The sequence below is a fragment of the Segniliparus sp. genome (assembly GCF_051660745.1).
Classification (GTDB): Bacteria; Actinomycetota; Actinomycetes; order Mycobacteriales; family Mycobacteriaceae; genus Segniliparus.
The window spans coordinates 113,075-167,389 of the sequence record NZ_JBOFQF010000035.1 but is presented as its reverse complement, the minus strand read 5'-3'; the positions used below and the strand labels follow the sequence as shown (position 1 = coordinate 167,389).

Annotated in this window: 60 protein-coding genes and 1 tRNA gene (2 of these 61 only partly in view); 35 read left to right on the top strand and 26 right to left on the bottom strand. The window is 65.7% G+C overall.

Translation table 11 applies throughout. The features are described from left to right. Together ACRC20_RS12375 and ACRC20_RS12370 are read right to left on the bottom strand one after the other, a co-directional pair. A protein-coding gene (locus ACRC20_RS12375) for a hypothetical protein (RefSeq protein ID WP_438686678.1) crosses the window boundary here: on the bottom strand, positions 1-769 show its 5' end (the start). 1,127 nt of this gene lie to the left of the window's left edge; only the first 769 of its 1,896 coding nucleotides appear in the window; the start codon lies at positions 767-769; its stop codon lies beyond the left edge, outside the window. After that, positions 766-1,719, bottom strand: coding sequence for a hypothetical protein (locus ACRC20_RS12370; RefSeq protein ID WP_438686677.1), 954 nt, complete (start codon positions 1,717-1,719; stop codon positions 766-768). Before ACRC20_RS12370 ends, ACRC20_RS12375 begins: the two co-directional genes overlap by 4 nt. Positions 1,720-2,072: 353 nt before the next feature. On the opposite strand from ACRC20_RS12370, the gene ACRC20_RS12365 reads away from it, so the two are divergent. Next, positions 2,073-3,200, top strand: coding sequence for a helix-turn-helix domain-containing protein (locus ACRC20_RS12365; RefSeq protein ID WP_438686676.1), 1,128 nt, complete (start codon positions 2,073-2,075; stop codon positions 3,198-3,200). On the opposite strand, the gene ACRC20_RS12360 is transcribed toward ACRC20_RS12365, so the two are convergent. After that, a complete protein-coding gene (locus ACRC20_RS12360) occupies positions 3,197-3,514 on the bottom strand; it encodes a helix-turn-helix domain-containing protein (RefSeq protein ID WP_438686675.1) in 318 nt (105 codons plus the stop codon). The two genes, ACRC20_RS12365 and ACRC20_RS12360, sit on opposite strands and share 4 nt — an antisense overlap. Before the next feature lie 139 nt (positions 3,515-3,653). Between ACRC20_RS12360 and ACRC20_RS12355 the strand changes: the two genes are divergently transcribed. The 10 genes from ACRC20_RS12355 to ACRC20_RS12310 all read left to right on the top strand — a co-directional run bounded on the left by ACRC20_RS12355 (position 3,654) and on the right by ACRC20_RS12310 (position 9,199). Beyond that, a complete protein-coding gene (locus tag ACRC20_RS12355; RefSeq protein WP_438686674.1) occupies positions 3,654-3,815 on the top strand; it encodes a hypothetical protein in 162 nt (53 codons plus the stop codon). Between the two features lie 5 nt (positions 3,816-3,820). Next, positions 3,821-4,756 (top strand): hypothetical protein, encoded by a 936-nt coding sequence (locus ACRC20_RS12350; protein ID WP_438686673.1) that lies wholly within the window; start codon positions 3,821-3,823, stop codon positions 4,754-4,756. Between the two features lie 163 nt (positions 4,757-4,919). Further along, the gene (locus ACRC20_RS12345) at positions 4,920-5,261 is read left to right on the top strand and encodes a hypothetical protein (protein ID WP_438686672.1); all 342 of its coding nucleotides are present in this window, start codon (positions 4,920-4,922) and stop codon (positions 5,259-5,261) included. Next, positions 5,258-5,596: a hypothetical protein gene (locus ACRC20_RS12340; RefSeq protein WP_438686671.1), complete on the top strand. Its 339-nt coding sequence runs from the start codon at positions 5,258-5,260 to the stop codon at positions 5,594-5,596. The genes ACRC20_RS12345 and ACRC20_RS12340 overlap by 4 nt, the downstream gene beginning before the upstream one ends. Then, a complete protein-coding gene (locus tag ACRC20_RS12335; RefSeq protein ID WP_438686670.1) occupies positions 5,596-5,829 on the top strand; it encodes a hypothetical protein in 234 nt (77 codons plus the stop codon). The genes ACRC20_RS12340 and ACRC20_RS12335 overlap by 1 nt, the downstream gene beginning before the upstream one ends. Continuing rightward, positions 5,829-6,203 (top strand): Fic family protein, encoded by a 375-nt coding sequence (locus ACRC20_RS12330; protein ID WP_438686669.1) that lies wholly within the window; start codon positions 5,829-5,831, stop codon positions 6,201-6,203. Before ACRC20_RS12335 ends, ACRC20_RS12330 begins: the two co-directional genes overlap by 1 nt. Further along, positions 6,200-6,790, top strand: coding sequence for a hypothetical protein (locus ACRC20_RS12325; RefSeq protein WP_438686668.1), 591 nt, complete (start codon positions 6,200-6,202; stop codon positions 6,788-6,790). The genes ACRC20_RS12330 and ACRC20_RS12325 overlap by 4 nt, the downstream gene beginning before the upstream one ends. A 429-nt stretch (positions 6,791-7,219) precedes the next feature. Further along, entirely contained in the window at positions 7,220-8,017 is a 798-nt protein-coding gene (locus ACRC20_RS12320) for a hypothetical protein (RefSeq protein ID WP_438686667.1), read from the top strand. Beyond that, positions 8,007-8,723 (top strand): hypothetical protein, encoded by a 717-nt coding sequence (locus tag ACRC20_RS12315; RefSeq protein WP_438686666.1) that lies wholly within the window; start codon positions 8,007-8,009, stop codon positions 8,721-8,723. The genes ACRC20_RS12320 and ACRC20_RS12315 overlap by 11 nt, the downstream gene beginning before the upstream one ends. Beyond that, positions 8,723-9,199: a hypothetical protein gene (locus ACRC20_RS12310; protein WP_438686665.1), complete on the top strand. Its 477-nt coding sequence runs from the start codon at positions 8,723-8,725 to the stop codon at positions 9,197-9,199. The genes ACRC20_RS12315 and ACRC20_RS12310 overlap by 1 nt, the downstream gene beginning before the upstream one ends. A 119-nt stretch (positions 9,200-9,318) precedes the next feature. Here ACRC20_RS12310 and ACRC20_RS12305 read toward each other — a convergent pair whose 3' ends face one another. Genes ACRC20_RS12305 through ACRC20_RS12295 form a run of 3 tightly spaced genes read right to left on the bottom strand, consistent with a single transcriptional unit; the run spans position 9,319 to position 11,473 of the window. Next, positions 9,319-10,299 carry a hypothetical protein gene (locus ACRC20_RS12305; RefSeq protein WP_438686664.1) on the bottom strand — a complete coding sequence of 327 codons (981 nt, stop codon included), beginning with the start codon at positions 10,297-10,299 and terminating at the stop codon, positions 9,319-9,321. Beyond that, on the bottom strand, positions 10,296-11,324 hold the full coding sequence (locus tag ACRC20_RS12300; protein WP_438686663.1) for a DNA cytosine methyltransferase: 1,029 nt from the start codon (positions 11,322-11,324) through the stop codon (positions 10,296-10,298). The genes ACRC20_RS12305 and ACRC20_RS12300 overlap by 4 nt, the downstream gene beginning before the upstream one ends. Beyond that, on the bottom strand, positions 11,321-11,473 hold the full coding sequence (locus tag ACRC20_RS12295; protein WP_438686662.1) for a hypothetical protein: 153 nt from the start codon (positions 11,471-11,473) through the stop codon (positions 11,321-11,323). The genes ACRC20_RS12300 and ACRC20_RS12295 overlap by 4 nt, the downstream gene beginning before the upstream one ends. Positions 11,474-11,583: 110 nt before the next feature. On the opposite strand from ACRC20_RS12295, the gene ACRC20_RS12290 reads away from it, so the two are divergent. Together ACRC20_RS12290 and ACRC20_RS12285 are read left to right on the top strand one after the other, a co-directional pair. Further along, positions 11,584-12,948: a hypothetical protein gene (locus ACRC20_RS12290; RefSeq protein ID WP_438686661.1), complete on the top strand. Its 1,365-nt coding sequence runs from the start codon at positions 11,584-11,586 to the stop codon at positions 12,946-12,948. 558 nt (positions 12,949-13,506) lie between these two features. Beyond that, positions 13,507-14,001 carry a hypothetical protein gene (locus tag ACRC20_RS12285; RefSeq protein ID WP_438686660.1) on the top strand — a complete coding sequence of 165 codons (495 nt, stop codon included), beginning with the start codon at positions 13,507-13,509 and terminating at the stop codon, positions 13,999-14,001. A gap of 66 nt (positions 14,002-14,067) precedes the next feature. On the opposite strand, the gene ACRC20_RS12280 is transcribed toward ACRC20_RS12285, so the two are convergent. Further along, on the bottom strand, positions 14,068-14,952 hold the full coding sequence (locus ACRC20_RS12280) for a hypothetical protein (protein WP_438686659.1): 885 nt from the start codon (positions 14,950-14,952) through the stop codon (positions 14,068-14,070). Between the two features lie 92 nt (positions 14,953-15,044). Further along, the gene (locus ACRC20_RS12275) at positions 15,045-15,959 is read right to left on the bottom strand and encodes a hypothetical protein (protein WP_438686658.1); all 915 of its coding nucleotides are present in this window, start codon (positions 15,957-15,959) and stop codon (positions 15,045-15,047) included. 233 nt (positions 15,960-16,192) lie between these two features. Here ACRC20_RS12275 and ACRC20_RS12270 point away from each other — a divergent pair, with 233 nt between their 5' ends. Continuing rightward, positions 16,193-17,182, top strand: a complete 990-nt coding sequence (locus ACRC20_RS12270) for a hypothetical protein (RefSeq protein WP_438686657.1) — start codon at positions 16,193-16,195, stop codon at positions 17,180-17,182. Positions 17,183-17,359: 177 nt separating this feature from the next. Here ACRC20_RS12270 and ACRC20_RS12265 read toward each other — a convergent pair whose 3' ends face one another. Both ACRC20_RS12265 and ACRC20_RS12260 read right to left on the bottom strand, forming a co-directional pair. Beyond that, positions 17,360-17,602: a hypothetical protein gene (locus ACRC20_RS12265; protein WP_438686656.1), complete on the bottom strand. Its 243-nt coding sequence runs from the start codon at positions 17,600-17,602 to the stop codon at positions 17,360-17,362. Continuing rightward, positions 17,599-18,552: a hypothetical protein gene (locus tag ACRC20_RS12260; protein WP_438686655.1), complete on the bottom strand. Its 954-nt coding sequence runs from the start codon at positions 18,550-18,552 to the stop codon at positions 17,599-17,601. Before ACRC20_RS12260 ends, ACRC20_RS12265 begins: the two co-directional genes overlap by 4 nt. Before the next feature lie 326 nt (positions 18,553-18,878). Here ACRC20_RS12260 and ACRC20_RS12255 point away from each other — a divergent pair, with 326 nt between their 5' ends. The 3 genes from ACRC20_RS12255 to ACRC20_RS12245 all read left to right on the top strand — a co-directional run bounded on the left by ACRC20_RS12255 (position 18,879) and on the right by ACRC20_RS12245 (position 20,960). Beyond that, the gene (locus ACRC20_RS12255) at positions 18,879-19,115 is read left to right on the top strand and encodes a hypothetical protein (protein WP_438686654.1); all 237 of its coding nucleotides are present in this window, start codon (positions 18,879-18,881) and stop codon (positions 19,113-19,115) included. Positions 19,116-19,274: 159 nt separating this feature from the next. Continuing rightward, positions 19,275-19,946 carry a hypothetical protein gene (locus tag ACRC20_RS12250; protein ID WP_438686653.1) on the top strand — a complete coding sequence of 224 codons (672 nt, stop codon included), beginning with the start codon at positions 19,275-19,277 and terminating at the stop codon, positions 19,944-19,946. A gap of 102 nt (positions 19,947-20,048) precedes the next feature. Next, entirely contained in the window at positions 20,049-20,960 is a 912-nt protein-coding gene (locus tag ACRC20_RS12245) for a DUF2971 domain-containing protein (protein ID WP_438686652.1), read from the top strand. Positions 20,961-21,098: 138 nt separating this feature from the next. Here ACRC20_RS12245 and ACRC20_RS12240 read toward each other — a convergent pair whose 3' ends face one another. Beyond that, the gene (locus ACRC20_RS12240; RefSeq protein ID WP_438686651.1) at positions 21,099-21,245 is read right to left on the bottom strand and encodes a hypothetical protein; all 147 of its coding nucleotides are present in this window, start codon (positions 21,243-21,245) and stop codon (positions 21,099-21,101) included. 95 nt (positions 21,246-21,340) lie between these two features. Here ACRC20_RS12240 and ACRC20_RS12235 point away from each other — a divergent pair, with 95 nt between their 5' ends. Continuing rightward, positions 21,341-21,616, top strand: coding sequence for a hypothetical protein (locus tag ACRC20_RS12235; protein ID WP_438686650.1), 276 nt, complete (start codon positions 21,341-21,343; stop codon positions 21,614-21,616). Positions 21,617-21,694: 78 nt separating this feature from the next. After that, positions 21,695-22,351, top strand: coding sequence for a TetR/AcrR family transcriptional regulator (locus ACRC20_RS12230; protein WP_438686649.1), 657 nt, complete (start codon positions 21,695-21,697; stop codon positions 22,349-22,351). A 22-nt stretch (positions 22,352-22,373) separates the two neighbouring features. Here the strand turns inward: ACRC20_RS12230 and ACRC20_RS12225 are convergent, their stop codons facing one another. Continuing rightward, positions 22,374-23,465, bottom strand: a complete 1,092-nt coding sequence (locus tag ACRC20_RS12225; RefSeq protein WP_438686648.1) for an oxygenase MpaB family protein — start codon at positions 23,463-23,465, stop codon at positions 22,374-22,376. Next, positions 23,462-24,991, bottom strand: coding sequence for an oxygenase MpaB family protein (locus tag ACRC20_RS12220; RefSeq protein ID WP_438686647.1), 1,530 nt, complete (start codon positions 24,989-24,991; stop codon positions 23,462-23,464). Before ACRC20_RS12220 ends, ACRC20_RS12225 begins: the two co-directional genes overlap by 4 nt. A gap of 153 nt (positions 24,992-25,144) precedes the next feature. Here ACRC20_RS12220 and ACRC20_RS12215 point away from each other — a divergent pair, with 153 nt between their 5' ends. The 3 genes from ACRC20_RS12215 to polA all read left to right on the top strand — a co-directional run bounded on the left by ACRC20_RS12215 (position 25,145) and on the right by polA (position 29,624). Next, complete coding sequence (locus ACRC20_RS12215; protein ID WP_438686646.1) at positions 25,145-25,975, top strand: helix-turn-helix domain-containing protein; 831 nt, start codon at positions 25,145-25,147, stop codon at positions 25,973-25,975. A gap of 171 nt (positions 25,976-26,146) precedes the next feature. Beyond that, entirely contained in the window at positions 26,147-26,881 is a 735-nt protein-coding gene (locus ACRC20_RS12210) for an ANTAR domain-containing response regulator (RefSeq protein WP_438686645.1), read from the top strand. A gap of 22 nt (positions 26,882-26,903) precedes the next feature. Beyond that, positions 26,904-29,624 carry a DNA polymerase I gene (polA, locus tag ACRC20_RS12205; protein ID WP_438686644.1) on the top strand — a complete coding sequence of 907 codons (2,721 nt, stop codon included), beginning with the start codon at positions 26,904-26,906 and terminating at the stop codon, positions 29,622-29,624. Between the two features lie 79 nt (positions 29,625-29,703). Here the strand turns inward: polA and ACRC20_RS12200 are convergent, their stop codons facing one another. Further along, positions 29,704-29,901, bottom strand: a complete 198-nt coding sequence (locus ACRC20_RS12200; protein ID WP_438686643.1) for a CsbD family protein — start codon at positions 29,899-29,901, stop codon at positions 29,704-29,706. A 92-nt stretch (positions 29,902-29,993) separates the two neighbouring features. Continuing rightward, the gene (locus ACRC20_RS12195) at positions 29,994-30,824 is read right to left on the bottom strand and encodes an SDR family NAD(P)-dependent oxidoreductase (RefSeq protein WP_438686642.1); all 831 of its coding nucleotides are present in this window, start codon (positions 30,822-30,824) and stop codon (positions 29,994-29,996) included. Positions 30,825-30,951: 127 nt separating this feature from the next. Between ACRC20_RS12195 and ACRC20_RS12190 the strand changes: the two genes are divergently transcribed. Then, positions 30,952-31,641 (top strand): TetR/AcrR family transcriptional regulator, encoded by a 690-nt coding sequence (locus tag ACRC20_RS12190; protein WP_438686641.1) that lies wholly within the window; start codon positions 30,952-30,954, stop codon positions 31,639-31,641. Here the strand turns inward: ACRC20_RS12190 and ACRC20_RS12185 are convergent. Beyond that, positions 31,607-31,683 (bottom strand) — tRNA-Arg (locus ACRC20_RS12185). The two genes, ACRC20_RS12190 and ACRC20_RS12185, sit on opposite strands and share 35 nt — an antisense overlap. A 689-nt stretch (positions 31,684-32,372) precedes the next feature. Between ACRC20_RS12185 and ACRC20_RS12180 the strand changes: the two genes are divergently transcribed. Continuing rightward, a complete protein-coding gene (locus ACRC20_RS12180; protein ID WP_438686640.1) occupies positions 32,373-33,074 on the top strand; it encodes a hypothetical protein in 702 nt (233 codons plus the stop codon). 15 nt (positions 33,075-33,089) lie between these two features. On the opposite strand, the gene ACRC20_RS12175 is transcribed toward ACRC20_RS12180, so the two are convergent. From ACRC20_RS12175 to ACRC20_RS12165, 3 genes are read right to left on the bottom strand one after another with little or no spacing between them, the layout of a single operon-like run. After that, positions 33,090-35,396 (bottom strand): MMPL family transporter, encoded by a 2,307-nt coding sequence (locus ACRC20_RS12175; RefSeq protein WP_438686639.1) that lies wholly within the window; start codon positions 35,394-35,396, stop codon positions 33,090-33,092. A gap of 2 nt (positions 35,397-35,398) precedes the next feature. After that, positions 35,399-36,130 carry an O-methyltransferase gene (locus ACRC20_RS12170; protein WP_438686638.1) on the bottom strand — a complete coding sequence of 244 codons (732 nt, stop codon included), beginning with the start codon at positions 36,128-36,130 and terminating at the stop codon, positions 35,399-35,401. Beyond that, a complete protein-coding gene (locus ACRC20_RS12165; RefSeq protein WP_438686637.1) occupies positions 36,127-37,626 on the bottom strand; it encodes a flavin-containing monooxygenase in 1,500 nt (499 codons plus the stop codon). The genes ACRC20_RS12170 and ACRC20_RS12165 overlap by 4 nt, the downstream gene beginning before the upstream one ends. Positions 37,627-38,606: 980 nt before the next feature. Here ACRC20_RS12165 and ACRC20_RS12160 point away from each other — a divergent pair. Genes ACRC20_RS12160 through ACRC20_RS12150 form a run of 3 tightly spaced genes read left to right on the top strand, consistent with a single transcriptional unit; the run spans position 38,607 to position 41,697 of the window. Continuing rightward, positions 38,607-40,343, top strand: a complete 1,737-nt coding sequence (locus ACRC20_RS12160; protein ID WP_438686636.1) for an AMP-binding protein — start codon at positions 38,607-38,609, stop codon at positions 40,341-40,343. A gap of 34 nt (positions 40,344-40,377) precedes the next feature. Beyond that, positions 40,378-41,433 (top strand): type III polyketide synthase, encoded by a 1,056-nt coding sequence (locus tag ACRC20_RS12155; protein ID WP_438686635.1) that lies wholly within the window; start codon positions 40,378-40,380, stop codon positions 41,431-41,433. 12 nt (positions 41,434-41,445) lie between these two features. Beyond that, a complete protein-coding gene (locus tag ACRC20_RS12150; RefSeq protein ID WP_438686634.1) occupies positions 41,446-41,697 on the top strand; it encodes a phosphopantetheine-binding protein in 252 nt (83 codons plus the stop codon). A gap of 4 nt (positions 41,698-41,701) precedes the next feature. Here ACRC20_RS12150 and ACRC20_RS12145 read toward each other — a convergent pair whose 3' ends face one another. Together ACRC20_RS12145 and ACRC20_RS12140 are read right to left on the bottom strand one after the other, a co-directional pair. Further along, positions 41,702-42,178 carry a helix-turn-helix domain-containing protein gene (locus ACRC20_RS12145; protein WP_438686633.1) on the bottom strand — a complete coding sequence of 159 codons (477 nt, stop codon included), beginning with the start codon at positions 42,176-42,178 and terminating at the stop codon, positions 41,702-41,704. A 156-nt stretch (positions 42,179-42,334) separates the two neighbouring features. Beyond that, entirely contained in the window at positions 42,335-43,354 is a 1,020-nt protein-coding gene (locus tag ACRC20_RS12140) for an LLM class F420-dependent oxidoreductase (RefSeq protein ID WP_438686632.1), read from the bottom strand. Between the two features lie 173 nt (positions 43,355-43,527). Here ACRC20_RS12140 and ACRC20_RS12135 point away from each other — a divergent pair, with 173 nt between their 5' ends. Then, a complete protein-coding gene (locus ACRC20_RS12135; RefSeq protein WP_438686631.1) occupies positions 43,528-43,995 on the top strand; it encodes a GNAT family N-acetyltransferase in 468 nt (155 codons plus the stop codon). A 120-nt stretch (positions 43,996-44,115) separates the two neighbouring features. After that, entirely contained in the window at positions 44,116-45,792 is a 1,677-nt protein-coding gene (ettA, locus tag ACRC20_RS12130; RefSeq protein WP_438686630.1) for an energy-dependent translational throttle protein EttA, read from the top strand. Positions 45,793-45,936: 144 nt separating this feature from the next. On the opposite strand, the gene ACRC20_RS12125 is transcribed toward ettA, so the two are convergent. Together ACRC20_RS12125 and ACRC20_RS12120 are read right to left on the bottom strand one after the other, a co-directional pair. Then, positions 45,937-46,821 carry an NAD(P)-dependent oxidoreductase gene (locus ACRC20_RS12125; protein ID WP_438686629.1) on the bottom strand — a complete coding sequence of 295 codons (885 nt, stop codon included), beginning with the start codon at positions 46,819-46,821 and terminating at the stop codon, positions 45,937-45,939. Next, on the bottom strand, positions 46,818-47,366 hold the full coding sequence (locus ACRC20_RS12120; RefSeq protein WP_438686628.1) for a VOC family protein: 549 nt from the start codon (positions 47,364-47,366) through the stop codon (positions 46,818-46,820). Before ACRC20_RS12120 ends, ACRC20_RS12125 begins: the two co-directional genes overlap by 4 nt. Positions 47,367-47,450: 84 nt before the next feature. Here ACRC20_RS12120 and ACRC20_RS12115 point away from each other — a divergent pair, with 84 nt between their 5' ends. Continuing rightward, on the top strand, positions 47,451-48,002 hold the full coding sequence (locus ACRC20_RS12115; protein WP_438686627.1) for a CGNR zinc finger domain-containing protein: 552 nt from the start codon (positions 47,451-47,453) through the stop codon (positions 48,000-48,002). 7 nt (positions 48,003-48,009) lie between these two features. On the opposite strand, the gene ACRC20_RS12110 is transcribed toward ACRC20_RS12115, so the two are convergent. Then, complete coding sequence (locus tag ACRC20_RS12110; protein ID WP_438686626.1) at positions 48,010-48,447, bottom strand: nuclear transport factor 2 family protein; 438 nt, start codon at positions 48,445-48,447, stop codon at positions 48,010-48,012. 165 nt (positions 48,448-48,612) lie between these two features. Between ACRC20_RS12110 and pruA the strand changes: the two genes are divergently transcribed. From pruA to ACRC20_RS12085, 5 genes are all read left to right on the top strand, one after another. After that, a complete protein-coding gene (pruA, locus tag ACRC20_RS12105) occupies positions 48,613-50,241 on the top strand; it encodes an L-glutamate gamma-semialdehyde dehydrogenase (RefSeq protein WP_438686625.1) in 1,629 nt (542 codons plus the stop codon). Further along, the gene (locus tag ACRC20_RS12100; protein ID WP_438686624.1) at positions 50,238-51,218 is read left to right on the top strand and encodes a proline dehydrogenase family protein; all 981 of its coding nucleotides are present in this window, start codon (positions 50,238-50,240) and stop codon (positions 51,216-51,218) included. The genes pruA and ACRC20_RS12100 overlap by 4 nt, the downstream gene beginning before the upstream one ends. A 54-nt stretch (positions 51,219-51,272) precedes the next feature. Next, positions 51,273-51,836: a 16S rRNA (guanine(966)-N(2))-methyltransferase RsmD gene (rsmD, locus tag ACRC20_RS12095; protein WP_438686623.1), complete on the top strand. Its 564-nt coding sequence runs from the start codon at positions 51,273-51,275 to the stop codon at positions 51,834-51,836. 138 nt (positions 51,837-51,974) lie between these two features. Further along, positions 51,975-53,024 (top strand): AurF N-oxygenase family protein, encoded by a 1,050-nt coding sequence (locus ACRC20_RS12090; protein ID WP_438686622.1) that lies wholly within the window; start codon positions 51,975-51,977, stop codon positions 53,022-53,024. 32 nt (positions 53,025-53,056) lie between these two features. Next, positions 53,057-54,049 (top strand): NAD(P)H-dependent flavin oxidoreductase, encoded by a 993-nt coding sequence (locus ACRC20_RS12085; protein ID WP_438686621.1) that lies wholly within the window; start codon positions 53,057-53,059, stop codon positions 54,047-54,049. Here ACRC20_RS12085 and ACRC20_RS12080 read toward each other — a convergent pair. Further along, positions 54,046-54,249 carry a heavy-metal-associated domain-containing protein gene (locus ACRC20_RS12080; protein WP_438686620.1) on the bottom strand — a complete coding sequence of 68 codons (204 nt, stop codon included), beginning with the start codon at positions 54,247-54,249 and terminating at the stop codon, positions 54,046-54,048. The genes ACRC20_RS12085 and ACRC20_RS12080 overlap by 4 nt on opposite strands. Positions 54,250-54,257: 8 nt before the next feature. Continuing rightward, positions 54,258-54,315, bottom strand: partial view of a metal-sensitive transcriptional regulator gene (locus tag ACRC20_RS12075; RefSeq protein WP_438686697.1) — the 3' end only. The gene runs 281 nt beyond the window's last position; the window shows 58 of its 339 coding nt (coding positions 282-339); the start codon falls outside the window, past its right edge — the gene reads right to left on this strand; its stop codon occupies positions 54,258-54,260.

Genomic DNA, 54,315 nt, shown 5'->3' with positions numbered 1-54,315 from the left:
GCCATCCCGCGTCGAACTCGGGGGAGCACATCGAGTCAAGGGTGCGTTTTTTCGCACCAGGTGAACCAGCTTTCCCCCACACTGGGACCGCCGTCCCGTCCACCGAGATCGTGCCCCGCCAGTTGGCGCGGACTTCTTTCGGGAGGTAGAGGTACGTCATGTGGAGCAGTTGATTGGCGACCCAACTGCCTCGGCTGGACTTTTCCGCGAGGTTCTCGGACTCCTCGGCGCGCATCGCCCGAATGCGCAACACCTCCGAGTACCGCAGCCTTCTTCCCGTGCTGTGGGGGGCTGAGTCGATGGCGTCGAGGAACCTGCGGAGCGCCCTGCGGAAGTTCGTGTACACCTGGCCACAGTTCATATCGCTGGGATCGGCAGGGAGGCCGAGCAGTTCCCGACTCCTGGGGTTCAAACGCTCATGGACGGTTGTAGCCAGCTCCTTGATCAACAGGGGCTCACCGGTCACTGAGTGCAGGAGCATAATAATGAGGACTTGGCGGGTGGTGAACATGGCTGGGCGCCCGCCACGTTTCCCGAAGCCAGGGTCGCGCTGCTCGTCCTTGACCGGGCGCTTCGCCCTCGACCAGGCGTCGTCCTGACACCGCCACTCATGGGCTTTCTCCACGACGCCTGAGGCGTCCACCAGCTTGGCGGCGAGCTCGACGGTCCCAGTCGAATGCCAGCCCTTACGTGTGCGCGCTCCAGAGCTGGAGGGCAGCAGCTCGACGATCTTGCGTTCGAGCTCCGCGTCCTCTTGGTGAACGGTCACGTCCAGCCCGCCTCCCCGCGCAACGCCCTCCGCGCCACCACGGGGTCGGGGTCGGGCAGGATCGACAGGATTCTTTCCGCGCTCTCGAGGTTTCCGATGCCCGAGGCGTCGAGGAACGCTTTTATCGGCACCCCGTTCACAAGGTGCGCAGCCATCCAGGTGGCTCTCATCCGTATCGTGGAGGGGGCTCCCGCACCGTAGACTTTATGCGTGTTCGTCAGGTTTTTCGACCTTGACTTCGCTCGGGGCAGCACCAAGTAGGTGTCGGGGTCGCGCCCCGAGTTCACGACGTCGACGACGGCTTGCTCCCAGTCGCGCAGCATAGGAACCATGCGGGGATGCCTGCCGCCGACGATGTCGATGAGCACGCCGTCTTGATCCACGGTGACGTGTTTGACGAGAAGGTGTTCGACGTCGGCGCGCGTCAACCCGGCTCCGATCCCCAGGGCGAGGAGCAAGGCGGACTGCTCCCTCCTGTACGTTGTCCTGCCACCACGCGCCCAAGACCGCAAAGCGGCCTGCTCCGCCGTGGTGTACGGGGCGGCCACAGGGCTTTTGGCTATGGGGGGCAGGGGCTGCGGGTACGCCTCTGGCACCAAGACCCTGCCTATCCGCATCAGCGCCGACCGAATGTTCCTACGCGTGCGGAGCGTTCTGACTTTGTAGTAGTCTTCGACGAACAACGCGATGGTGTGGCGGTCGAGCACCACGGCTCGCTCCAACGGGTAGCCCTGGTTGTGGCACCAGGCGACCAGCCGTGTCGTTGGAGGGAGCGAGTAGTCGACGGCGCGGACGCAGATAGCCGCGAAGTCCGTGACCGTGGAGCGCACGAACGGGGCGATGACGGTCCACACGTCTGGCGAGATTTTCCTCGGCGTGTAGTTGGCGATCCGCTCCGCGACGGCGGGAGAAAGTCCCGAGGGCTTTCCGCCCTTGACGGCGGGGCTCATCGGAGTCCTCGTCTCTGTCGTGGGTGTGGGGGTGCTTGTTCTGGTTTCGGGCGTGTTAGACTCAAGATTGCCCCTTCCTGCGGGGTTTGTTACGGAATATTGGTCCGGGCTTCGGCCTGGGCGCTTCGCCCCTTCGAGCGTCAACTCGGAATAGGGGCAATGATGGAAAGGCCGCGAAGTTCCCGCTTCGCGGTTTCTTTCGTTCCAGGGGCGGGTTCAGGGATGGCGGGTCGTGTGGTTCTCCTAGATTTTGATTCTGGACATGACGCTAGCAACGGGGTCTGACAATCGTCGAGGTTTCAAGATTAGGTATCTGTTATCGTCGGTTGAACACCAGCCGAGAGGAGCCGCGCGTGCCAGTGCGACCCACGGGCGTGTTCGACGCCGCGCGGCTGCGGGAGGCCCGCGAACACGCGGGCCTCACCAGGGCCGCTCTCGCCCGCGACACGGGGGCGAGCCCCGACATGGTCGCCCTGTGGGAGGACCAGGGGGTCGTCCCGACGCCCGCGAAGGTGAAACGGCTCGCGGTCCTGCTCGGCCTGGAGGTGGAAGACCTCTTCCAACCCCTCGAAGGGGCTTCAGGATTGGTGATGCTGCGCGCCCGCGCAGGGTTGAGCCAACGCGCGTTGGCGAAAAAGCTGGGCGTCTCCCAGGCGCATGTGTCTCGGTGGGAGCGCGGCGTCGCGGTGGCGAGCGTGGAGCAGTCCGAGGCGATGGCGGAGATTCTGGGCGCCGACCTGATGGACGTGGTCGCCGCCGTCGATATCAGGCCCGCCCCCGGGCCTCGCGGCCCGAGCCCCGACAATCCGAAGAGACGTGACGATGATCCCGCGCTGCACCTGGTGTTGGTGTTCCCGTGGGAGTACGAGAACGACGAGCTCGTGCGGTTCGCGGCGCAGCCCTCCACGTTCTACTCCCCGCAAGGAGACCTGGCCGGTCCCGACGCCGCGGACGGGCTCGACCCGACCAGGCTGGCGGCGCGCATGCTCTCCTACGCGTATGCGGAACGGCACGTCCACACCCATGTCGAGGCAAGGGTGGTGATGGACGGGGAGCTGGTGTACTCGATCCGCTATCAGATCAGGCCGACCGACGCGACACGCCGCGAACTGCTCTTCCGCGCCCTCGCCGCGGTCCTCACCCCAAAACCCCCGAACACGGTCGGCAATGACGACCCCGCGGTGCGGGCCGCGCTCAGACGAGAGCTCTTCCCCCTCCTCCCCGAATCCACAGAGGGGGCGGGCAGGCTGATCGTCGCCGCGTTGTCCACCGACCCCATGTCCTGGCTCGGGGCGCAAACCCCAGCGGGCGGTTCCCTCTTGGCCGTCTTCCAAGACGACGCGGGGAAAATCCAGCTCCTCGGGCACAGGGACGGGCAACTACGGGACGGTTGGGGATGGAAGTCCCACGACCAGCTCGGCCTCACCCCCGACTCGACGCTCGGCGAAACCATCGCACTGCTACAGGAGAGGCGCAGCTAGTTTTCCGCTGTCGCGGCGGTCTTGGGGAGGTGGTCGAGGGGTTTGACGAGTTCGCTGATGTTCTCCTCCAGTCCGATGCTCAACTTGAGGAGGGCTTTGGCGGTGGGGTTGAGTTTGCCGTGCTCGTAGCGCGAGATGGTGTTGCGTGGGATGCCTGTGCGGGCTTCGAGGTTGTCGAGGGTGAGCTTCTTTGCGACTCTGACGCGTCCGAGCTCGATGGCGAGCGAGGCGACGTCCACCTTCTCGGCTTGGGCGGCGAGCCGTGCTTCGAGCGCCCTGTCGGTTTCCGCCGCTTTCCTGCTGGACGTGCTCATGTGTCCAGGATGGCCGCGCCCCCGATCCTGACGCAGTGACTTATAAGTAGACAAATTGACTTATAAGTGGATACGATGTCGAGGTGGCCGCCACCAGGCCAAACACCACCACACCACCGCCGCACGAAGAGGAACACCAATGGCCAAGCAGTTCAAGACCGTGATCATCAAGAACACCTCGACTCTGGACATGGACATCGAGCAGAAGTCGAACTCGTTGGGTCGGGAGGGCTGGCGCCGCCTCGACGTCGTGCGGGAGTCCGAGCGCAAAGCCATCATTCAATACGTGAAGGAGGCGTGATCTTGATGCGAACCTTCACCCTTCCGCAGCGAACCGCGTTGATGAGCACGTTCTTCACAGCGGTGGCCACTATGAGCTGTCTCGCCACAGTCTTGGCTTTGACCTCGTGCCAACGTGGCGGTGTGAGGAGCCCCGCCCCGGTTCCCGCCGCGAACACGCAGGACGAGCAGGCCGCGCAGGACGCGCGGGAGAAGGCGGAGGTCGCCAGGTCCATTGACCAGCTCGTCCCAGGATCTCCCATCACGATCGGGACCGGGGCGGACGCGAAGACCTGCACCGCTGGTTGGGTTGTCGCCATGTCGGGGGAGTTCGACGGACGGATGGGCATCCTCACCGCAGGACGCTGCGCCCCCAACAAGGCCGAGGTCCATGTCCTCTACGTGCCCCGAGGCAAATCAGCCGTCGTCGACGGCATGACGAACGTCCTGATCGGGCACGTCGTCGCGGGTGGCCCGCTCCACAACGTCCCAGGAGATCCCGACGTGTCGATCATATGGGTCGAGACCCAACCAAGCGAGTTCGGGTCGCTCGGCGTCCTCCCGAACGGACAAGTCAGAATCTCCGAAGAGGTCGCCAACGACGCCTCTAGCTGGATCGACAAGTACGGCGCACCGAGATTGTGCTGGGGCTACTCCGCAACCAGACCAGAACTCAGCGTCAGCAGAGTCGGGTGCGGAACAGCGAGGACCACCACGGCGAACAACTCCTTCATCGTGCGTCCCGAAGACGTTGCGAGAGCTGTTCCTGAAATCCTCGGCGCCCCAGTGTGGACGGAAAGTCGGGACAAGAAAATCGCTGGAATCGTCACGTCGGTCGAGAACGGGAACGTCGTCGTCACCACGATCAACAAACTGGTGAAGCGAATTCCGGCCACAATCTGCCTCGACGTCACATCCAGCGGACAAGGCTGCGCCACCCGCCCCATGACCGAGCCGAACTGATCATGGAGCCTTTGCCGAGAACGAACCCGTTCGTGCTCATGCTCAGTGATCACGAACTCGATTGGATCAGGGAAGCCGCTCAGCACGACGGCGTTGAGCCAGTGGATTTCATCCGACAAGCCGCCCTCGACGCCGCGTTCCAACAACGGAAGGAGAACGTCCGATGACTGAGATTGATTTCACCGACCCGTATTGGGGTTCGTACAGCGATGTCGGACCAGGATGGCACGGCATCGTCCTGGAACTCGACAAGAAGCTCCGCGAGGAGGCTCCAGGGTTCCGATGGTCGCAGATCAAGGAGAAATTCGGAGGCTTGCGCGCCTACCTGTTTTTCGGCGAGGACACACCCGATGAGGTTCGTGAGCGCGCGCACCAACTGACCGACGCCGCGGAGGAGCAAGCCTGGAAGACCTGCGAGAAATGCGGGGAACCGGGCAGGATGCGGAAAGAGCACGCCTGGGGCCGAACCCTCTGCGACACATGCGATTCGGAGAGCAAGCCATGAGCAAGATCGATTTCAGGCATCCGTATTGGGGGAACTGCGCGAGCGTCGGACCGGGCTGGCTCCACATCCTTCTGGAGCTCGATCAGAAGATGCGGGAGATAGCCCCCGATCTTCGATGGCGTGGGATCGAGGAGAAGTTCGGTGAGCTGCGCGCCCGCCCCGACATCAAAACTATCCCCTCGGGGGTTCTCGACCAGGCTCGCGAGCTCGTCCACGCGGCACGGCGGAAATCAGCGGCGACGTGCGAAGAATGCGGCGCCGCGGGGCGGCTTCGGAAAGAGCGGGGACCGCTACGGACACGCTGCGACCAGTGCGAGAAGGAAGAGAACGACTGATGGCTGTGTTCAAGATCGAATTGACCGAGGAGGAGCACGCGAAGCTTCGCGCTGCGGTGGAGTCGAGCGAGCACTCCTCCGCAGAGTCTTTCCTCTCGGGAGCTGTGACGCGGGCTGTGGAGGACCGTCTCGCCGCGGCCGAAGCGACCAGCAGGATCGTGGACCGCTCACGGCTGGCCGTCTACGGCCTCCTCCTGAACGCTGGCGACAGCGCCGTGGAGGAGGGGTTGTGATGCGGTTCCTCACGGAGGACGACGTGTTTTGGGCGGGTCGGGTCGCATGCCGCTGGCATTTGACGGTGCGGGACTCGGGCGCGTTGAGCACGGCCCTGTTCGAACACGCCGCTATCTACGGCATGGACTTGTTCGAGCGGGCGGCGGCGCTCCTCTTCTTCATAGCGTTCACGGAGCCCTTCGCCTTCGGGAACAAGATCACCGCGTGGACCGCGACATGCCTGTTCCTCGATCTGAACAACCATGTGTTGCGCGACGACTTCGACCCCGAGAAAGCCGCGGGCCTCGTTCTCGGAGCTACTGACGGGAACCTCGCCCGCCCGCAGATCATCCAAGAGCTCAGGGAGCTGTTCGAATGGAGGAACCCAGAATGACGAAGAACGAGACCGTGGAAGAACTGACCCCTGGGATGACCGGGCGGTGGCTCGTCACGACACAAGGCAGTCAGCACCTTTGGGATCTCGACCGCATGCTGTACACCAGGTTGCCAGGTGAGCAGTCCCTGGCGGGCAAGTTCGGGTTGGACGGCGAGGCGCACCCCATCACCAGGATCGGCAGGCACCCGCGCGTCGGAGAAACGAGCCTGGTGTTCTTCGACGACCCATCGGACCCCACGAAATACCACTGGCGGCAGAGTTCTGTCATCAAGAAGATCGAACGCCTCCCCGACACGACGGAGGACCAGGGGGAGGTTCGAGCCGTGAACGGATACGTCATCATCCACGGCGCGGACCCCATCACCCCAGGCGAAGCCTGCTACACCGCATTCTGCCTCGCCGACCAAGGCGAACACGCCCTCGCCGAACGAATCAGGAAGGCCGCAGACCAAGCAGACCGCCAAGAAGAAGAAACAACGAGCCGCGACGAAGAGGACAACCAAGGCTCATGGGCCTACCTGAGCGGGGCAGTCAAATCCACCCTGGAAGAAGGTCTCGGACAAGACGGAGAGGGTTCGGACTGAACGCGCTGCGGGTGACAGCTTCGACCAGCGGTTTTCCTGATCAATGTTGATGCGGTCTCCGCCGCGGATGTTACTATTTCTGAAATATCCAACCTCTCGTGTGGAAAGGCTGTGACCTGGTGGAACCCGCTGCGCGTTTGGCGGTTTCGCCTGGGCATGTCGCGGGGTTCGGGACCAGTGTCGGGGATTTCACGGACCAGTTCTGGGATTTGGCGAACAAGACCATGGGGTCGGTCGAATTGCCGTCGGGCGCGACTGGTCTGCTCGCCGATTTGGTCGCGCCGCTCGGGGGCTTCCGTGACAGAGTCACTGACGCTCATCAGCAAGACAGGGAGGGGTTGTACAAGCTCTCGGGCGGGTTGTCGGAGGCTGGGCGGTTGTATCACGGGCGGGATGGGAAGAGCGCCGCCGCGCTTAATATTTTTTGGGTTGAACAGCGCCGCCGCTGCTGCCGAACTCGACCACACGCCATGGGGCGGGGCGCAGCAGGTCGACGTGCCAGGGGTCGCTCCCGCAGACGCCAGCACGCGGCAGGTCGTGCGGTGGGCCATCGAGGCCCTCGCCCCGTTCGAGGAAGGTCTTCGGAACGCGGCGGGGATCAGACCCATAGCGGACCATCTCGAACCTGTCGATTGCGACTGGGGCGCCTTGCAGCCCCTCGCGCAGCACGTCGGGATCCTCGGCTCGAACGACACAGCGTTGGCGAGCAACCTCGGCAACGGTTCGAAATGGCTCACCGAGAACCACTGGTCGGGGACCGCCTCGCAGGCGTTCACGGCGGCTTCGAACACGCGCCGCGACTCCGCGGACGAACGAGGCAGCCACATGACCGGTGTCGCCGCTGTGCTCCGACAGGGCGGGCTACAGGTCGAGCAGCACGCCCGCAACCAGGCGTTCGCCTTGGTGAACGACCTGATGCGCCCAGCCACCTTCGAAAAGTTCACCCTGCCGCTCGGGCTGTGGGGCACGATCCTCGACCGCCAGATGAGCGAGAGCATCAGAGCCGAGATACGCGGCGACCTCCAAGCTGTCCACGCCGCCGCGGCCTCCCGCCATGAGGACATCCTCTCGACTGTGCAGAGCATGAGGGACGCGCTGCAGAGCGAGTCTGCCCAAGCGGTCCCTGGCACTGGCGAGGCGATGACCGTCTCTTCCGTTCAGGCGCGTGGCCGTACGGGCTACGGGTACGGGGGCAACAAGTGGTGGGAGCACGATCTTGCCGTTTGACCCGCCTCCTGACAACCCCTGGTCCCCAGACCGGCCTGTGTTCAACTCGCTCGACGGCTTCGAGGAGCAGGTTCGCGGCTACACCCACGCGGCGGACGTCGCCGCCATCAGGTTGGCGTGGGCCAGTCTGGGGTGGACGTTCGCCAACCATCTGCTGGACTTCTACATGATGAACAGGTACGACGGGCAGAGCTACCAGATGACCTCGGACGAGATGAGCATGGTCCTCAACGCCTCCCCGAAGGTCGGAGTCGACGATCCAAACCTGAAGTACTACCCTTACGACGGGCAGAACGTGGTGGACGTCGGGGTCCAAGAGATCGTGCGCTCCGCAAGGGAGCGGTGCTTGGACAACCCCCGCGAGTTCGAGTATTCGAACAGCTACAAAACCGACTGGATACCGACCAGGAAGATCATCGACGGAATAGCGGGCGGGAATCTCGGCAACGCCCTCGGCGGCTTCTACATGGGCGTCAGCGGCGAAGTCGTCGTCCACAAGCCGAGAGGCGGTCAGCCGATGAGCTACGAGGCACAGTACGTCGTATACGTGTACGACCAGTACTATTTCCACGGCACCGCCAAAGGGCAGGGGTACCTCAGTGAGGCGATGGACATCAAGATGAGGTTCCTTGAGGAGTCCGGGTTCGCGCGCAGCTTCACAACCAGGGGCGCCTCGCCCATCCAGACGAAGCAGGGAGTTTGCTGATGCCTCAGTTCACCACAGCGCTGTCCGCGAGGGGACTCGCCGCTTTGTTCGGAGCAGTCTTGTTCCTGGGCGGCTGCGGACATAGCTCGGACAAGACTGACGACGCTCTCGGAGACGCCGCGTCCTGCGGCAACATCCATTTCAAGTCGCGGCCCTCTGTGGTCTTCACGGAATATAACGACAAAGTGGGCGGCGTGGAATTCTCGGTCAGATTGGTCGTGGACGTGCCCAACGCCGACACGGAAGCCTTCGAGAAGCTCTCCGACCTCCCCGAGCCCACCCCAGGCCCGCCAGCAGTATGGAGCAATTCCTTTTTGAAGGACAAGGCTTTGTCTGAGGGGATCAAGGCCAGCAGCCCCGAAGACTTCCAGCACGTTATCCAAGAGCGGGCCTCCACTCCCTACTCCCGTCTCGTCGTCATCCAGAAGACTCCACGCCCGGACACGCGGATATATATCTACGTGGGCTGCGGGTAGCCGCGCTTCTCCGACCTGGGCTCAGCGCGCCCCAGCTGGTTGTCGCACGGCGTGTTGGATGATCTCGGTCGCTAGCGCGGAGGCGGATAACCTCTGTTCCGCCGCGGTGATGCGGAGGCTCAGGCTTCAGGGGGATCGGCGGGGTAGTGTCGCGCCCACTCTTCAACTGTTTGCTGGAGAGACGTCGGATAGAGGATCTGCCTTTTCGTCTCGGTGTTCCAGTTTTGCGCTTGCGCTTCGAACAACGCCACCGCGCATTCGGCCATCGACACGGCGATCCCAACGCCCTCCATAATCATGCGAGACAAATCGACTTCGCCGTTGGGTATGTAGTCCAATGGCCATTTGAGTCCGTGGACAATCGCCGAGCTTATGGTGTAGAACGACGTGGCCGCGTCTTCGAACCCGTACCCTTCGCGTCCGAATGATCCGTTTGTGTCGTGTGGGGGTGGGTGTTCGTCCACCCATTTCGCAGCCGCCTCGACGATGCTGGTGTTGTTCGGCACTTTAGCTTTCGGAGTCTGGTTCTCGCCCCTCTTCAGCATCTCCACGCGCTCATCGAACAACCGAACATGCTCCAGGAACTTCTGGTATTCGACGGGTTGGTTTTTCCCTGGTCCTTGTTTGAACATCTTCCGAATCGAGCTGTGGTACTTCCTCTGTTCTTTGAGCTCTGACGCGGTGAATCGCACGCTGAGCCCGCGTCTCATAGCCCTGTCTGTGCTGGAGAGCAGCCATATGGTCGTCGCTGCGGATTCGGTCGCCATGCGGCTTAGTGTCAGCAGCGACCCTGCGTGACTCTCGCGAGAGATCTCTCGCCCTTTGATCAGCTCGTTGATCGCGGTGAGCCCGTCCACTGCGCTCATGATGGGGAAGACCGCCGTGCCGCTCACCATGTCGCCCGCGTAGTCGCTCATGAAGCCAGCGTCATCGAGCGCGAGGCTGCTCTGGGGGGCGACCAGATCGCGCCTGACGTTCAATGACCATGGCCCCAGTTCCGCGCCACGTTTCGCCTTCGCTTCCGTTCTGGCGATGATCGCCTGTGTCTCAGCTCGACGCCGTAAGGCGTCAAACACTGCCTGCGGGTCTGGCCTGTTCATCGGGCTACCGCCTTCTCGATGATCTCGGCCGCGAGTGCTGATGCGGAGAGTCCCTGGTGGGCTGCGGCGATTCTGAGTTTCTTGACCAGTGGTTTGGGGAGTTCGATTCCGACCCTGGTTTCTGGTGGTCGGGGGATTCGCCCGATCGGACTCGTGGCCGCGGTGATCAATGCTTGTGCCAAGGGTGGTGGGATGGCGTTCCCGATTTGTAGTCTCTGCGCGTTCGCCCCTCCCGACCAGGGATAGTCGGGCGGGAATCCTTGGAGAACGCCGCATTCTTCGACGGTGAAGGGGATGAGCGTGCCGTTTTCGAATTGCCAGTGCGGTGATCTTCTGGTGACGGTGACGCTCGGTTGAGACAGCCCGCGTATCGTTCGGCCTCGTTCTTGGGCGGTGCGTGCCCCATCGGGCGCGCTCCCCGAATAATTGCTCCGCTGCGTCCTTCCGTCCGAGTACGGGAAGACGCTGCTCATCGGGGTTGTCGGTCCTGGTTCTGGGAGTCGAACTGCTCCGAGACGGGAGGCGACGAGAACGGCACGGCGACGAGACTGAGGAACGCCATGAGCGGACGCGTCGAGCACGCTGGTCTCGACGGAGTACCCCCAACCGCGGAGGCGTTCCGCGTACGCCTTCCAGACTGGCAGAACCGTGGGCACCTGCTCCAGGGCGATCCATTCGGGACGGATGGTCCTGATCCAGCGGAGGGGCTCCACCGTCAACCTCGTGCTTTGTTTGTCGAGTGCCGGGGTGTTCCCTCTTACGGCGGACAGCACCTGTTCGAGGGCCATTCGCCCAGCACCAGAACCCGCGATGCTGAACGTCGTGCAAGGAGGTGACGCCACAAGACCAGTGACATCGGGGAAGTCAGCGGGGTCCAGACCAGTCACGTCCGCCTCTATGACGTTGTGGCCTGCCGCTTTCGACGTTTCGGCAGCTTGCTGGTCCAGCTCTATCCCGAGATGGGGGCTCGCTGGAGGGAGGGCGCACAACCACCCGCCCACACCGCTGAACAGGTCCAGAATCACGCGGTGACGGACTCCGAGAGGTGCCGCTCCACAGCCTCCGCGAGCCAGTCCTGAATGCTCTGATCCGACTGGATCGCATGCACCTTCATCTGCCGAGCCAACACGGTCGGCAACTTCACCGTCAACTTCGTCATCTCATCATCAGCCATGCGGCAGAATCTACCGCCCATCACGCGCGGTACCGCTCAACCTGGAAATCCAGCCGCCCCCACGGCGTGTCGAGTAGGAGAAGTGGGGCGGGCGTCACATGATGAGACGCATGACCGCATCGTCCAAGCCCAGTTCCGCTCCGAAGCCCACGAAGCGCAGCTCGACTGGTTCCGTCAGTGGACACAGTTCGATCAGTTGTGAGGAAGCGCAGAACCCTGACGATTGCACATGCGAGTGCCGTGGGGTGGCGCATCAGTCGAACGTGCTGCGCGTGGCGATCAGCCGCAAAGACATCCATGGCAAGGCGGTCGGATCGAGGAAGTTTCAATGGCTGCTGAACAACGTCTTCGGGGCGAGGTTCACCTCCCTGAGCGAGAACGCGATCCCTGGGAAGAAAGAGATCCGCGGGGGTCGCGGTGTATGGGAAGACCCAGGCGATCTCCTGTCCGTGAAACCAAAACGGAGGGCTAAGTGGCGCAGTCAGCGCGAAAAGCGGGTCGTGGACGTCACGCTGCGAGATGCCCTCGCGATCGTCTACCGTCTTCCCGACCAGGCGAAAGTGTCGTGGATGGAAGTCGCAAAACTTCTTACTCTTCAAGAAGACTATAAAAAATATGTCGAAGACATCGATAAAGTCATCGACCCCAAAGCGAAAGCCATCGACCCTAACACCAAGGAACCTCTTCAGAGGAACGACCAAAGCGCCTATTTCTGGTCCGCGATCCTCGCGGCTCTATCCGAATCCGCCAGTCGCATCCCGTTGAAACCGTTCTCGACCAAAGCCAACGCCGTGGAAGTAGACCAGGCAATCATCACCGCGATCAACGCCGAAGACCCGACCCAGACTGAGGACCAAAAACTTTTTAGCAAACGATGCTACCCTCGGCAGGACATCGTCCCTAAGGAGAGCGATCCTTCCGACGAACCGAAACCTTCTGAGATAACCGAAGTCGTCGTCGCAGAGGCAGTGAAAGTGGCCGCAGAACACCTCAAACCCGTCGCGACGAAAGCCTACTCGCTCAACATGCAGCAAGACGATTTCATCTTGCTCGTCCAGATCGTCGGCTCGGTGGTTAGCGCCGACTTGTGGCATCAGCCCGCCGCCGTCCGACACCTCCTGATCCCAGCGGTGCAGGCATTGCGGAAGCTTGAGAAGAAGCACAAGCTGACAGACTGGGTGGCGCTCGAAAAACCAGGCGAAGAGGCAGAGGTAGAAGTAGAAGTACGGAAGAAAGGCGCGAAGGCTTTCCAGTACGACCCCGTGGTCGGAGCCTTGTTCGCCCTTGACGGAGAAACGCCCGAGGAAACCCTCACTCCGAAAGAAGCAGGCACAGGGGTATTGCCCGTGGAAGACCTCCTCTACTGGGAAATGGGGGAGAACTGGGAATGGAATGACAACTGGGGTCCACCGTCAGGACGTTTTCGCACCCGTCTGCGCCCCAGAGGCAGATTCCGCAAGCGCCCTAGAAAATGATCCGCACGGTTCAAATGCTGTGGCACCCGAGGTCCGTCGCGGGTTGAACCATTTGAGCAATTGGGCGCGTTCGATGTTATCGGTTCCTGCTCCGCTATTCCATGACGGAGCAGCTATCACCCTCGCGTGACGGGTCTGAAACCAATTTTCTACTTGAACGCCCGTTTTTTTGAAGAGATCGTTATTCCGCGCTGTTTGTATCATGGGTTCGGAAATTCGCCCAGATTGAAACACAAGCGGGAAATTACCGCTGGGAGCATCGTGTGCTTGCCCCACGGGTTCGCGACAACAGTCCGGTACGCTCGTCATGTGGAAATCGGATATTCACGAACAAAATTTGTCAGCCCGCGAGAGGGGCGACATGTTTCTTTGATGTCGAATACCAGATTCCCGATGTTACAGCATTGAGGAGAGAACGATATGTCCGTGACGGCGGTTGTCGATAAGGTTGACCGACTGGGTTTGGTGACTGGTTCGACTATGGTTTTGTTGGGCGCTGGACTGCGGACTGAAGGGGCGAGGGAGGCTCGTGTCGTCTTCCATTACGGGGAGCACGCCGTGACCGTGCATATCGAAGGACTCGGCGTCGGCTCCTACGACCCAGGGCGCGGCGACACGCTGCTTCTGTCGGCGGAATTGACGGGAGGCGGCGGAGGGGTGCGCGAGCAGTCCGTGCGCGCAACTCCTGAACAGGCGGATTACGCGTACAGGGTGCTGCGTTTGCTCAAGCCGTATTTCCCGACTGACGAGATATCGCGATGCGCGGAAGAGTTCCTCGCCACGTTGAAAGACCGAGCCGAACAACATGTGTGGTGCATACGTGCCGACAACAATAGAATGATCGCTCATGCCCAGGTGTCCGAGTACACCACCAGCGAGTTCGAGAACGCCGTGGAAGCCATCCTGCCAGAGAACATCGGCATCAATGAAGACTACGACGAGGACGAAGAAGGAGAATGGGACGAGGATCTGGAGTCCCGCGTCACCATTGAACGAGTCCACGAGTCCGAGATCCCGGGCAACATCAAAATCATCGGCGCAGCATGGGCATGATCCGCCGCCATTCTGAACGCGAAAAGTCTGTGACAGACAGAATCTGGCACTGACCTCTGAGGGCGGTCAGAGGCGTGTCCACTGGTGCTGGTGTTTGATGTTCATATTGATGAATGACCAACGTTTTTCTGTTGTCGAGTTCAGGGTGACATCGCCCGAGTAGACGAGTATCGGGTCGTGTGAGTCGTGGAGGTCGGCGAAGATCGTATGGGTTCTGGCCCAGACCGAGACGTCCAAGCCGTGCTGGCCGTCGTCTTTTCGCGGCACGGAGATCGTAAGTCCCAGCTTGTGCTTGACACCCTGTGGTTTGATCGCGAACGGTTTATCTTCAGGGCGAAGCTCCAGAGCGACGGGATGCGGCCATTTCTTCTCTGGCTTTTCGCCTAGCTTTTGCGCGAACTTCTTGATCTGGTCGGTTTCGAAGTAGAATTCGCCGAACTCGATGTCCTGTCCTTTGTGCCGCAGGTAGAATTCGCCCTCCCATTCTCCTGGCGCGTCTTCGAGGTCGGATTTGAGTTTCGCGATGTCCGCCGCTGTGCGGAGGAACAGTCTCCACTGTTCTTGGGTCTGCCCGCTGCCGCGATGGGAATCGCGGGAGCCTTTGGCGTGGTGGCTGTCGTCCAGCGACATCAGGTAGACCCGGTTGCCCGATCTGGTGAGCAGGCCACCTGCACGTCGTGCGATCTTCGCCAGTCGGATCTCGGCGTTGAACCTGCAGTCATGGGAGTGCTCAGTTTGCCTATTCGGGTCTTCTCTGTTCGAGTCGGCTCTTGCGAAGTAGCCGCGAGCCCCAGACTTCTCAGACGGGCGGGCGACTCTCACGAAGCAAGAGCAGTGCAGGCAGCGAAGGAACTTCGGCCATGTGTGCCGTTCGCTGGGGATCTGCTTCCAGTTGACGATCTTCCATTCGGGTTCTGGGCCTATAGGCACACGGGCCTGCAGCATCGGCACGTCAACCGTCTCCTCTCGGTGTGACCTCGTGATCGTCCATGACGACGACTCTAAGGCCGCGCGGCCGTTATCGGCACGACGACGTGGTTCGGCTACGCGTCGGGGGACTTCTCCTCCGTAGAGCTGTCCGTGCTGGGAGGCTCATTTTTCGAAAGTGGTATATGGCGCATCATGGACCGGTTCTTCTCACGACGCTCCCTCACACGCGCCGCCTCGTCCAGCTCTTCCTTCGTGCGGGGCCGCAACGCTTCCGCCAACCTCCGCTCCACAGCAGGGTTCCTTATGGGAAGTCCAAAACCAGGCGGCTTCCCCGCGGGTTTCGGCGGGATGTGCGGGTGGAAGTCGCTGTTCCGCGCGAGCCATAGCGCGTGCGCCAGGTCGAGCGCGGTCATCTCGTCCACAGGTTTGCCCCGCAAGCTCCTCGCGACCTCGACGCACTTGTCCCTCGCGCCCGCTCCACTCGTGTCAATGAGAATGAAATGGTCAATAACGCCGACGACAAGCATGGGTAGGAACATCACCGGGTAGACCGCCGTGATGATCGCTGACGCGAAGAGGTCGCCCGAAGGTTTCACCCCTCGCGGATCTGGCAGCCGTTCCAACCCCCACGCGAAGAGCGCGAAGAACCATCCGACGCCCAGTGCGACCACCAAATAGCTTTGGGCCATCTGGTGGAAGCCGTACCACTCGATTCCGAGGAGCAGCAACGACGGCCACAGCCATGAGCGCCCCCACAGCAACGCCGCGAACGCCCCAGCGGCGACCACCCACGCCCATGGATGGTGCTCCAGCAGAAGCCGGGTCGCCCACACTGGCGGGCGCAGGTCCAGTTTGGCGAGCAACCTGATCCCCCAGGTGACCGGGCCCTCCGTGTCGGTTCGCCAGTGCTCCTTCGGCGCGAAGAACCAAACCCACCCGTACAGCGCCAAGACGCCTTGGATGAACAGGGAGTTCGCGCTGCTCATCAACGTTTTGATCTCATTCACGACAGGGGCGGGAATCGTCATGGGCCCAGTATCGGACAGGGCACTGACACGGACAGGGCCGCGAGCCGCGGCGCCTCTCGATTCCCACGACTGTTCCCGCAGCTCAGCAGGTGTCGCATGTTCCGCGCTCCGTTTTCCGTGTAGAGCTTGAACGGAGGATCGTGAATTTTCAGCCAGTCCTTGCTTCCGTGCCCTGGGCGACACGCCGCAATTAGTCCTTCCTGATTCCCCTGAGTGGGGGATACGCTGCGGTAATGGCTTGGTGGACGTATCTGGTAGATGGGACAGCCAAAGTAGGGGCGCAGATTTTCCATTGGTTAGCTGAGGGAGGGGCATGGGTTTTCGGCTTGGTGTCCAACAACGCTGGGGCGGTCATAGGCACCATCTTGTCGCTCCTCGTCGCAGCGTTCCTCGCGCACTCTTTTACGAAGTCTCGCGACAACATGAAACGCCTCCGCGATAACGACACCGCCTCGCGGAAAATCATGCAGGAGAAGTGCGAGGAACTGCTCGACGCGGTCCAAGAGTCGCGGGCCTGGGCAAGGTCCAATCACGAAGAACTGAACTTGCTCGTGGGAAAGCGGGACTACCCGAAAGCCATCGAACTCCTCCACGAGATAAGCACGGGATTGGACAAGAATGCCTTCAAGCTTCTGCACAAGGGCATGGTGGCGATGAGCTTCTGCCCGACAGGTTTCGATGAGCACCCGGTCAACCTGGCGAAGAGCGCGTTCCTGTTTCTGAGATCAGTTCCAGACCACAAAGCGAAGCTGGACGACACAAGGCTGGACGCCGAGATCAGGAAAGTCCACGCACTTCTACGTGGGAGCTACAACTTGGAACTGTACGACAGCCTCGACCCCCGCTCGCTCAAGCATCGCCTCAAATATGGTCGCACGGAGGAACGCCGCCGAGCGTACAGGCAGAAGGCCGCTGAGAAAATCATGAAGAAGCTCGTGGACGACATCGAACAGAAGACGCAAGCACTACCCGTCCCGAAGCAAGGCGCGTTGTGGTCCGAGAGCCTTCCGAAGGGAACGCTCGACCAGGCACGCCAAGCGGCGGATGCCGCCGACCAGTCGCTGTCCGCGTGGATACGTCGCGCTGTGGAAATCAAACTACAAGTCGATAAGCTCGGCCCAACCCGCATCCCGCCCGCGAAGCGAAAGCGTGCGCGCGCATTGCTGTCGCCACTGCTCCACCTGAAATCTTCAAGTAGGAGCAGAACTCGACCTAACGTTTGACAGTTGTTGCAGTCCCAAAACTATCCTTGACCAGCAGAATCCAGTTTCCAGGTTTTATTTTCGTATTTCCGCAGGTCAAGCATGCAGTCGTGTTCCGTGAAACCCGTGATCACGTTCCTCGCCCGTTTTTCACCTATCCTGCTGAACAGCCGCTAAAAACTCACCATCAGTCCCACGTCAGGTTTCCGTCGTGGGGTTTCTCTTCTTCAGGAGTTCCGTGGCGAGTTCGCGGCCTGGTGCTCCGTGGAGGGTTTTCACGAGCTGCGTGCTGATGGTGGCGCGTTGAGCCGTGTCGCAGTCGGCGATGAGCTGGCGCATGGTGCGGAGGGCGTAGAGGTCGCGCGCGAATTTGAGGAGCACCGAGAGCGTTGAGGGGACTGCGACTCCAAGGGCGGCGAGGAGCGTCACGTCCACGCTCATTTTCGTGCTGCTTCCTCGCGCAGTTCGCGTAGGAAACGTTCGTGGGACTCCTCGTAACGCATCTTCTTCGGGCATGAGCAGTGATCTAGCCCGGGCCGACAGTTCTGCCTCAACACGATCTTGCTCTCATCGAGCAGAATGGTTGCGCCCGTGTCCTCTTCGGGCGGTTCCCACCCCGACTCTTCAGGGATGTAGTCGAGCCCGCTTCGGCGTAAGCGGTTGGACAGATCCTCATCGTCTTCCCCGCAGCAGTATTCGAGCACCATGTCCTCGAATCCGTGGTTGTACGAGTTGACGGAATTGCGGCAAGTTCCTGTTCGCGCCACCAGGCGAGGTCGTCGCAACAGCCTGCTGTACAGATAGTTCCGCGCGGCCGGGTTGTTGCCGAGGGAGGGCAGCGCCCATGTCTCCAGGAGGTCTTCTTCGCGCGGATGCAGGTGGTCTGGCTGTTTGAGCCAGACCTGGGTTTCTCTCGGTTCGCGATCTGGATAGCGCACGGCGCGGATATCGAGGTTCGCGATGTTTTTGTTGACGATTCGCAGGAGCGCTCCTGTCCCGAGCTGGGAGAGGACGAGCACCCCGTTCTCGTGTCGGGGGCGAAGCCCGGGCACGCCGATCACGCCCCCGTACTCAGGTTGATAGCGTGGAAGCAGCGCGGCGAGCACATTGTTGAGCATCGGTGGATGCGCTTCTAGGTCGAGCCCGTCTGGTCTGGGGATCGCGCTGATTATCCCGAACACGATGCGGTCCACCTGCTTATCGTGCAGGGCTTCCGCGAGACTGTGTGTCGCGTAGGCTTCGAAGCTGCGTTGTGCGCTGGTCGCGGCGTCGGGGACGGGTTGAGTTTTTGTGATGAGCCCAGTGGCCGCGAGCCTGCGGGCGTGCTCGGGGGAAGTTCCTGTCGCGCAGACGCACTCGTGGGCGACTCGCTGCTGGTTTGTCAGGGCCATGACAATTACCTCCGTGCTGTCTGGCCAGCGTTCTGGAGGCAGGTCTTCGTCCTGCGTTCGATAAGGGTGATGGTTCCACGGTGACGCGTGAGCGTGCTTCGGCCTTCCCAAGGCTCGCCAGAGAACCTTGGACGGCGGCGCCGACGTGACGACGCGGCGCACTGCTACTGCGCCGAACCCAGGATATCCGAACCCATCTGCCGCTCACGGACAAGGACTGGGCGTGTCGTAGGAACTGCTGCTCGGTCATCTGAACTTCCCAGTGCTAGGACAGGAAAGTGGTGCGCCTCGCCTAGTTTCTCGATGGCCTCACGTATTCTTAATGTATGACAAGCATCACGAAACTGGATGTTCTTCGAGCGGCGGTCGAGCTATGGGGTCAGAACGATCGCGCTGTCACCTCTGCGGATATAGCGGAGAGATTCAGTGTGGGCGAGGATCTGGCAAGACTGGAGCTGTTGCCGCTCGTAGCAGACTACTTCGAGACTTCGCTTCGTGGCGATGACGGAGTCGTCGCACTCCGACAGCCGACCGATGAGGCACGCAGGCTCGTCAGTCTGTAAGAACGGCCCAGGTGCGACTTCTTGAGTTGCCCGTAAGGCGATGATCAACAACGCGGCGGCGATTTCCGAGCGGAGCGGGTTTTGCATGGGGCCACACGCGGAGGGATTCCTAGATGACACATCTCGTTCCGCGCTGTCTCGTGGGGTTATGCTGCGTGGGTGGTGAGTGAAGAGGAGTCGGAGGGGGCGTTCAGGGCGCTGGCGGCGTTCTTGCGGGACAACGACCTCACCGGGTATCTCGCGGAGACGGAGACGGCCTTGAGAGGCGCGCAGGCTTCGACTGTGGAGGGGATTGTCGCGGAGCGGTTGTTCACGCCCGAATTGTTGGGGGCGGCATTGTCCGTTCGCGCCCTGGTGGGGAGGTTGAACGACGTGGTCCACGCCTCGGTGATCGCCCTGGTCCTCCCGAGAATTCTCGAACCGGGCGAGACGATCACCAAGCGCCCCTCTCTTGGGGCGGGGAACGACAAACTGCGCCCCTACGACTTGGAGACCGACAAAAGGGTCGCGGAGTTCAAGGTCGCGCAGTGGAAAGGCGCCGACACCATGCGGAAACGGCACGTCTTCGGCGACCTCGTCCACCTCGCCCTCGACCCCTCGGATCGTCGGGCGCAGCTCTACACGGTCGGACCCCGCCCCGCCCACTACCTCCGCGGCTCGAAAGCCACCGCGGGGTGGGCGATGGGCAGGCTCGCCCCAAGCCTGAGGGCACGTTTCAAGGAAGCCTTCGGCCCACCCGAACAGGTCAGCATCGCCGATTTCACCAACGGCCCCGCCCGACACGTCGAACTCATCGACCTCACTGCCATCATCCCTGGCCTCGCTGAATGATCATGAGCCGCGTGGAGTTCCGTGGTGTCCACACCAGACACCGTAACGAGAGGTGCCGACATGATCATCTGACCTGTTGATCGATGTCCGTAGACTACCGTTGTGACTGCAGCGAATCTGCCGAAAACGCTCTACCACTACACCGACGCCGCTGGGCTGGTCGGCATTCTGCGTCCGGAACAGCCCACTGAGACTGATTCCAGACCTCCCGCGAAGTTATGGGCCTCTGACGTGCGGTACATGAACGACTCCCAGGAGTTGAAGTTCGGCGCGGACATCTTCCGCAAACGATTGAAATCTGTGCTCAAAGAACCATCGATGGACGCCGATATTCGGATTGTTCTCAGGAAGCTTGCCGAGTGGTTTGACCCCGAGAATCTGTTTGACTGGGGACTGAGATGCTTCGCGACCTGCTTCTGCAGGAAGGGCGACCTGTTGAGCCAGTGGCGCGGGTACGGTTCCTTCGCCATCGGCTTCAATCGGGAAGCGCTGGCGAATGGATCACGGTACTCCATTCCTGAGGTAGAAAACCATGGCCCGTTCGCCACAGTGTTGAGCGAGGTCGTGTACGGCAAGAACAACGCCACCGCTGTGATCGACTCCGCTATACGTGCGATCATTCAAGGGGAAGCCCTGATCGGCCTCCGCCGAACAGAAGACAGCATCGACGCGAGGTATCTCGTGCTCGACCTGCTCCGTGTCATCTCCTCGGTGAAGCACAGCGCGTTCAAGGAAGAGCGGGAGTGGCGGCTGTTCGCGACCAACGATGTTTTCACCAACGCCAAAACCAGAGCGCGTGGCTCAGGCGGCACCGGGCTGCTCGTCCCGTACCTCGAAATGGCAGTCAACATGCCTGGGGCGAACGACACAGGCACAGTGCCACTTCTGCATGAGATCGTGGTTGGACCAGGCCCCGAACAAGCTGGGCAAATCGCGGCCGCCCGAGAACTGCTCAAATCCCTCGGACACAATCCCGACCTCGTCCGCCCCTCGAAGGCACCGCTCCGAAGATGACCAACCAACACCCCAGCCCAGTCCAACCCTGATTCGTTAGCCTCAGGCAACTGTCGGCAGGATTCACGAGATACGTCGGCAGGACCAGTCAAACCACCACACGTAGCTGCTGGTCCAGGGGTTCTGCAAACAGCCCACTCACGCTTTTTGCAGCGATTTCTTCTCAATCTTGTCGAGGGCACTTGGTCTCCCGGCGGTGGGTTCTTCCTCCTCGGCGATCGCGGCGCCTGTTGGGGCGGCATGCTGGCCAAGGGTTCTGCAATCAGCCCACTTGACGTTTTTCACGGCGATTTCTTCCCAATTTAATTCTCATTTGCTAACTTTGTAGTCGGCGCCGTGCTGTCGGCGTCGAACCATCGGCCGGGGATTCGGAGGCTCGAATGAAGGAAATGATGCTCGCGCCGACACGGGCGCTGCTGGTCGCGGCCTGTTTGGCGGCGCCGCTCGCAGTGGTCCAGGCGCAGCCCGCGTCCGCGGATGTGGAGGTTTGCGGCAGCGGACCATTCGGGCACGCTCGCGGCTGTATCGGATCGGACGGGGCGCGCGGCTGCGTCTCGGGGCCGTTCCGCCATGTCCAGGTGTGCGGCGGCGATGACGGCGACCGGGGCCGGGGGCACTGGCGCCACCGTCACGACGACGATGAGGACGACGACTGATCGGCTCTTCCGCGCGGGGGCTATAGCGGGGCCGTGCTGAGCGCCGAGCAGGCGGGCTTGCCGCAGTATGGTGTCTCTGTGGCGACGAGCGGCGAACGAGAGTCCAACAAGGGCGAGAGGCGCCGCTTTCCCGCCGCTGTGCGGACCGAGCTGATCCTTGAGGCCGCCACATCGGTGTTCGCCAAGCGCGGCAGCCGGGCCAACATGGTGGAGATCGCCACGGCCTGCGGCATCCGGCGCTCGGTCCTCTACTACTACTTCCCGACGCGCAAGGACCTGTATCTCGCCGTCGTCGACATGCAGCTCACCAAGCTGACCCGCGCGATGGCTCCCGTGCTCGGCGCCGACGGCGACCCCGAAGCCCGGTTCCGCCACGGCATCAGCCTCTTCGTCCGTTTCGCCGAGGAGCACCCTGAGGCGTGGGACGTCCTGTTCGCCGAAGGGGCCCAGTCGATCGACTCCGAGCTCGACGAGCTGCACAGGTTCGCCTGGGACTCGATGCTGGCAGCGGTGATCGCGCCGATCGGCCAAGAGATCGACCAGCTGGGGCTCGACATCTACAGCCCGAGGGTGGCCAGGCTCGCCGAGGTCTTGCTCGGCGGCGTGACCCGGTTGATCCTCTGGTGGCGCGATCACCCCGAAACGGCTCGCGGCGAGATCGAGGACTCCCTCGTCGATCTGCTCTGGTTCGGCGCGCGAGGCTTCTACGCGGGCGATCGCTTTCAGGCTGACTGATCCCGGCGGCGGGCCGCCCCGCTCACACGCAGACGGGCTCCGGCGCGCCCTGCGCGGCGAGCGGGGCCGTGCGCCCGACCCGCTTTTTCGCCTGCTCGATCTCGCGCATGCCGCCGATCCCGTCCATGATGGCGCACACGATCTTGATCACCTGCTGGTACACGAAGAGCGTCGGCGCGTAGGGCTGGCGGAACTGCATGACGTTTCGGACGGGTTTCGAGGCCGCGTTCAAGATGATCCAGCCCAGGGGGTTCGGCAAGAGCCGTTTGCCCCCGGTGGAGAAATTCCTCGCGTAGGCGACGTTGTCGGTGGTGATCGAGATCCCAAGGGACAGCGGGTGGTTTTCGAGGATGTCGTCGCATTCGGCCTTGGTCGTGGGCAGGTTCGTCCCGCCGAGCGCCTCGCCGACCTTGCTGTATTCGAGGTAGAACTGGTCGAAGGCGGCGCCGCGCAGCGGTTTCGGGTGGTACTTGGCGTGCGCGGTGGCGATGCCGTCCACCACGGTCGCATAGGTGAACCGGAAGAATTCCGGGTCTTTCGCGTCGTAGGGGACCCCGTCCGGGCGGAAGCCCTCGACTTTGCTGTGCATGGCTTTGACGATGTTGCACAGCGTTTCCGCGGAGTCGCTCGACGCGAGGACCACGCCGTAGAAGAACACGGAGGAACGGCCTGCCCGCACGGAGAACCCCGTCCCCGAGAAGTATCCGGGGAGCGCCTTGCCCGCCGCGTCCCGTCCGGGGAGTTTGGAATGGTCGTACACCGCGTACCGGATGTCCTGGTGCAGGATATCGATGAGCGCGGTGTTGAGCAGGCCGAAGTAGATGCTCGGCGCGTGCGTGTGCACGTACCACGCGGCGCTGTCCGGCCCGAACCAGCCCGGATCTCCGTTTGGCCCGTCGAACCGGACGTTCTTGAAGTAGTGCGGACGCAGCAGATCCATGAACAGGTCTAACGGGCTCAGCAGCGCAAGGGGGTCCGCTCGGATCGCCGCATGGACCGACGACAGGTCGAGCGGGCCGTCGGTCGGTATGAAACGGCTCACCGCGCCGTCCAAGATCGGGCCGACTATTTTCGCGGTCAAACCGCCCGCTGCGCTCATGATTTTCTTTTTCATCGTGAATCTTCCTTTCCTCGGGCGAGGGGTTCGGGCCGCAAGTCCGCGCGATTGGTCCTCGCGTGCTCCTGTGCGGGGCGTCGGCCTGCGCAGGATGTCGGCTCATGCGGGACGGGGCAGCGGGACAAGGGCGGCGGCGCGGGGATGGCCCCGCCCTGTGCGACGCCCGCCGTCGTGTTGTGGTGGTCGAACGGCGTGCCGCTCAGGCCGCGCCGCGCGGCGAGCCGTTCCATGAACTCGTGCGAGCGGTAGACCGGAGCCGTCGTGCGTGCCTCGGCCCGCCGCGCCGCGCCCGGCAGCACGTCGGCGACCCGCCGGAACCCGACGTTCCCCCAGACGAAGGCCTTGCCGAGCGCGGTCCAGAGCCGCAGGTCCACGTCCCGCATCCGGGTGCCGCCGATGAGCGCCCGCGTCAACCGTTCGCCGCTGTAGTACGTCATCAGCCCGAGCATCGGCGTGAGCAGGGCCCGCGTGATCAGGCCGGAGCCCCCCGGCCGGTCGAAGGCGGCGCGCGCCTGCACGTCCGTCCACGGCGACGGCCCGCCCGCGTGCGCGACGCCCCAGTCCATGATTTCGACCGCCGCCCTGGCGTCGCGGGGGATGATGTCGTCGGCCACCCCGAAGACGTGCGCGATGTAGTTCCAATACATCGTCACCGCGTCCAAGTCCGCCCACGTGCATGTGCGCCCGTGCGCGTGGTCCACCAAGAGCGGCTGCAACGCGAACGTCGTCGCGGCCACCATCATCCACGCGCTGGAGATCGGGTCGCCATGCGCCGCGAACGCGCCGCGCGGGCCGGACGCGCCCGCCGCCGCGGGCGCGTCCGGGTCGTCGCCCCAGCGCCGCCGCAGCCCTGCGCGCACCTGCGAGTGCATGAGCCGCACCCGCACGGTGTCTTTGAACGGCTCCGCGAACCGCTCCAACGCCCCTTTGAGCGTCACCGCCCGGAACCAGGCCCCCGTCTCCAGGCTCCGGCGCAAATTGTCCTGCACCAGTCGTCCCGTCTCGCCCACCGCATACGCGACGTCGTCGCCGACGAAGGTGCCGAACACGTCCCCGACGAGCATGCCGAGGCCTCCGGCGAGCGAGGCGTTGTTCCACAGCACCCGCCCGCGCTCCCACAGCTCCCAGTCCAGCCACTCCGGCGTGCGGTCAAGGGGCTCGAACAGCGCGACCAGCTCTGCGGGCGCGTCAGGGACAGACTCGATCCCGTGGTCGAGCGCCTGGTCCAAGAGTTTTCGGCCCTCGGCCATGCCCATCTCGCGGAACTGTTCGACCACCGCGTCCATCAGCTCGTCCCCCTGCCACATGTGGTCGATCACCTTCCGCACCGGCTCGGTCTCCCTTGGCTTCGTTTGGAAGTCGATCCAGCCCTCCAGGATGTTTTGGCGCGCAGGGGTCCAGATGTCGTCGAACCGGACTCGCGGCGGCGCGGGCCGCAGCGCCATGCCGTCCCGCCGGTAGTAGTCGAACGGATGCCCGTCGTGCTGCGCCGCCGCGTCGGCCTGCGCTGCCTGGCTCGTCATGAGTGCTCTCCTGTCGGACGACTGCGCGATCAACGTCAAAAGTGATCTGCGACTCATGCTAACAGCAATAGACACTTGTGTCTATAAGCAATAGGCACTCGTGCCTATTGCTGCCGGGGCGCAGCATCCGCGCCGAGGCCGTAGTATCGAGTCATGCCAAGGCGGAAAGCCGATGTCGTCGGCCTTGACCCTGTTGACGTCGTGGTCAAACGGCACGATCCGCCCACCGCGTGGGCGGCTTGGTTCGAGCGGGCCAGATGCCGGTGCGACCTCACGCGGCAGAGGATCGCCGAGCTGACCGGGATCAGCGTGTACTCCCAGCGCAGGTGGGCGGAGGACGGCGACCTGCCCAGCATCGAAGAGCTCCGGCGCATCGCCGAAGCGACCGGCTCCGAGTACGTGGACCTCCTGCTGGTGTGCGGCTATATCGCCAAGGCCGACATCGCAAGGCTCGTCCGGCGCGCGCACCTGCCGCCGCCGGGCGAGGACCGCGCCCTGGACTTCCCCGGGCTCGGCGACAGGGAGCAAGAGGCCCGGATCGACCACCGCGAGCTCGCCGCCGTGCGGGTGGCGGGCGGCGAGCTCACCTTGTGCGCGGAGCGCGCCGAGGGGCACGATCCTTTGGTCCTCTCCAAATACGTCTCCGACGACGGCGCGAGGACGGACGTGTGGTTCACGCGCGAGGGCGCGCAGGAGGCGCTCGGCCTCTTCAAGGAGGGGCAGCGGGTCGTCAAGAACTGGTTCGACCGCCAAGGAGCCTGGTCGGCATACGGGAACCAGCGCATCCGCCTGGGGACCTGCGAGGCCTCCGGCCGCACGCTCATGGTCTACGTCGAGCTCGAGCCCGGCGAGGAGCCGAGGGTCGTCTCCGCGTCGTCTGCGCCGCAGGCGCCGAGCAGCCGCGTCGAGTTCACCCGTCCGGCGCTCGCCGAATTCGTCGACCGGCTCCGCGAGGGGGTCTTCTTGCTCCGGCGGTGGGGGTAGCGCTCCCTCTGGGGTATATCAAGCCATATAATGGCTGCTGCGCCAGGCTGGGCGGATCGGTCTGGGAGTCGACGCCGTGGTCGCGATCCCGTAGAGTGCGGTGCGTATTCCATTGGCGGAGGAGCAAGAGGACACGGTCCGTCTGGGCCGATTTCGAGAGAGGCGAAGGCATTGGGAGAGGGAGTCCAAACACGCGACGGAGCGTTGCGGGTGCTGGTCGCGGAGGACGAGGCGCTCATCCGTCTCGATCTCGTCGAAATGCTCAAAGAGGAAGGCTACGGCGTGGTCGGGGAGGCCGCGGACGGGCAGTCCGCCGTTGACCTGGCCCTGTCGCTGCGCCCGGACGTGGTCATCATGGACGTGAAGATGCCGGTGCGCGACGGCATCGACGCGGCGAGCGAGATCGCGAAAGACCGCGTGGCCCCGGTGGTGATCCTGACGGCGTTCAGCCAGCGGGACATGGTGGAGCGCGCCAGGGACGCGGGGGCGTTGGCGTACTTGGTCAAGCCGTTCTCGCAGGCCGACCTCGCGCCCGCGATCGAGCTCGCGGTGAGCCGGTTCGAGGAAGTCGTCGCGCTGGAGAAAGAGGTGCTGTGCCTCCAGGAGCGGTTCGAAGCCCGCAAAGTGGTCGACCAGGCGAAGGGCCTGCTCATGGACGCCCACAAGCTCACCGAGGCGCAAGCGTTCAAATGGCTGCAGCGGTCGGCGATGGACCGCCGCGAGACCATGAAAGCCGTGGCCGAGACTGTGATCACGACGCTCAGCGGGAAGAGCGCGGGCGAGGTGGAGCCGCTTGAGGAGTTCGAGGAGCCCGCGCCGCGCAAAGCCCGTCCGCGCAAACGTGCCGAGGCAGAGCCTCCGGCGGCTTCCTCCGATGCGGAGCCCCCAGTGCCTTCGGCCAGCTGAGGCCAGCGCATAGACTGGCCCGGTGACCTCGCCGAAGCATAAACTCCTCCTGCTCGACGGGCATTCGCTCGCCTTCCGGGCTTTCTACGCCTTGCCCGAGGAGAATTTCCGAACGGCAGACGGCCTGACGACGAACGCGGTCTACGGCTTCGTCTCGATGCTCATCAACCTCCTGCGCGACGAAGACCCCACGCATGTCGCGGTCGCGTTCGACGTGTCCCGCAAGACGTTCCGCTCGGAGATGTACCCCGAGTACAAGGCGACCCGCTCGAAATCGCCGGAGTCTTTCCCGCCGCAGGTGGAGCTGATGAAAGAAGTCCTCGCCGCGCTGGGGATCGCGGTGGAGGCGCATGAGGGCTTCGAGGCGGACGACATCATCGCCACCTACGCCACGCAAGGCCAGCAGCAGGGCTACCAGGTGCTCATCATGACCGGGGACCGGGACGCTTTGCAGCTCGTGACCCCCGAGGTCACCGTGCTGTACCCGAACCGGGGGGTGTCGGACCTGGTCCGCTACACCCCGGAGCGGGTGGAGGAGAAGTACGGGCTCACGCCCGCGCAGTACCCCGACTTCGCCGCGCTGCGGGGCGACCCGAGCGACAACCTGCCGAAGATCCCCGGAGTCGGCGAGAAGACCGCGTCGGGCTGGGTGCGGACCTACGGCTCGCTCGCCGGGCTGTTGGAGCGGGCCGACGAGGTGACGGGGAAGACCGGCCAGGCGCTGCGCGACCACCTCGACCAGGTGCGGCGCAACCGCCAGCTCACCGAGCTGGTCCGGGACATGGAGGTGGGCCACACGCTTGAGGAGCTGGCGCGCCAGCAGTGGGACCGGGAGCGGGTCCACGCGCTCTTCGACCGGCTGGAGTTCCGGGTGCTCCGCGACCGGCTGTTCGCGACCTTGAGCGCGGTGGAGCCCGAGGCGGAGGAAGGCTTCGACGTGGACGGGGAGCTGCTCGCCCCCGGCGCGGTCGGCGCATGGCTGGCCGAACACGTCCGGCCGGCGGGCGGCGCGCGGTGCGGCGTGGCCGTGCACGGCGCGCAGGTCCCGTCGGGCGGCGGCGGCACGCCGCTCAAAGACGGCGGGGGCGCGCGGCTCGTCGCGATCGCGAGCGCGGACGGGCAGGGCGCGGCGATCCGGACCGAGGCGATGACCCCGGAGGACGTCCGGGCGCTCGGCGACTGGCTCGCCGACCCTGCCGCGCCCAAGGCGTTCCACGAGGCGAAGTGGGCGACACACGCGCTGCGGGGCAGCGGTTTCGCCGAGATCGCGGGCGTCACGACCGATGTCGGGCTCGCCGCGTATATCGCCAGGCCGGGGCAGCGTTCCTTCAACCTTCCCGACCTCGCGGTGCGGTACCTGCGCCGACAGCTCGGCCCCGAGGACAGCGGGCAGAAACAGCTCTCGCTCCTCGACGACGCGGAGGGGGACGACAAGGAGTCCCGCGACTGTGTCGCGGAGGCCGCTGCCGTCCGGGAGCTCGGCGACGCGCTGGACGGCGTGCTCGACAAGGCCGGTTCCGCCGAGCTGCTCCGCACGATGGAGCTGCCGCTCACCTTCGTGCTCGCCACGATGGAGGAAGCCGGGATCGCGGTGGACCAGGACGCGCTGGCGGGCCTGCACGCCGACTTCGCCGCGCGCGTGAAGCAGGCGGCCGAATCGGCGTACGCCGTGATCGGGAAAGAGATCAACCTCGGCTCGCCCAAGCAGCTGCAGGTGGTGCTCTTCGACGAGCTCGGCATGTCCAAGACGAAGAAGACCAAGACGGGCTACACCACGGACGCCGACGCGCTGCAGTGGCTCTTCGAGAAGACCCGGCACGAGTTCCTGTCGCACTTGCTCGAGCACCGGGACGCGACCAGGCTCATGACCACGGCGCAGGGCCTGATCAAGGCGGTCGGCCCGGACGGGCGGATCCACACCACGTTCCGCCAGGACGTGGCGGCCACCGGCAGGCTCTCCTCCACGGACCCCAACCTGCAGAACATCCCGGTCCGCACGGACGAGGCGCGGCGGATCCGGGGGGTGTTCGTGGTCGGGGACGGGCACGAGGCCTTGATGACCGCGGACTACTCGCAGATCGAGATGCGGATCATGGCGCACCTCTCCGGGGACGAGGGCCTCATCGAGGCGTTCCGCACCGGCGAGGACCTGCACAACTTCGTCGCCTCGCGCGCGTTCGGCGTGCCGATCGACGACGTGGGCGCGGAGCTGCGGCGGCGGGTGAAGGCGATGAGCTACGGCCTCGCGTACGGTTTGTCCGCGTTCGGCCTCGCCCAGCAGCTCGGCGTCTCGGGCGAAGAGGCGAAGGCCCAGATGGACGCGTATTTCGCCAGGTTCGGCGGAGTCCGCGACTACCTGCACGCGGTGGTCGAAGAGGCTAGGCGCAAGGGGTACACCGAGACCCTGTTCGGGCGGCGGCGCTACCTGCCGGACCTCACCAGCGACAACCAGCAGCAGCGCGCCGTCGCGGAGCGGGCCGCGCTCAACGCCCCGATCCAGGGCAGCGCCGCCGACATCATCAAGGTCGCGATGATCCATGTGTCCGAGGCGCTCGCGGAGCGCAAGATGCGCTCGCGAATGCTGCTGCAAGTGCACGACGAACTGGTGCTGGAAGTCGCGGACGGCGAGCGCGAGGAACTCGCCGAGCTGGTCGCCGAGCAGATGGGATCGGCCATCGAGCTGCTGGTCCCGCTCGACGTCTCGGTCGGCTTCGGGGCCAATTGGGACGCGGCCGCCCACTAAAGATCAGCGGGCGTGATTTCTAGAACGAACAGGGGCGCCGCCGAAATGATTCGGCGGCGCCCCTGTTTTCGTCTACGGACTATTTGCCGCTCAGCTTGTCCTTGATGCTGTCGACAATGCCCTTGGCCTTGTCTGCGACCTCTTCGGCCGCCTGTTTGACCTTCGCGGAGGCCTGGTCGGCCAGCCCTTCGGCCTTGAGCTTGTCGTTGTCGGTCAGATCGCCGACGGCCTCTTTCGCTTTCCCGCCGAATTCTTCTGCTTTGTCAGAAATGCTCATGACATATTCCTTCGCGTTTGAGCTAAGCCCAGCTATTTGCCGGACCCTGACCACCCTAGCGAAAATTGAGGATCGGTGGCTTCGGCCAGCTCTCAGGACCGGTTCTTCGGGATGGCCCGTTTCGTGACGAACTCCACCGCGCCCTGGTACCAGGACCCGGTCACGCGCACGAAGAGGTCGAGGAACTTGGCGTCGGGGCCGACCAGGACGCGGGCGCGGTTGCGGCCCACCGCGTTGAGGATGATGTTCGCGGCCCGCTCCGGCGTGGTGAGGGCGAACCGCTGGAACAGGCGCATCGTCGCGGCCCCGTCGTAGTCCTCGTCGAACTGGGCGTTGTTGACGATATTCGTCTTGATGCCGCCGGGGTGGACCGTGGTCACCTTCACCGGGCGGCGGGCGGCGCGCATCTCCTGGCGCAGCGCCTCGGTGAAACCGCGCACCGCGAACTTCGCCGCGTTGTACGCGCTCTGGCTGGGCACGGCGAACAGTCCGAAGACGCTGGAGACGTTGACGACATGCCCGTCGCCGGAGGCGATGAGATGCGGCAGGAAGGCTTTGGTCCCGTAGACCACGCCCCAGAAGTCGATGTCGACGACGCGCTCGATGTCTTTGATCGCGCTCTTCTCGAAATCGCCGAGGAACGCGATGCCCGCGTTGTTGTACACCTGGTGCACCACGCCGAAGTGCGCCTTGACCTCGTCCGCGTACAGGAACACCGCCTGCTCCTCGGCGACGTTGAGACGGTCCGCCTTCACCTGCGCGCCAGCCGCCTCGACCAGCCGCTTCGTCTCGGCCAGCCCTTCGACGTCGATGTCGCTGATCGCGAGTTTCGCCCCGCGCCGCGCCAGTTCCACGCTCAACGCGCGGCCAATGCCTGAAGCCGCTCCGGTCACCACGGCCACTTTGTCTGAGAAATAGCTCACAGTCGAACAATATCAGGGCGGTTGTGGGCCAGGCGGGGCGCCTCAGACGTCGTTATACGACTGCGGCCGGCATGATCGGCGGCGATGCTCCTGTCGCGACCAGGGGAGTGATGAGTATCATACTCCTATGCCAGCGGACCATACGAAGACCTTCCAGCGCGGCAAACGGCGGTTGACCGCGCCTGAGCGCAGGGAGGTGATCCTCGAGGCGGCCAAGCGAGTCTTCGCGGCGAACGGCTACAACGCGGGCATGGGCGAGGTCGCGACGGCGAGCGGAGTCCGGCGCACGGTCCTCTACCACTATTTCCCGACGAAGAAAGACCTGTACCTCGCCGTCGTCGAGGCGCAAGTGGCGAAACTGATGCTCCGCATGGAGCCGACGTTCAACGCGGAAGACGGGCCGGACGAGCGGATGCGGCAGAAGCTCTCCGTGATCGTCGATTTCGTGGAGGACGATCCCGACGCGTGGGACATCGTGTGCGCGACGACGCCCGGCTCCAGCGATTCCGAGATCCGCGCGTTGCAGCGGGAGATCAGGTCGGTCGTGCGCACCGGCATCGTGGATTTTTTGCGCAACAGCCCCGATTCGGCGATGTTGGACGAGCTGGACTTCGCGAGGCCTGCGGCCATCGCCCTGTTCGAGATCACCTCGGGCGGCCTGATCAGCGTGACCCGGTGGTGGCGCAGGCACCCCGAAGTCTCCAGGGCGGAGATCGAGGAGGTGCTCTTCGTGGGATTGTGGCTCGGCAGCCGGAGCGCGTACCTCGGCGAACAGGGCGCGGTGGTGACCCCAGCAGGACTCGAACCTGCGACCTAGAGATTAGAAGGCTCTTGCTCTATCCAGCTGAGCTATGGGGCCGTGCGAGCACTGATTCTACCCGCCCGCGCAATCCGTCTGCGAACGCTCTGGGCGCGCCGGGGCCTCTTCGCTCGGCCCGATCCGTCCGTGCGGCCGAGCGGACGCGGGCCGGGCGGCCGCCAGCTCCATGATGTGATGTCCGATAACCTTGTTCCGAGGAGTGATGTTCGACGGGTGCGGCGGAGGCCTGTGAGATAACCTCGTCCGTGGGCTATGCGAGCGCCCCAGCTCCTGAGGGGAAGGGCTCGAACAGGGCGGAGAAACCTGCCCCGTCTTGTCTGCATGATTTTGACCAGGTGGTTTGCGGGCGCGCCTCGCGATCTCCGGCGGGCAGGCAGGGTCTGTCGGAGATTCGAAGAGAGCGGGACGTGGGCGCCGCCACGCTCGGGCGGGATCGGGCAGTTCGGCTGCGGCTTCGTTTTGTGAGTGGTGGGCGTTCTGGTTAGCATCGCTGGGCTGCGAGACACAGCGTCGTGTTGTTGCGAGTCGGAGCGAGGCTCCGTCGTCAAACAGGTCGATTCGGTGTCAGAGGTGGTTTTGGGTATGGAGAATGCTCGCTCATCCGGAGGCGCGCGCGCTTTTTGGCGGCGTGCGAGGTCGCTCTCGCTCCCATGCGCGGGGATCGCGGCGGGGGGCCGTCCGATCGCCGGAGAGGTCTTGCCTGCTCGAGAAGAAGGGCAGTCGCCGTCGTGATGCTCGTCGATGTTTTTTTCGGGGCCGCCGCCGCGCTGGTGGTCGCGCTGCTCGTCGTTTGGGCGCGCCGCGCGCGCCGCGCCTCTTTCGAAGAGAGGTTCCTGGCGCTCTTGGGCGACTACGACAAGCTGGCCCGCTCCTCTTCGGAGCCGTCTGCGGCCGCGCTGTTGAAGGAGCGCTTGGGCGAGATAGTGCGCGAGCGCCGTTTCGAGCGGCTCAATAGCGACTTCGCCGTCGCGTTCCTCGCCTGCCTGTGGCTGTTCGTCATGGTCGGAGCGGGGGCGTTCATCGTCGAACGGCTCATCGCGCGCGCTCCTCTGACGTGGGGCGACGGTTTGCGGATCAATGGCTACCTCTCGGTGTCCGTGGCTCTCGTGGTCGTCACGTTCGCGCTCGACGCGCATTCTCGTCGGCGCGTGGCAGTCGAGGAGCAGCACAGGGTTTATCGGGAGACCGGGCGGTGGCCTGAGCCTGGGGAGGGCAGTCTGCAGTCGAGCCCGTTGTTGCAGTTGGTCCTCGGGTGGAGAGCTGAGCTGTCAGCCGCGTGGGGCGGGGCTCGGCGGTGGACGGGCGGTTCTGCGAAGCGAGGCGTGGAAGGCTCCGGCCCTGAGGGGGACGACCAGGTGGCGGACGCGGACGAGGGGAGCTCCGCTCCAGCTCCGAGCGAGGCTTCGGCGGAGGCGGCACAGGGGGCGTAGCGCTCTCTGCGCCCGTCACCGCATCGGGGCGACCTGGCCCCGGCCATGCCTGCCGTGATGTCGGTGGTGCGGCGCCTGCCCGTCCTCGCTCAGCCCGATCCGTTCGTGCAGCCTGGCCAGCGGGCCGGGCGACCACCAGTTCCACCGGCCTGCCAAGCGCATGAACGCGGGCACCAGGACGATCCGGACCAGGGTCGCGTCCATCCCGACCGCGAGCACCAGGCAGATCCCGAACATCCGCATGAATGAGATCTGCGCCGAGCACATCGCGGCGAAGACGACGCACATGAGCATCGCGGCTGCGGTGACCACGCGCCCCGACGTGGCGATGCCGAGCGCGACGGACTCCTCGTTGTCCGCCGGGGTCTGCCCCGAGGCGAGCCAATGCTCCCGGATCCGGGACACGATGAAGACCTCGTAGTCCATGGAGAGCCCGAAGGCGAGGACGAACATGAAGACGAGCATGTTCAGCACGAGCGCCCCGGTGGCGGTGGTGCCGAGCCCGCCGAGATGGCCTTGCTGGAAGACCCACACCGAGGCCCCGAGCGCGGCGGCGAGCGAGAGCAGGTTCAGCGCGAGGGATTTGACCGGCAGCACGACGCTCCCGGTGAGCAGGAAGAGCAGGACGAAGGAGCTGAGCGCGATGAGCGCGCCGACGAGGGGCAGTTTGTCGAGCACGACGGCGGTGGCGTCGGCCCCGATCTGCTCTTGCCCGGTGAACTGCGCGTGCGCCCCGTCGGGCGGCGGGACGGCGCGCAACGCCCGCAGCTGCTGGTCCGCGTGCGTGGAGAACGCGCGCACCGACGGGTATTTGACGACGGTGAGCCACGCCAGGCCGTCTTTGCTCCCCGTGCCGAAGGCTGGCGGCCCGGCGAGCTTGCCGTCCGCATGCGCCCCGTCCGGCGCGTTGACGTGCAGCACCCATGGGGCGCGCGAGAGCCGGTCCGCGTAACGGGACAGCTCCTGCGCGCCCGCCTTGTCCGCGTCCGACACGACGATGGAGATCACGTCGGAGGGGTCGAGCCGGAACTGCGCGCGCACCGCGTCGCCCACCTGCCGGGCCGAGGACGAGTGCGGCAGGACCCGGTCGGTCGGCGTGCCGAACCGGGCGTCGACGAATGGCGCGCCGAGCAAGGCCAGCGCCGCGACCCCGCCGGCCAGCGCCACGACGGCATGCCGCATGGCCAGCTTGGCGGACCGGTGCCAGAAATTCCGCCGCTCGCCGCCGCCGGGCTCCTGCGCCGGTGCTTCCCCGGTCGCGCCCGCCCTCGCGAAGAGCCGTCGGAGCCCTGCCCGCAGGTCCAACGCCTCGATCCGGTCGCCGAGCACGGCGATGAGGGCGGGGGCGACAAGCACGGTGGCGGCCGCCGCGACAACAACGACGCCGATCCCCGCGTACGCCATCGAGCGCAAGAAATACACGGGGAAGACCGTCAGCGCGCTCAGCGCGAGGATCACTGTGACGGAGGAGAACAGCACGGTGCGCCCGGCTTTGCCGACCGCTGTGCGCAGCGCCTCGTCGCGGTCGCCGCAGCGCTGGCACTCCTCTCGGTACCTGCTGACGAGCAGCAAGGTGTAGTCGATGCCGAGGGCGAGCGCGATGGCGGTGGTGAGGTTCATCGCGTAGGTGGAGACCGGCGTGACCGTGGTGAGCAGGCGCAGCTCCGCCAGCGTCCCGGCGATGGCGACGCCGCCGACCACCAGCGGCAGCAGCGCGGCGTAGAGCCCGCCGAAAACCAGCACGAGGGCGAGGAGGCTGAGCGGGACGGCGATCGCCTCCATGACGAGCAGGTCTGTCTTGCCCTGGTCGACGATCTCCGCCTGCACGATCGCGACCCCGCCGGGGACGACGGCCAGCCCGTCGCGCGTCCCCGACACGGCCTCCGCCACAGCCTTCGCGTTCGCCGGGGCCCTGTCCTCCCCGCCTTCGACGGTGGCGACGACGAGCGCCGACTTGCCGTCCTTGCTGGTGAGCGATTTCGCGACAGGTCCGGGAGCGGTCCACGGCGAGACGACCGAGCGGACGTGGGGCGCCGAGCCGAGCCGCGCCGCCAGGCGCTTGCCCGCCTCGGCGGCCGCGGGGTCGTCGACTCCTGCCGGGGTTCGCACGAGGAGGGTCAGGTCCATGCGCTCCTGGTCGAAGTGCTGGGCGAGCAGGTCGCTGGCGCGCGCCGACTCCGAGTCCGTGCTGAGCTGCCCGCCGTTGAGCAGGCGCGCCTGCGCGGTGGCTCCGAACGCCCCGCACAGCGCCGTCACGAGGACGACGACGGCGAGTATCCGCTTGGGGGCCGCGATGGCCAGCCGGGCGGCGCGGTCGAGCACGCCTACGCCTTCTCTCCCAGATAGGTCGACTCCAGGACCAGGTCGGGGACGAAGGACTGGTACTCGAGGTGCGTCTTGTGCTCGACGGTCTGCCAGTCAACGCCCTCGTGCTCGCGCATATGCTTGCGGTACTTCGGCGAGCCGGGGAAGCCGACGTTGTCGGCGAGGACCGTCGCGCCTGGGCGCAGCAGGCCCGCGCCCAGCAGCTGCAGCAGGTCGGGGAGGTAACACGGCTGGTGATGGTCGATGAAGAGGAAATCAACCGAGCCGGGCCCGACGGCGAACTCGTCCGTGAGCCTGCCGAGGGTCTTCCCGTCGTCGATGGCGCCGACGACGGCGGCGACCCGGTCCGCGACGCCCGCGTGCTCCCAGATCCGTGTCGCCACTTCCGCGTTGAACGGGTTCATCTCGACGGAGTACAGGCGGGACCCTTCGGGGGCGGAGCGGGCGATCCGCAAGCCGCTGTACCCGCAGAACGCGCCGAGCTCCAGCGCGATCTGCGGCCGGGCCCGCCGGACCGCGTCGTCGAGCAGCTCGCCCTTCTCGTCGCCGATGTTCATGAGGAACGCCGTGCGGCTGCCGAACTCGTCGATCAGCTTGATCGCCGCGTCGATGTCGCCGCGCGGGGCGTTGGCCGTCACATGCTCGACCAGCGCCAGTTTGTTCGCGTCGTCGGTCTCCCCTTTCCTGGCGGCGGATTTCAGGAGGGACCACAGGTAGGAGATCCGGCTCATCGGGGCGCCTCTGCTCTCGCGTCGTCGGCGACTGCCACGGTGTAGTCGCTCAGGTCGATCTTCGCCATTTGGCGGTGGTATGCGGTGACCCCTCCGGGGAACATCATGCCGTTGAAGCCGTTGTCGGTCAGATACCAGCTCTGGCAGCCGGAGTTGAACGTCGTCTTCGCGAGTTTGCGCTGCAACTGGTCGTTGTGCGCGGCCTGCGCTTGGGGCTTCACATCGAGAAGACGCAGGTTCCGGGTGAGGATCTCGGCGACGCCTCGGACGGCGTAGCCGACTTGCTCCTCGATGAACAGGAGCTCGGAGCTGTGCCCGAAAGCGTTCGGGCCCATGATCCAGAAGAAGTTCGGATACCCGGAGACGTTGACGCTCTTGTAGCCGACCATGCCGTGCGCCCACTCTTCGGCGATCGTCCTGCCGCCCCGGCCCACCACGCGGAACGCGGAGCCCCGGCTGCCGACGTCGTAGCCGGTCGCGAAGACGATGCAGTCGAGTTTGTGCTCCGACCCGTCCGAGGCCCGGATGCCCTCTTCGTCGACCTCGGCCACCGCATGCGGCACGAGGCGGCAGTTCTCCCGTTGCAAGGCGGGGTAGAACGTGCTGGTGATCAGCGGCCGCTTGCATCCGACGCGGTAGTCGGGGGTGAGCCGCGCGCGCAGCTGCGGATCGGGAACCTGCGAGCGCAGATGCCGTTTCGAGACGGCTTCGACGACTTTGGTGAGCGGCGTGATCCAGACCAGCGCGAAAGTCAGCAGCTCGTAGAGCGAATAGAGGGTGGCGCGAACGGCGCGCTGGGTCGCCGGGACCCTTCGGAACAGCCGTTTGAGGGCTCCCGGCATCGGGAAATTCGCCCGTGGGATCACCCAGGCCGGGGTGCGCTGGAACACGGTGACGTGGCCCGCGGTTTTGACCAGCTCCGGGATGATCTGGACCGCGCTGGCCCCGGTGCCGACGACGGCCACGCGTTTGCCCGCGAAATCGTAGTCGCGCTCCCAGCTGGCGCTGAGGATTTTCTTGCCGGTGAACGCGTCCAGGCCGGGAATCTTCGGGAAGCTCGCGTTCGACAGGAGGCCGTCCGCGGCGATCACTGCCCGTGCTTCGAACACTCGCCCGTCCTCGGTCCCGATCCGCCAGGCGCCTTCCGATTCGTCGAACTCGGCTTGGCGGACGTCGGCCCCGAAACGCAGGAACGGGGCCAGGCCGAACTCGCGCACGACGTTCTCGATGTACGCCAGGATCTCATGGGCGGGGGAGTTCATCGAGCTCCAGTCCGGGTTCGGCGCGAACGACAGGGAATACAGGCACGAGGGGACGTCCACTTCGGCCCCGGGATAAACCGCGTCGCGCCATGTTCCGCCCACCCTTTCTTCGCGCTCCAAGATGATGAAATCTTCCACTCCGGTCTCGCGGAGTTTCACTGCGGCGGCAATTCCCGCGAAGCCGGCGCCGATGACGACCACTGAAAGTCGCGTAGAGGATTCTTCGAGCCGCATGGAAGAGAGTATTGCTCTCGCGTGTTCCGCTGTCAATGCTTTCTAGGAGCCGATTTTTTATTCGTCTTCTTCAAGCCTGGATATTCGCGCCGACTCGTTGCGGCCATGTTGTCGAGGACGCTTTCGGGGTCTCCTCGCGAAGCGTTCCGGGAGCGCCTTTTGTTACTTGGCGGTTAATTTACTCGTCGGTAACGAAAACACGGGCCGGGGGGCGTTGTTTGCGCTCTGTTCGATTAAAATTCGGCGCAAGTCCAGCACGTCGGGGCGGGAGAGGGGCGAGAATGCCGATTTTTCTCCCCAAGGCCCGTGTGATTGTCTCTGTGGGGTGTTTCGCGTGGGTTCTCATATGACGAATTAAAGATAGTTTCCATTATGCAATTTCCAGATAAAATGCCCTGAGCTGCGTTTATTGTGATACTCAACACATCCGACCACTTTAGTTCTTGCGTTTTTTGACGAATCGGCGTAAAAATTAATTTACGCCTCCGCGACGCACAAGTAAGTGCGCGAGACATGGCAGGTCTCGGAGGCAGTGGCGCGAAGACTCGATGCGCGAGGGCGTCTGGCCCGCCGTGCGTCGACGTGACGCGCCGCCTTCTACGAAGTGGCCTCCGGGGCGGTTCGCCCGGGAATTTTCTGAAAGAAATCCGAGGGCGTGGCTCTATATGAGAAACGCTGCTCGTGTGTCTGCGAATTGCGTTATTGTCCATGCTTGGCTTCGGCTGTGTGATCGCCGGAGCCGGTTGGGATCAATAAATTGGTCGACAAGTCGAGAGTAATCGTTTCCGCGCGTGTCGTGTTCCGGTGCGCGCGGGGTGGATGTGATTTCTCCTGCCTTGTTCTCTTTGCCCCGTTCCTGTCTTTTTCCGTGCTGTCCTGATTTCTGTGTCTCTGCTATTTGGCAATCTGTATATATTCAGTTATTCACCAGCTTCAGCCGTAGCGATATTGCGGCCGATAATTCATAAGGAGTGGTCGCGATGGATATGCTCCATTGGCTCGACGAGCCCTCTTCCCGCGAGGGTGTTCATTTCGCCCAGGACGATCCCGCCGAGGGCTGGGTGTTCGCCTCGTACGCCGAGTTGGCGGCGGATGTTTTCCGAGTGGCGGGCCTGCTCCAGCGGCGCGGCCTGGAACGGGGCGATGTGGTGTCCATCCTCGCGTTCGATCCGCGCGATTTCCTCCTCGCCTTCTACGGGACGCTGGTCGCGGGCGGCACCCCGTCCCCCATCGCGACGCCGCTCACCTTCCGCTCCTTCGACGTCTACACCCGCCACCTGGCCGATGTGCTCGCCGGGGCCGGGCCGAAGGCGTTCCTCGTCGACCGCCAGCTCGTCGGCGTGGCCGAACAGGCCGCAGCCGTGACCGGCGCGGCGGCCGCTGTCGTGCCCTTCGGGGCCTCGGACCTCGCGGAGCAGGCGCCATCGGAACGCCGAGACGCGGCGGACTTGGCCCTCCTGCAGTTCACATCGGGTTCGAGCGGCACGCCGAAAGGGGTGCGGGTGACCGGGGAGAACCTCGAGGCCAACATCGCGTCGATCAGCTCGTGGCTCGGCGTGACATCGGCGGACTCGCTCGTGAGCTGGCTTCCGCACTACCACGACATGGGCCTGATCGGAGGTCTGCTGACCCCGATCGCGCATGGCCTGGAGATCCGTCTGCTCACCCCGGCGCACTTCGTCCGCTCTCCGTTGCGGTGGCTGGAGAGCCTCGGCAAGGGCGGCGGGACGGTGGCGGTCGCGCCGAGTTTCGGCTACTCCTATGCAGCCCGGCGGATCCGGCCCGACCAGGTCGAAGGGCTCGACTTCTCGCGGTGGCGGGTGGCCCTCGCGGCGGCGGAGCGCGTCGACCCGGCAGGCCTCGCGAGCTTCGTCGAGCTGGCCGCCCCGCACGGCTTCGACCCGCGCAGCATCACCGTGGCGTACGGCCTCGCGGAGGCGACGCTCGCGGTCACCGGCACCCGCCCGGGCCAGCCGGTCCGGCTCGTGCAGCTCGAGCACTGCGCGCTTCGGGAGGGAGAGCCGGTGGCCGCCGCGCACGAGGCGTTGCTCGGCGAGCCGGTGCCCGGCGGCGGGAACTGGATCGTGAGCTGCGGCAAGCCCGTCGAAGGGACGACAGTGGAGATCGTCGACGAGCATGGGGCCGTGCTCGACGACGGCCAGCACGGCCAGATCCGGGTGCGCGGCGCAGGCGTCGCGTCGGGGTACAAAGCCGCTCCGCACGCGCAGACCTCGACCTCGTTCCTCGGCGGCGAGCTCTCCACCGGGGACACCGGTTTCCTGCTCGACGGCGAACTGTATGTCATCGGCCGGATGGGCGACAGCATCAAGGTGCGCGGCGTGAAGCTGTTCGCGGAGGACCTCGACGCCAGGATCGGGGCGGTGACGGGCCTCAGCCCCGGCAAGCACGCCACGATCCTCGGCACCGCCGGCGGCGTGGACGTGGTGGCGACGATTGTGGAGAGCGCCGACTCCTCCTGGTTGGCGGCGGTCAAGTCGGCGGTCTTGTCCGTCGTGTCCGAGAACGTCGCGATCGCCGTCTTCCGGGGCGACCCGGGAGCCATCGAGCGCACGTCCAGCGGCAAACCGCGCCGCCGAGTGCTGTGGCGACGGCTCCTGGACGGCGACCTCCCGGTCGAGGCCGTGCACTCGAACTGGGCAGAGCTCTCCGAAGAGCCCGCCCCGTGGGCCCTGACCGCGCCCGCCAGCGCCGCGTAGCAAGAACAGACCGAACGACAGGAAGAGAACGACGATGACAACGGCGCACATCAACAAGATCGCGACCACCGTGCCCGAGCACGACGTCCACCACGAGTTCGTGGACTACGCGACAGCCCAGTTCGAGGACCCGAAGGCGCAGCTCGTCTTCCGGCGGATGGTCGAACGCTCCCACATCAGCCATCGGTGGGCCAATATGTCCGGCATCGACGAGTTCTACGGCGGCGACCCGAACGCGGTGAGCATCCACGACCGCATGCGCGCGTTCGAGCAATCCGCCCCGCCGCTCGCGGTCGCGGCGGTGAACCAGCTCGGCCTCGAGGCCCCGGAGGAGATCACCCATCTCGTCATCGTCACCTGCACCGGGTTCTTCACGCCGGGGCTCGACTTCGCGATCATCGACAAATGCGGGGTGCCGTCCTCGGTGGAGCGGACGAACATCGCCTTCATGGGCTGCTTCTCCGGGGTCAACGGGCTCAAGCTCGCCCACCACATCGTCCGCTCGGAGCCTCGGGCGAAGGTGCTGGTCGTCGCGCTGGAGCTCTGCTCGCTGCATCTGCTCGGCTCGCAGTCGTTGGAGACCATGCTGTCGTTCCTGATCTTCAGCGACGGCTGCGCGGCGGCGCTGGTCACCGCCGAGGAGACCGGTATCGCGATGGACTCGTTCAAGGCGCTCGTGATACCGGACACCAAAGACCTGATGACCTTGAAGATCGGCGCGTCCAGCGTCGAGATGTTCCTCTCCGGCAAGGTCCCTGGGGCGTTGGGCAAGACGCTGCGCGACGAGGCGGCGATGAAGCTGATCTTGAACGGGGCGGAGAAAAGCTCGATCGACCTGTGGGCCATCCATCCCGGCGGACGCTCGATCCTCGACGCTGTCGGCGAGGCCGTCGAGCTCTCCCCGCAGGAGCTCGCGGTATCGCGCCACGTCCTCAACAACTACGGCAACATGGCTTCGGCGACGATCCTGTTCGTCTTCGCCGAGATCCTGCGCCAGAACGAGAGCAAGGCGCTCTCCGGGGCGAGCGGCTGCGCGCTGGCGTTCGGCCCAGGGCTCACCGCCGAGACCATGCTCTTCCGGGCAGCGTAGGAAGGCGGGCGCATGACTGACGATGTGACTGCGCGAGTGCTCGAAGTCATCGGCAAACTCGCCCCCGAGCCCGGCCGCGTGGTCGGGCCCGGCGACCGCCTCGTCGACGACCTCGGCTACCACTCGGTGCGAGTCGTCGAACTCATCGTGGAGCTCGAGCTGGAATTCGGCTTGCCGCCGATCGGCGAGGAGGATGTCTCCGGCTTGGCGACAGCGGGGGAGCTCGCGGCCCTGGTCGCCGATCTGGCGGCCCGGCGCGCGTGACCGGTCAGAAGATCCCGCGCTCGGTCCGGTACCCCCGGACCCAGTAGTGGATCGTCGTGATGCTCACGCCGTGCTGCGCCGCGAGCTCGCGAGCGCTCGCTTTGCGCTGCAGGTACTGCTTGATGGCCGACTGCTGCTCCTCGTACGGGACCCTGGCGCGCTTCCCCGCCTGCGGCTGGGCGCGCTTGGCGGAGCTCGCGCGCTCCCGCGCCGCGTTGCGGTGCGCTTTCAGCCGCTCGACAAGCTCTTCCTGCGTGGTCGCCCCCGCGAGGAGCTCGTCTGCGAGCGAGCGTCTTCGCTGCGGGCCGCGTTGCGATGCGGGCGGGGGCAGGCCGTGCTCGGCCGCGTACCGCCGCGCCCAGTACCAGACGGTCGAGGACCGGACGCCGAGCTGGCGGGCGAGCTCGGCGGCGGGCTGCTCGCCCATGGCCACTTGCCGCGCGGCCCGCTCGCGTGTTTCGGGATCTGTTCGAGGCCCCATTCCGTCGCCACCCTTCCCTCTTGGGGCGTGCCACGAAGCCGCGCCAAAAGCCCCACATCGACCCGCGACGAGAAACCCCACGTCGTTCTGGCTTGAAGGGTAGCAGCCTGGCGGTTGTCCGCGAATGCCAGCTCGGGTTCGCGAGGGCGGGCGGAGCTAGTCGAGGACGACCTCTGCGATCGCGCGGAGCTGTTCGGCGTCCCCGTCGACGACCAGGGTCGTCACGAGGGTCTCCCGCCACTTCTGCAGGTCGTCTTTGATCTTCGCTTTGGGGCCGACGAGCGCCACGTCTTCGATGAGCTCCACGGGCACGGCAGCGGTGGCTTCGGCCTTCTTGCCCGCGAGGTAGAGGTCTTGGATGACGGTGGCCTCGGCCTCGTAGCCGAGGCGGACGAAGTTGTCGAAGTAGAAGTTCGCGCCTTTCGCGCCCATGCCGCCGATGTAGAGGGCGAGCATCGGGCGGAGCTTGTCGTACGCGGCCTCGAGGTCGTCGTCGACGACGACCGGCACGGCTGCGGCGATCTCGAAGTCGGCGGCGGAGCGCCGCGCCCCCGGCTTGGCGAACCCTCGGCCGAGGGCCTCGCGGAAGTAGCCGTCTGTCTTCGGCGAGTAGAAGATCGGCAGCAATCCGTCGGCGATCTCGCCCGCGAGCTCCAGGTTCTTCGGGCCGATCGCCGCGAGGTAGACCGGCAAGTCCTCCCGAAGCGGGTGGATGATGGTTTTGAGCGGTTTGCCGAGCCGGGCCCCGCCGTCGTAGGGCAGCGTGTAGAACTCGCCCTGATAGGTCACTGGGGCGTCCCGCCGCAGCACCTTGCGGATGATCTCGACATACTCGCGGGTGCGGGCCAGCGGCTTGGGGTACGGCTGCCCGAACCAGCCTTCGACCACCTGGGGCCCCGAGGCTCCGAGGCCGAGGATGAACCGTCCGCCGCTGAGGTGGTCGAGGGTCATCGCCGTCATCGCGGCCGCCGTCGGGGTGCGTGCGGCGAGCTGGGCGATATTGGTGCCGAGTTTGATCCGGGAGGTGCGCGATCCCGCCCAGGCCAGCGAGGCCAGGGCGTCCTGGCCCCAGGTCTCGCCCGTCCACACCGAGTCGTAGCCGAGGTGTTCGGCCTCCTGCACCAGGTCGGCGTACTGCATCAGTGGGGAGTACCAAAGCTTCAAACCGAGTTTCACGGTCCGTCCTTCCGGGAGGAGGGGGTTCCGCCTGCCAGAGGGCGGCGGCTCCGATCATGTGATACAGAGCAATAAATATGTATCATATGTCGTATGGCATAGACCAGGTGGGGTCTCTCTGAGGGCTGATGCGGCACGGAGGGGGCTTCCGCCGGACGGCTAGGCTTGGCCCGGTGACCGAAGGGACTGCGATGATCGAGGAGATCGGCCGGGGCGAGTCGGGCCGGGTGTGGCTGGCGATGCGGGAGCTGCGCCCGCACCTCCCTTCGCCCGAGGCGTTCGCGAGCCAGGTGGACGAATTGCAGCGGCCGCTCGGCTACCGCCTGGCGGGCCTCTTCTTGGACGGCGGGCTCGGCCCGGACAAGTCCGAGCAGGCTGCGGCGGTGGCGGGCTTCCGGCTCAACCACAACCTGGTGTCCGGCGGGCATATCTACATCGACGACCTCTCCACCCTCCCCGAGCACCGGGGGAAGGGCTACGCGGCGCGGCTGCTCGCGTGGGTGGACGAAGAGGCGCAACGCCTCGGCTTCGCCGGGGTGGAGCTCGACTCGGGGACATTGCCGACGCGCGCGACAGCGCACCGGCAGTACTTCAAGCACGGCTACTCCATCACATCTTTCCATTTCCGAAAAGAACTATGAGCGGGCGCGCGGGATTCGGCGTTATGCCTCTGCCCGCCTGCGGGCGGGCGGAGGCGCCCCGACAAGCGCTGTCGGCGTCCGTTGTGACGGGCAGGGCTGTTGTTGGCCTAAGATAGCCCGGTGGCGGATTACATCTACACCATGCGCAATGTGCGCAAAGCACACGGCGACAAGGTCATCCTCGACAACGTGACCCTTGCCTTCCTTCCGGGGGCGAAGATCGGCGTGGTCGGCCCCAACGGCGCTGGCAAGTCCAGCGTCCTGAAGATCATGGCGGGCCTGGACCAGCCGGGGAACGGCGACGCCCTCCTCGCTCCCGAGGCGACTGTCGGCATCCTCATGCAGGAGCCGCAGCTCGACGAGGAGAAGACCGTCCGGCAGAACGTCGAGGCGGGCCTCGGCGAGATCAAGGTGAAGCTCGACCGCTTCAACGAGGTCGCCGAGCTCATGGCCACGGAGTACTCCGACGAGCTCATGGAGGAGATGGGCAGGCTCCAGGAGGAGCTCGACCACGCCGACGCGTGGGACCTCGACTCGCAGCTCGAGCAGGCCATGGACGCGTTGCGCTGTCCGCCTGCGGACGAGCCGGTCACGCACCTCTCCGGCGGCGAGCGCCGCCGCGTCGCGCTCTGCAAGCTCCTGCTCTCCAAGCCCGACCTCCTGCTCCTCGACGAGCCGACCAACCACCTCGACGCCGAGAGCGTCCTGTGGCTGGAGCAGTTCCTCGCGAGCTACCCCGGCGCAGTCCTCGCCGTCACCCACGACCGGTACTTCCTCGACAACGTCGCCCAGTGGATCCTCGAGCTCGACCGGGGCCGCGCGTACCCGTACGAGGGCAACTACTCCACGTACCTGGAGAAGAAGTCCGAGCGTCTCGAAGTCCAGGGCAAGAAGGACCAGAAGCTGCAAAAGCGCCTGCAGGAAGAGCTGGCCTGGGTGCGCTCGGGGGCCAAGGCCCGCCAGGCCAAGAACAAGGCCAGGCTCACCCGCTACGAGGAGATGGCCGCCGAGGCGGAGAAGACCCGCAAGCTCGATTTCGAAGAGATCCAGATCCCGGCAGGCCCGCGCCTCGGCAACGTTGTGGTCGAGGTCGACCACCTGGACAAGGGCTTCGGCGACCGGCTGCTCATCAAGGACCTCTCGTTCACGTTGCCGCGCAACGGCATCGTCGGCGTCATCGGCCCGAACGGCGTCGGCAAGTCCACGCTGTTCAAGACCATCGTCGGCTTCGAGTCGGCGGACTCCGGCACGGTGAAGATCGGCGAGACCGTCAAGCTCAGCTACGTCGACCAGAACCGCGCCGGGATCGACCCGGCGAAGACGGTCTGGCAGGTCGTCTCCGAGGGCCTCGACTACATCCAGGTCGGGCAGACCGAGATCCCGTCCCGCGCGTATGTCTCCGCGTTCGGGTTCAAAGGGCCGGACCAGCAGAAGCCTGCGGGCGTGCTCTCCGGCGGCGAGCGCAACCGGCTCAACCTCGCGCTCACCCTCAAGCAGGGCGGGAACTTGATCCTGCTCGACGAGCCGACCAACGACCTCGACGTCGAGACGCTGTCCTCGCTGGAGAACGCGCTCGACAAGTTCCCGGGCTGCGCCGTGGTGATCTCCCACGACCGCTGGTTCCTCGACCGCACCTGCACGCACATCCTCGCGTGGGAGGGCAACGACGACAACTCGGCGGACTGGTTCTGGTTCGAGGGCAACTTCCAAGGCTACGAGGCGAACAAGATCGATCGCCTCGGCGCCGATGCGGCCCGCCCGCACTCTGTTACCCACCGCAAGCTCACCCGAGGCTGACCTCGGGGTCCGCGCGGCGCCTCGCTGCGTTGTCGGCCGCTTATGCACCTGCTCCGTGGCCTCCGCTCTTGTGCACTGCACGGCCTGCCGCCTTGCGATGCATCCACGCGGGGCTCCCCGAGGCTGAGGCGGCGTGCGGGCTGCTCAGCCCGCGTGACGGTTGCGCTGCAGCTCGGCGACCGAGGACCAGTCCCAGTCGGCGAGCCCCTCGGACAGCGCGTCGTCGTAGACCGACCGCAGCACCTCGCCGAACGGCAGGCGAAGGCCTGCCGTGGCGGCGAGGTCGAGCGCGAGCCCGATGTCTTTGCGCCCGAGCGCGGTCGTGAACCCGGCGGGCCGGTACGACCGGTCCGCGATGAGCGAGCCGTATCCGCTGTACACCCTGCCGGGGAAGATGGTCCCGGCCAAGATCTCCACAAGCAGGTCCGCGGGCACGTCGGATCGCTCGCCCATGCTGACGGCCTCGCTGAGCGCTTGAATCGCGGAGGCGATGAGGAAGTTGCCGAGGATTTTGACGACGCTCGCCTGATGCGGCGAGTCTCCGAGCCGCCAGGTGCGGGCCCCGATCACGTCGAGGAACGGTTGCGCCTGGTCGATGTGCGCGCTCGGTCCGGCTGCGAGCACTTGCAGTTGGCCTGCCGAGGCGACGGCGACGGACCCGAAGACCGGGGCCGAGACGTAGCCGCAGCCATGCTCGGCGTGCGCGTCGGCCGCGAGGGCGGCGAGGGCCGGGCTCACGGTGGCGAGGTTGACGTGCAACGCGTTCCGGCTTGCCGCCAGCGCGCGCGGGTGCAGGAATGTCTCAGCGACGGCGTCGTCGTCGGACAACGCGGAGAGAACCACGCCCGACTCGAACGCGTCGGACGCGGACAAGGCGGCGCGGGCTCCCTGTGCGACGAGCTGTTCGACCGGCGTGGGCGAACGGTTCCACACCGCGACGTCGTGGCCCGCCGCCAGGAGATTGCGGGCCATTGCCGAGCCCATGGCTCCGAGGCCGACGACGGCGACGGATTGGCCGGTGTGCGTCATGAGGATGCTCCTTCGTGCGGTGTTGCGGCGCGGCGGTGTTGCGGCGGGCAGGCCAAGGGGAAGGCTCCGTCGGAGGGCCATTGCGCGAAGACCTCCACCGGGGCATGGCTCATCAGCTCGATCGTCGTGCCCCATGGGTCGGCGACGTAGGACAGGACGTGCGGACGGTGGGGGAACAGCCTTCTTGGCGGCGTGAGCAGCCGTCCTCCTTTTTCGACCACTATTGCGGTCAGTGTCTCGACATCGGGGTGCGTGAAGCAGATGTGCCACGGCCCCCGGCGGTCGTACGGGACCGCGTGGTCATCGGGCAGGGTCGGCGGGTCGACGAACTGGAACAGTTCGAGGCCGACCCCGTTCCCGGACAAGAGGCAAGAGATCCGTCCCTCGCGGAACCTGGAGTCGAGCCCCGGCGGGCGCTCGGCAGGGCTGGCGAGGAGGGCTCTGGGCTCGACCGCGCAGTGGAGCCCGAACACCTCGCAGTACCAGTCGACAGCCGCGAAGACGTCGGGCACGGTCACGCCGATGTGGTGGACTGCCGCAGCCATAAGGCCTCCTATTCTTGAACCGTCTGAGACGGTTCAAGAATAGCGTGAAACTCGCCGCTTGTCGAACTGGTTAAACTGGTTCGCATGAATGACGAGGCTGCCGCCGTTTTCCGCCTGGACAACGCCTCGCTGGCGTTCCGGTTCACCGCGACGTTGACCGACCGGCCGGGCAGGGCGTTCGAGCGCCTCGGGACGCCCGGGCTCCTCGGGCTGTGGCTGCGCGCCAATGGGCTGGGTTTTGTCGCCGAGCCGCTCGCCGAGGGCGACCTCGTGGCGGCTGTGCGGCTCCGGGAGCACGTCTACGCGGCGGGGGCCGCCGTCGCGGCAGGACGAAGGCCCGCGCCGGAGGACTCCGGGGCGATCAATGAATGGAGCAGGAAGGGGCGCCCGTGGTTGCGGTTGGACGACGGCGTGGCCCAATGGACGGGGTCGAGCATGGACGACGCGTTGTCGGTGCTCGCGGCCGACGCGGCGCAGACGCTGGGCGGGCCGGACCGGGCCCGCGTGAAGGCCTGCTCGGACGAGCACTGCCGGGGGCTCTATCTCGACACGAGCAGGGGCGGCAACCGTCGGTGGTGCAGCATGAATTTCTGCGGCAACCGGGCCAAGAAGGCGGCGATGGCCGCGCGAGGCTGAGCCGGGCTCAGCCCGCGTTCGGCGCGGCGACCTTGTCCGAGCCGTAGAGCTTGGCGAAGCCCGCCAGCACTGCGTCGGAGACGGTCTGCGCCGCCGAGAACGGGCGCAGCATCACGGTGAACGTCTGGATCAGGCCGTTCGCGTCGGGCTCGACGATGTCCACGCCGTGGATCTGCTTCTCGCCCGCCTTGGCGCGGAATGACAGCACATGCGACTCGCGCGGACCGTCGCCCTCGTCGACCGCGCCGTCGTACTGGCCGACGTAGCGGAAGTCGGTGAAAACGTCGGTGATCAGGACATTGAGGAGGGCGAGCACGGTCTCCTTGCCCTCGAACGGGGTGAACTTCACCGGGGAGTGGAACCGGATGTCCGGCGCGAGCAGTTCGGAGATGGCCGCGAGGTCTTGGTTTTCGATGGCGCGACGGAAGTCGTTGGCGACGCTCATATCTGATGGACTCCTGCGATTCGGGGTTGGCATGAGGCGGATACGCAACTCGTTGCATATCTGAATATATCGTACAGTATAGATTTCTCTCTCGTTCCACCGCTGCGACGACAGCGGGATTGGCCTAAGCTGGCGAGAAATGGTCGCTGACTGAAGGGAGGCCAGATGGACGCCGTCACGGACGTTCCATTTCCCGCGAACGAGCCGGTGAAGTCGTACGCGCCGGGCTCCGCCGAGCGCGCGGCGGCCCTGGCGGCCCTCGCCGAGCTGGGCTCTCGGACGACGGATCTTCCGCATGTCGTCGGCGGCAGGCCGGTCGTCGGGTCGGGGGCCGAGGTCCCCGTGGTGGCCCCGCACCGCCACGCCCACGTCCTCGGGACGCTGCGCAATGCGACGGCCGAGGACGCGAAAGCCGCCGTCTCGGCGGCGGCGCAGGCCGCGCCGGAGTGGCGCGAGCTTCCGTTCGACGAGCGCGCGGCGGTCTTCCTCAAGGCGGCGGACCTCCTTGCGGGGCCTTGGCGGGCGAGGCTGGTCGCCGCCACGATGCTGGGCCAGTCGAAGTCGGTGCACCAGGCCGAGATCGACGCGGCCTGCGAGCTGATCGACTTCTGGCGGTTCAACGTCGCTTTCGCCCGCGAGCTGCTCGCCGAGCAGCCCGCGAGCTCGCCCGGGGTCTGGAACCGCGTCGAGTACCGCCCGCTGGAGGGGTTCGTCTACGCGATCACGCCGTTCAACTTCACCGCGATCGGCGGCAACCTCCCGACCGCGCCCGCGCTCCTTGGGAATACAGTTGTATGGAAGCCGTCGCCGACGCAGGCGTTGTCCGCGCAGCTGACCCTTGCGCTGTTGGCCGAGGCGGGATTGCCGCCAGGGGTGGTCAACCTCGTGCATGGGGACGGGGTCGCGGTCTCCGAGGTGCTCCTCGCCGACCCGGGCCTGGCGGGGATCCATTTCACCGGGTCGACGGCCACGTTCCAGAAGCTCTGGGCCCAGGTCGGGGCCAATATCGCGAACTACCGGGGCTATCCGAGGATCGTGGGGGAGACCGGCGGCAAGGACTTCGTGCTCGCCCATCCGAGCGCCGATCCCCGAGCGCTGGTCACCGGGCTCGTCCGGGGCGCCTTCGAGTACCAGGGGCAGAAATGCTCCGCGGCCTCGCGCGCCTACATCCCCCAGTCGCTGTGGTCGGAGATCGAGGAGGAGCTGGCGGCGACGACGAACGGGCTCCGCTACGGCGATGTCGCGGACTTCGAGAACTTCGGCGGGGCGGTGATCGACCGGCGCGCGTTCGACAAGCACGCGGCGGCATTGGAGCGGGCCCGGCGCGCGCCGGGCGTGCGGATCCTCGCGGGCGGGACCGCCGACGACAGCGAGGGCTATTTCGTGCGCCCCACGGTCCTGGTGGTGGACGACCCGGCGGACGAGGCGATGCGCGTCGAGTACTTCGGCCCCATCCTCTCGGTGCACGTCTATCCGGACGACGAGTGGCCGAAGGTGCTCGACCTGGTCGACGCGACCTCGAAGTACGCGCTCACCGGCGCGGTTTTCGCCAGGGACCGGGCCGCTGTCGACCAGGCGCGCCGGGCGCTGCGCTTCGCAGCGGGCAATTTCTATGTGAACGACAAGCCCACCGGCGCGGTGGTCGGCCAGCAGCCGTTCGGCGGCGGGCGCGCCTCGGGCACGAACGACAAGGCAGGCTCGAAGCTCAATCTGGCGCGCTGGGCCTCGCCTCGGTCGATCAAGGAGACATTCGTCCCCGCTGTCGACCACACGTACCCGCATATGGGCTTATGAGCGGGAGCTCGGCCCTCGCTCGGACGCTGAAGAACCCGATGCGCCCGGCGCTGCTCGCCGCGTCGAAGAGCCAGGGCCTCGAAGCGTTCTCGCAACGCTTCGCCTTCACTCGGGCGGTGGTGTCCCGGTTCGTCGCCGGATACGCCCTTGAGGACGTGCTGCCCGCCGTCGCGGAGCTGCTGGCCTCGCGCTTCGTCTCGGTCGACTACCTCGGCGAGAACGTCCGCGAGCTGGAGCAGGCGAAAGCCACCGTCCAGGCGTATCTCGCGCTGCTGGACGGGCTGGGGGCGCTGCGCGACGAGCTCGCCGGGCGGGGCCTGGTGCTCGCCGACGGCGCGGTCGAGGCCTCGATCAAACTGTCCGCCTTCGGGCAGTCCCTGCCGGACGGGCAGGAGATCGCCCTCGCGGGCGCGCGGGAGGTGTGCGCGAAGGCGGCCGAGGTCGGGGCGCTCGTCACGGTGGACATGGAAGACCACACGACCACTGAAGCCACGCTTTCGGCCGTGCGCGCGCTGCGGCGGGATTTCCCCTGGACGGGCACAGTGCTGCAGAGCTACCTCAGGCGCACAGAGGCGGACTGCCGCGAGTTCGCCGCGCCAGGCTCGCGGATCCGGCTCTGCAAGGGCGCGTACCAGGAGCCCGGCTCGGTCGCCTACCAGGAGAAAGACGAGGTGGACGCGTCCTACAAGCGATGCCTCGCGATCCTTTTCGGCGGCGGCGGCTACCCCATGGCGGCCACCCACGACCCGGCGATGATCGTGGAGGCGGGCAGGCTCGCGAATGGCCGCGCCGACAGCTTCGAATATCAAATGTTGTACGGGATCCGCGCGGACGAGCAGGCGCGATTGGCCGCCGAACGGGCGAGGGTGCGCACCTACGTCCCGTACGGCGAGCAGTGGTACGGGTATTTTGTGCGCAGGCTCGCGGAACGGCCCGCGAACCTGGTGTTCTTCCTCCGCGCCTTGTTCGGGCGGTGAGGATGGCTCGGGCGGTGAGGATGGCTCGGGCGTTGAGGCGAAAGCGGTGACAAGGTGATCAGGATTGTTTCGGGGACGCTGCGCGGCCGCCGTCTGCAGGTGCCGCAGGCGGGGGCGAGGCCGACGTCCGAGCGGGTGCGGGCGGCGATCTTCGACGCGCTGCGCAGCCATATCGACCTCGACGGGGCGCGCGTGCTCGACCTCTACGCAGGCTCGGGGGCGCTCGGAGTCGAAGCGATCTCGCGCGGAGCCGAAGCTGCGGTCCTTGTCGAGCACGCCCCCGTCGCGGTGAAAGCGCTTCGCTCGAACATCGCCAGCCTCGGGCTGGGCGAGCGGGTCCGGATCCAGGCGGGCAAGGTCCGGCAGGTCCTGGCGGGGCAGGCGCCCGCTCGGCCCTTCGACCTCGTGCTCGCGGACCCGCCGTACGACATCGGCTGCGACGAGGTCGACGACATGCTCGCGAAACTCGCCGGGGGCGGCTGGCTCGACCCGGAGGGGATGCTCGTGCTCGAACGGGCGAGCAGGACTGCCGCCACGACGTGGCCGCTCGGGCTCGAACTGGTGAAAACCTACTTGTACGGCGACACCCGCGTGGAATTCGCCTGCCTTGCCGCGTAAGTTGTGCGACCTCTAAGAAGATCGGCGGATCTTCACATAATTCTTTACACAATGCGTAGAAATGTCTAGCATTGAGGCGTAGCCCACATAGCTGGGCATTGGCGAGGCCGCGCGAGCGGGACAACTCCGAGGAGAACCATGGCGCACGTGTTGACGACAGAACCGACCATGCTGACCACCGGCGCGTCGCAGACCAAGGCGAAGCGGATCGGCGACCGGGAGAAGACAGCCGCGCGGCTGTTGCGCGCGGCCGTGGAGCGCAGCTACGACGCCGAGGTCGACATCGATTGGGACGACCCTTTCTCAGACGACAAGCAGTTCGCCCCCGAGCACCGGCTCTCCCTGTACGGCACTCGGATCTGGGACAAGCTCTCGCCCGAGCAGCGCTACGAGATGTCGCGCCACGAGATGGTGAGCATCTTCAGCTTCGGCATCTTCGCCGAGGCGGTGTTGAGCACGTTCCTGTTCCGCCACGTCATCTCCAACGGGCTGGCGAACGACAGCACCCGCTACGCGCTGACCGAGATCGGGGACGAGGCCCGTCACTCCACTATGTTCTCCCGCGCGATCAACAAGCTCGGCGTCGAGCCCTACGAGCTGCCCAAGGGCGTGAACTGGTTCATCAACCTCTTCACCGGCATCCTGCCCGCGTGCACCACCACCTGGGGCGGGACGCTCCTCATCGAGGAGATCCTCGACCGGCTGCAGCGGGAGGCGATGTTGGACGAGCAGATCCAGCCGCACCTGCGCCAGCTCTTCAAGATCCATGTGCTCGAAGAGGCCCGGCACATCACCTTCGCCCGCGAGGAGCTGGTGCGGACCTACCAGAAGGCGAACCGCTTCACGAAAGCCTTCCACCGGTTCATGATCGCGCTCGTCTGCGCGCTCGTCCTCCCGGTGGTGTTCCACCCGGAGGTCTACCGCCGTGTTTTGGGCATGTCCCCGTTGCGCGGCGCGCTCGCGGCGCAGCTCAACCCGAACTACCGGGGGAACGCGCAGTTCATGTGCGAGCCGATGATCCGTTATTTCCACGAGGTCGGGCTCGTCTCCGGGCGGGTCACGCTGAAATTGTGGAAGAGCACGCGGGCGGTGCCGGACGACCTCTACGGGGAGCTCTTCGGCGCCCCGCGCAAGCAGAAGGCCCCGACCCTCCTCGGCAGGGGCGTTCGCAGGCTCGTCGGCGCCTAGCCGCTAGGCTGGCGCGGACGTAAGGAGCGCGCGTGGCCTACTCGACCAAGCTGACCGAGATGTTCGGGATCGAGCATCCCCTGGTCCTCGCCCCAATGGGCGGCGTGGCGGGCGGGCGGCTAGCAGGCGCGGTCTCGGCCGCGGGGGCACTCGGCTTCATCGGAGCCGGATACGGCGGGGCGGCGGGCCTGGACCGCGAGTTCGCGCTGGCGGGCGACGCGCAGATCGGGGTCGGCTTCATCACGTGGACGCTCGCGCAGAACCGCGAGCTCCTCGATGCGGCGCTGCGCCGAAGGCCGGTCGCGGTGTGGCTCTCCTTCGGCGATCCGGAGCCCTACGCCGCCGAGATCCGCCGCGCCGGGGCCAAGCTCGTGGTCCAGGTCCAAAACATCCGCGGCGCGGCGGAGGCCTTGGCGGCTGGGGCCGACGTGCTGGTGGCGCAGGGAACCGAGGCGGGCGGGCACGGCGGGAACGAGCGGTCCACGTTCTCGCTCCTCCCCGAAGTCGTCGACCTCGCCGCGAAGACGGGTGTGCCGGTGCTCGCGGCGGGCGGCGTGGTCGACGGGAGGGGGCTTGCGGCCGCCCTCGCCCTCGGGGCCGAAGGCGCCGTGGTGGGCAGCAGGTTCGTGGCGAGCGAGGAGTCCCTTTTGTCCGACGCGGCCCGACGGCTCGTTGTGGCGGCGGGTGGCGACGACACCGTGCGCACCCGGGTGTACGACGTGGCAAGGGACCTGTCCTGGCCGGGGGAGTTCACCGGCAGGGTGCTGCGCAATGCGTTCATCGACCAGTGGCACGGGCACGAGGACGAGCTCGCGGAACGGCTGCCCGAGCTGCGGGAGGCTTTCGCCTCGGCGGTCGCGGGCGGCGATTTCCGCATGGCGACAGTCCATATCGGCGAAGGGGTCGGGCTCGTCGCCGACATCCTTCCCGCCGCCGGGATCGTGCGCAGGCTCCTCGACGAGGCGGACCGGGCGCTCGCCCGAATTCCAGCTCGCCGAGGGGGAGGCGCGGCGCCCGCGCTCTAGGCGAGCTCGTAGCCCGCCTCGGCGACGGCTTCTCGCACGCGCGCGTCGTCGAGCGGCGCGGCGGAGGCGACGCGCACCTCGCCGGTTTCGAGATTGACGGCCACGTCGGAGACTCCCGTGAGCGAAGCGAGGCCCTCGCGGACCGCGCTCGCGCAATGCCCGCAGGTCATGCCGACGACATGGTAGCTCTGGCTGGTCATGGGTCTCCTCAGGATCGGACGAGTCGGGCGATAGCGGCCGAAGCCTCGGCGATTTTCGCCTCGGGG

What these genes read in the sequence shown, in the direction of transcription:
- ACRC20_RS12370 (WP_438686677.1), bottom strand. Translation starts at nt 1,719, where the DNA reads ATGAGCCCCGCCGTCAAGGGCGGAAAGCCCTCGGGACTTTCTCCCGCC.
- ACRC20_RS12360 (WP_438686675.1), bottom strand. Translation starts at nt 3,514, where the DNA reads ATGAGCACGTCCAGCAGGAAAGCGGCGGAAACCGACAGGGCGCTCGAA.
- ACRC20_RS12355 (WP_438686674.1), top strand. Translation starts at nt 3,654, where the DNA reads ATGGCCAAGCAGTTCAAGACCGTGATCATCAAGAACACCTCGACTCTG.
- ACRC20_RS12350 (WP_438686673.1), top strand. Translation starts at nt 3,821, where the DNA reads ATGCGAACCTTCACCCTTCCGCAGCGAACCGCGTTGATGAGCACGTTC.
- ACRC20_RS12345 (WP_438686672.1), top strand. Translation starts at nt 4,920, where the DNA reads ATGACTGAGATTGATTTCACCGACCCGTATTGGGGTTCGTACAGCGAT.
- ACRC20_RS12340 (WP_438686671.1), top strand. Translation starts at nt 5,258, where the DNA reads ATGAGCAAGATCGATTTCAGGCATCCGTATTGGGGGAACTGCGCGAGC.
- ACRC20_RS12335 (WP_438686670.1), top strand. Translation starts at nt 5,596, where the DNA reads ATGGCTGTGTTCAAGATCGAATTGACCGAGGAGGAGCACGCGAAGCTT.
- ACRC20_RS12330 (WP_438686669.1), top strand. Translation starts at nt 5,829, where the DNA reads ATGCGGTTCCTCACGGAGGACGACGTGTTTTGGGCGGGTCGGGTCGCA.
- ACRC20_RS12325 (WP_438686668.1), top strand. Translation starts at nt 6,200, where the DNA reads ATGACGAAGAACGAGACCGTGGAAGAACTGACCCCTGGGATGACCGGG.
- ACRC20_RS12310 (WP_438686665.1), top strand. Translation starts at nt 8,723, where the DNA reads ATGCCTCAGTTCACCACAGCGCTGTCCGCGAGGGGACTCGCCGCTTTG.
- ACRC20_RS12305 (WP_438686664.1), bottom strand. Translation starts at nt 10,299, where the DNA reads ATGAACAGGCCAGACCCGCAGGCAGTGTTTGACGCCTTACGGCGTCGA.
- ACRC20_RS12295 (WP_438686662.1), bottom strand. Translation starts at nt 11,473, where the DNA reads ATGGCTGATGATGAGATGACGAAGTTGACGGTGAAGTTGCCGACCGTG.
- ACRC20_RS12290 (WP_438686661.1), top strand. Translation starts at nt 11,584, where the DNA reads ATGACCGCATCGTCCAAGCCCAGTTCCGCTCCGAAGCCCACGAAGCGC.
- ACRC20_RS12275 (WP_438686658.1), bottom strand. Translation starts at nt 15,959, where the DNA reads ATGACGATTCCCGCCCCTGTCGTGAATGAGATCAAAACGTTGATGAGC.
- ACRC20_RS12270 (WP_438686657.1), top strand. Translation starts at nt 16,193, where the DNA reads ATGGCTTGGTGGACGTATCTGGTAGATGGGACAGCCAAAGTAGGGGCG.
- ACRC20_RS12265 (WP_438686656.1), bottom strand. Translation starts at nt 17,602, where the DNA reads ATGAGCGTGGACGTGACGCTCCTCGCCGCCCTTGGAGTCGCAGTCCCC.
- ACRC20_RS12260 (WP_438686655.1), bottom strand. Translation starts at nt 18,552, where the DNA reads ATGGCCCTGACAAACCAGCAGCGAGTCGCCCACGAGTGCGTCTGCGCG.
- ACRC20_RS12255 (WP_438686654.1), top strand. Translation starts at nt 18,879, where the DNA reads ATGACAAGCATCACGAAACTGGATGTTCTTCGAGCGGCGGTCGAGCTA.
- ACRC20_RS12235 (WP_438686650.1), top strand. Translation starts at nt 21,341, where the DNA reads ATGAAGGAAATGATGCTCGCGCCGACACGGGCGCTGCTGGTCGCGGCC.
- ACRC20_RS12225 (WP_438686648.1), bottom strand. Translation starts at nt 23,465, where the DNA reads ATGAAAAAGAAAATCATGAGCGCAGCGGGCGGTTTGACCGCGAAAATA.
- ACRC20_RS12220 (WP_438686647.1), bottom strand. Translation starts at nt 24,991, where the DNA reads ATGACGAGCCAGGCAGCGCAGGCCGACGCGGCGGCGCAGCACGACGGG.
- ACRC20_RS12215 (WP_438686646.1), top strand. Translation starts at nt 25,145, where the DNA reads ATGCCAAGGCGGAAAGCCGATGTCGTCGGCCTTGACCCTGTTGACGTC.
- ACRC20_RS12200 (WP_438686643.1), bottom strand. Translation starts at nt 29,901, where the DNA reads ATGAGCATTTCTGACAAAGCAGAAGAATTCGGCGGGAAAGCGAAAGAG.
- ACRC20_RS12190 (WP_438686641.1), top strand. Translation starts at nt 30,952, where the DNA reads ATGCCAGCGGACCATACGAAGACCTTCCAGCGCGGCAAACGGCGGTTG.
- ACRC20_RS12170 (WP_438686638.1), bottom strand. Translation starts at nt 36,130, where the DNA reads ATGAGCCGGATCTCCTACCTGTGGTCCCTCCTGAAATCCGCCGCCAGG.
- ACRC20_RS12165 (WP_438686637.1), bottom strand. Translation starts at nt 37,626, where the DNA reads ATGCGGCTCGAAGAATCCTCTACGCGACTTTCAGTGGTCGTCATCGGC.
- ACRC20_RS12160 (WP_438686636.1), top strand. Translation starts at nt 38,607, where the DNA reads ATGGATATGCTCCATTGGCTCGACGAGCCCTCTTCCCGCGAGGGTGTT.
- ACRC20_RS12155 (WP_438686635.1), top strand. Translation starts at nt 40,378, where the DNA reads ATGACAACGGCGCACATCAACAAGATCGCGACCACCGTGCCCGAGCAC.
- ACRC20_RS12150 (WP_438686634.1), top strand. Translation starts at nt 41,446, where the DNA reads ATGACTGACGATGTGACTGCGCGAGTGCTCGAAGTCATCGGCAAACTC.
- ACRC20_RS12145 (WP_438686633.1), bottom strand. Translation starts at nt 42,178, where the DNA reads ATGGGGCCTCGAACAGATCCCGAAACACGCGAGCGGGCCGCGCGGCAA.
- ACRC20_RS12125 (WP_438686629.1), bottom strand. Translation starts at nt 46,821, where the DNA reads ATGACGCACACCGGCCAATCCGTCGCCGTCGTCGGCCTCGGAGCCATG.
- ACRC20_RS12120 (WP_438686628.1), bottom strand. Translation starts at nt 47,366, where the DNA reads ATGGCTGCGGCAGTCCACCACATCGGCGTGACCGTGCCCGACGTCTTC.
- ACRC20_RS12115 (WP_438686627.1), top strand. Translation starts at nt 47,451, where the DNA reads ATGAATGACGAGGCTGCCGCCGTTTTCCGCCTGGACAACGCCTCGCTG.
- ACRC20_RS12110 (WP_438686626.1), bottom strand. Translation starts at nt 48,447, where the DNA reads ATGAGCGTCGCCAACGACTTCCGTCGCGCCATCGAAAACCAAGACCTC.
- pruA (WP_438686625.1), top strand. Translation starts at nt 48,613, where the DNA reads ATGGACGCCGTCACGGACGTTCCATTTCCCGCGAACGAGCCGGTGAAG.
- ACRC20_RS12100 (WP_438686624.1), top strand. Translation starts at nt 50,238, where the DNA reads ATGAGCGGGAGCTCGGCCCTCGCTCGGACGCTGAAGAACCCGATGCGC.
- ACRC20_RS12090 (WP_438686622.1), top strand. Translation starts at nt 51,975, where the DNA reads ATGGCGCACGTGTTGACGACAGAACCGACCATGCTGACCACCGGCGCG.
- ACRC20_RS12080 (WP_438686620.1), bottom strand. Translation starts at nt 54,249, where the DNA reads ATGACCAGCCAGAGCTACCATGTCGTCGGCATGACCTGCGGGCATTGC.